This is a genomic window from Massilia sp. R2A-15, assembly GCF_030704305.1.
GTDB lineage: Bacteria > Pseudomonadota > Gammaproteobacteria > Burkholderiales > Burkholderiaceae_D > JAFCUW01.
This window is the reverse complement of the sequence record NZ_CP131935.1, coordinates 3354109-3410759: the sequence shown is the minus strand read 5'-3', so window position 1 is coordinate 3410759 and position 56651 is coordinate 3354109. Positions and strand designations below refer to the sequence as shown.

The 56651-nt window shown below is 64.1% G+C and carries 53 protein-coding genes, 2 tRNA genes and 1 other RNA gene (2 of these 56 only partly in view); 21 read left to right on the top strand and 35 right to left on the bottom strand.

The window, feature by feature from the left end; all coding sequences use genetic code 11:
• A protein-coding gene (locus Q4S45_RS15660; RefSeq protein WP_305505779.1) for an alpha-glucosidase crosses the window boundary here: on the top strand, positions 1 to 1384 show its 3' portion. It extends 236 nt beyond the left edge of the window; 1384 of the gene's 1620 nt are visible here — the last part of the coding sequence; its start codon lies beyond the left edge, outside the window; the stop codon is at positions 1382 to 1384.
• Entirely contained in the window at positions 1384 to 3216 is a 1833-nt protein-coding gene (locus Q4S45_RS15655) for a glucokinase (RefSeq protein ID WP_305505778.1), read from the top strand. Before Q4S45_RS15660 ends, Q4S45_RS15655 begins: the two co-directional genes overlap by 1 nt.
• A gap of 132 nt (positions 3217 to 3348) precedes the next feature.
• Here the strand turns inward: Q4S45_RS15655 and Q4S45_RS15650 are convergent, their stop codons facing one another.
• From Q4S45_RS15650 to groES, 6 genes are all read right to left on the bottom strand, one after another.
• Positions 3349 to 4008, bottom strand: coding sequence for a GntR family transcriptional regulator (locus tag Q4S45_RS15650; RefSeq protein ID WP_305505777.1), 660 nt, complete (start codon positions 4006 to 4008; stop codon positions 3349 to 3351).
• 192 nt (positions 4009 to 4200) lie between these two features.
• Positions 4201 to 5013 (bottom strand): class D beta-lactamase, encoded by an 813-nt coding sequence (blaOXA, locus tag Q4S45_RS15645; RefSeq protein ID WP_305505776.1) that lies wholly within the window; start codon positions 5011 to 5013, stop codon positions 4201 to 4203.
• Positions 5013 to 5438: an N-acetyltransferase gene (locus tag Q4S45_RS15640; RefSeq protein ID WP_305505775.1), complete on the bottom strand. Its 426-nt coding sequence runs from the start codon at positions 5436 to 5438 to the stop codon at positions 5013 to 5015. The genes blaOXA and Q4S45_RS15640 overlap by 1 nt, the downstream gene beginning before the upstream one ends.
• A 5-nt stretch (positions 5439 to 5443) precedes the next feature.
• A complete protein-coding gene (locus tag Q4S45_RS15635; RefSeq protein WP_305505774.1) occupies positions 5444 to 5977 on the bottom strand; it encodes a hypothetical protein in 534 nt (177 codons plus the stop codon).
• Positions 5978 to 6148: 171 nt separating this feature from the next.
• Positions 6149 to 7798 carry a chaperonin GroEL gene (gene groL, locus Q4S45_RS15630; RefSeq protein WP_305505773.1) on the bottom strand — a complete coding sequence of 550 codons (1650 nt, stop codon included), beginning with the start codon at positions 7796 to 7798 and terminating at the stop codon, positions 6149 to 6151.
• Between the two features lie 39 nt (positions 7799 to 7837).
• Complete coding sequence (gene groES, locus Q4S45_RS15625; protein ID WP_305505771.1) at positions 7838 to 8128, bottom strand: co-chaperone GroES; 291 nt, start codon at positions 8126 to 8128, stop codon at positions 7838 to 7840.
• 409 nt (positions 8129 to 8537) lie between these two features.
• Between groES and Q4S45_RS15620 the strand changes: the two genes are divergently transcribed.
• From Q4S45_RS15620 to Q4S45_RS15590, 7 genes are all read left to right on the top strand, one after another.
• Positions 8538 to 8771: a hypothetical protein gene (locus tag Q4S45_RS15620; RefSeq protein ID WP_305505770.1), complete on the top strand. Its 234-nt coding sequence runs from the start codon at positions 8538 to 8540 to the stop codon at positions 8769 to 8771.
• Positions 8768 to 9079, top strand: coding sequence for a cell division protein ZapA (locus Q4S45_RS15615; protein WP_305505769.1), 312 nt, complete (start codon positions 8768 to 8770; stop codon positions 9077 to 9079). Before Q4S45_RS15620 ends, Q4S45_RS15615 begins: the two co-directional genes overlap by 4 nt.
• Before the next feature lie 46 nt (positions 9080 to 9125).
• Positions 9126 to 9306: non-coding RNA, 6S RNA (gene ssrS / locus Q4S45_RS15610), on the top strand.
• Positions 9307 to 9395: 89 nt separating this feature from the next.
• Positions 9396 to 9872 (top strand): EVE domain-containing protein, encoded by a 477-nt coding sequence (locus tag Q4S45_RS15605; protein WP_305505768.1) that lies wholly within the window; start codon positions 9396 to 9398, stop codon positions 9870 to 9872.
• 155 nt (positions 9873 to 10027) lie between these two features.
• Positions 10028 to 10558 (top strand): hypothetical protein, encoded by a 531-nt coding sequence (locus tag Q4S45_RS15600; RefSeq protein ID WP_305505766.1) that lies wholly within the window; start codon positions 10028 to 10030, stop codon positions 10556 to 10558.
• Positions 10558 to 11037, top strand: a complete 480-nt coding sequence (locus Q4S45_RS15595; protein WP_305505765.1) for a hypothetical protein — start codon at positions 10558 to 10560, stop codon at positions 11035 to 11037. Before Q4S45_RS15600 ends, Q4S45_RS15595 begins: the two co-directional genes overlap by 1 nt.
• A gap of 106 nt (positions 11038 to 11143) precedes the next feature.
• Complete coding sequence (locus Q4S45_RS15590) at positions 11144 to 11962, top strand: sulfite exporter TauE/SafE family protein (RefSeq protein ID WP_305505764.1); 819 nt, start codon at positions 11144 to 11146, stop codon at positions 11960 to 11962.
• Between the two features lie 108 nt (positions 11963 to 12070).
• On the opposite strand, the gene lgt is transcribed toward Q4S45_RS15590, so the two are convergent.
• Entirely contained in the window at positions 12071 to 12913 is an 843-nt protein-coding gene (gene lgt, locus Q4S45_RS15585) for a prolipoprotein diacylglyceryl transferase (protein ID WP_305505763.1), read from the bottom strand.
• On the bottom strand, positions 12907 to 13803 hold the full coding sequence (locus Q4S45_RS15580) for a LysR family transcriptional regulator (RefSeq protein ID WP_305512118.1): 897 nt from the start codon (positions 13801 to 13803) through the stop codon (positions 12907 to 12909). The genes lgt and Q4S45_RS15580 overlap by 7 nt, the downstream gene beginning before the upstream one ends.
• A gap of 124 nt (positions 13804 to 13927) precedes the next feature.
• On the opposite strand from Q4S45_RS15580, the gene ilvD reads away from it, so the two are divergent.
• Positions 13928 to 15613: a dihydroxy-acid dehydratase gene (gene ilvD, locus Q4S45_RS15575; RefSeq protein ID WP_305505762.1), complete on the top strand. Its 1686-nt coding sequence runs from the start codon at positions 13928 to 13930 to the stop codon at positions 15611 to 15613.
• A 60-nt stretch (positions 15614 to 15673) separates the two neighbouring features.
• Here ilvD and Q4S45_RS15570 read toward each other — a convergent pair whose 3' ends face one another.
• Entirely contained in the window at positions 15674 to 15901 is a 228-nt protein-coding gene (locus tag Q4S45_RS15570; RefSeq protein ID WP_305505760.1) for a TIGR04438 family Trp-rich protein, read from the bottom strand.
• A gap of 184 nt (positions 15902 to 16085) precedes the next feature.
• Here Q4S45_RS15570 and Q4S45_RS15565 point away from each other — a divergent pair, with 184 nt between their 5' ends.
• Positions 16086 to 16394, top strand: a complete 309-nt coding sequence (locus Q4S45_RS15565) for a c-type cytochrome (RefSeq protein ID WP_305505759.1) — start codon at positions 16086 to 16088, stop codon at positions 16392 to 16394.
• A gap of 98 nt (positions 16395 to 16492) precedes the next feature.
• Here Q4S45_RS15565 and Q4S45_RS15560 read toward each other — a convergent pair whose 3' ends face one another.
• The 6 genes from Q4S45_RS15560 to folD form a co-directional block, all read right to left on the bottom strand.
• Positions 16493 to 17635, bottom strand: a complete 1143-nt coding sequence (locus Q4S45_RS15560; RefSeq protein WP_305505758.1) for a branched-chain amino acid ABC transporter substrate-binding protein — start codon at positions 17633 to 17635, stop codon at positions 16493 to 16495.
• Positions 17636 to 17905: 270 nt separating this feature from the next.
• Positions 17906 to 18229 (bottom strand): hypothetical protein, encoded by a 324-nt coding sequence (locus Q4S45_RS15555; protein WP_305505757.1) that lies wholly within the window; start codon positions 18227 to 18229, stop codon positions 17906 to 17908.
• A complete protein-coding gene (locus Q4S45_RS15550; protein WP_305505756.1) occupies positions 18226 to 18651 on the bottom strand; it encodes a DNA polymerase III subunit chi in 426 nt (141 codons plus the stop codon). Before Q4S45_RS15550 ends, Q4S45_RS15555 begins: the two co-directional genes overlap by 4 nt.
• 7 nt (positions 18652 to 18658) lie before the next feature.
• Positions 18659 to 19279 carry a glutaredoxin family protein gene (locus Q4S45_RS15545; protein ID WP_305505754.1) on the bottom strand — a complete coding sequence of 207 codons (621 nt, stop codon included), beginning with the start codon at positions 19277 to 19279 and terminating at the stop codon, positions 18659 to 18661.
• Between the two features lie 11 nt (positions 19280 to 19290).
• Positions 19291 to 21375 (bottom strand): M3 family metallopeptidase, encoded by a 2085-nt coding sequence (locus Q4S45_RS15540; protein WP_305505752.1) that lies wholly within the window; start codon positions 21373 to 21375, stop codon positions 19291 to 19293.
• Between the two features lie 28 nt (positions 21376 to 21403).
• Positions 21404 to 22246 (bottom strand): bifunctional methylenetetrahydrofolate dehydrogenase/methenyltetrahydrofolate cyclohydrolase FolD, encoded by an 843-nt coding sequence (gene folD / locus Q4S45_RS15535; RefSeq protein WP_305505750.1) that lies wholly within the window; start codon positions 22244 to 22246, stop codon positions 21404 to 21406.
• 343 nt (positions 22247 to 22589) lie between these two features.
• Here folD and aceE point away from each other — a divergent pair, with 343 nt between their 5' ends.
• The 3 genes from aceE (at position 22590) to lpdA (ending at position 28846) form a co-directional block, all read left to right on the top strand.
• The gene (gene aceE / locus Q4S45_RS15530; protein ID WP_305505748.1) at positions 22590 to 25286 is read left to right on the top strand and encodes a pyruvate dehydrogenase (acetyl-transferring), homodimeric type; all 2697 of its coding nucleotides are present in this window, start codon (positions 22590 to 22592) and stop codon (positions 25284 to 25286) included.
• 143 nt (positions 25287 to 25429) lie between these two features.
• Positions 25430 to 27049, top strand: coding sequence for a dihydrolipoyllysine-residue acetyltransferase (gene aceF / locus Q4S45_RS15525; protein ID WP_305505746.1), 1620 nt, complete (start codon positions 25430 to 25432; stop codon positions 27047 to 27049).
• A gap of 12 nt (positions 27050 to 27061) precedes the next feature.
• Positions 27062 to 28846, top strand: a complete 1785-nt coding sequence (gene lpdA, locus Q4S45_RS15520) for a dihydrolipoyl dehydrogenase (protein WP_305505745.1) — start codon at positions 27062 to 27064, stop codon at positions 28844 to 28846.
• 176 nt (positions 28847 to 29022) lie between these two features.
• Here lpdA and Q4S45_RS15515 read toward each other — a convergent pair whose 3' ends face one another.
• Positions 29023 to 29673: a TetR/AcrR family transcriptional regulator gene (locus Q4S45_RS15515; protein ID WP_305505743.1), complete on the bottom strand. Its 651-nt coding sequence runs from the start codon at positions 29671 to 29673 to the stop codon at positions 29023 to 29025.
• 112 nt (positions 29674 to 29785) lie between these two features.
• On the opposite strand from Q4S45_RS15515, the gene Q4S45_RS15510 reads away from it, so the two are divergent.
• The 7 genes from Q4S45_RS15510 (at position 29786) to Q4S45_RS15480 (ending at position 39185) form a co-directional block, all read left to right on the top strand.
• The gene (locus tag Q4S45_RS15510; protein ID WP_305505736.1) at positions 29786 to 30904 is read left to right on the top strand and encodes an HlyD family secretion protein; all 1119 of its coding nucleotides are present in this window, start codon (positions 29786 to 29788) and stop codon (positions 30902 to 30904) included.
• A 9-nt stretch (positions 30905 to 30913) separates the two neighbouring features.
• Positions 30914 to 32518 (top strand): DHA2 family efflux MFS transporter permease subunit, encoded by a 1605-nt coding sequence (locus Q4S45_RS15505; protein WP_305505734.1) that lies wholly within the window; start codon positions 30914 to 30916, stop codon positions 32516 to 32518.
• A 20-nt stretch (positions 32519 to 32538) separates the two neighbouring features.
• A complete protein-coding gene (locus tag Q4S45_RS15500; protein WP_305505732.1) occupies positions 32539 to 34002 on the top strand; it encodes an efflux transporter outer membrane subunit in 1464 nt (487 codons plus the stop codon).
• Positions 34003 to 34385: 383 nt separating this feature from the next.
• Complete coding sequence (locus tag Q4S45_RS15495) at positions 34386 to 36128, top strand: hypothetical protein (protein ID WP_305505730.1); 1743 nt, start codon at positions 34386 to 34388, stop codon at positions 36126 to 36128.
• Between the two features lie 149 nt (positions 36129 to 36277).
• Positions 36278 to 36979, top strand: a complete 702-nt coding sequence (locus Q4S45_RS15490) for a hypothetical protein (protein WP_305505728.1) — start codon at positions 36278 to 36280, stop codon at positions 36977 to 36979.
• Positions 36980 to 37111: 132 nt separating this feature from the next.
• A complete protein-coding gene (locus Q4S45_RS15485) occupies positions 37112 to 38197 on the top strand; it encodes a BON domain-containing protein (protein WP_305505726.1) in 1086 nt (361 codons plus the stop codon).
• 145 nt (positions 38198 to 38342) lie between these two features.
• Entirely contained in the window at positions 38343 to 39185 is an 843-nt protein-coding gene (locus tag Q4S45_RS15480; RefSeq protein WP_305505724.1) for an HDOD domain-containing protein, read from the top strand.
• 120 nt (positions 39186 to 39305) lie between these two features.
• Here the strand turns inward: Q4S45_RS15480 and Q4S45_RS15475 are convergent, their stop codons facing one another.
• From Q4S45_RS15475 to Q4S45_RS15385, 19 genes are all read right to left on the bottom strand, one after another.
• Positions 39306 to 42533, bottom strand: coding sequence for a PAS domain S-box protein (locus Q4S45_RS15475; RefSeq protein ID WP_305505722.1), 3228 nt, complete (start codon positions 42531 to 42533; stop codon positions 39306 to 39308).
• A 116-nt stretch (positions 42534 to 42649) separates the two neighbouring features.
• Entirely contained in the window at positions 42650 to 42925 is a 276-nt protein-coding gene (locus Q4S45_RS15470) for a type II toxin-antitoxin system RelE/ParE family toxin (protein ID WP_305505720.1), read from the bottom strand.
• The gene (locus Q4S45_RS15465; protein ID WP_305505718.1) at positions 42900 to 43103 is read right to left on the bottom strand and encodes a stability determinant; all 204 of its coding nucleotides are present in this window, start codon (positions 43101 to 43103) and stop codon (positions 42900 to 42902) included. The genes Q4S45_RS15470 and Q4S45_RS15465 overlap by 26 nt, the downstream gene beginning before the upstream one ends.
• Before the next feature lie 80 nt (positions 43104 to 43183).
• A complete protein-coding gene (locus tag Q4S45_RS15460; protein ID WP_305505716.1) occupies positions 43184 to 44404 on the bottom strand; it encodes an ABC transporter permease in 1221 nt (406 codons plus the stop codon).
• A gap of 1 nt (position 44405) precedes the next feature.
• Positions 44406 to 45092, bottom strand: a complete 687-nt coding sequence (locus Q4S45_RS15455) for an ABC transporter ATP-binding protein (protein ID WP_305505713.1) — start codon at positions 45090 to 45092, stop codon at positions 44406 to 44408.
• Entirely contained in the window at positions 45089 to 46303 is a 1215-nt protein-coding gene (locus Q4S45_RS15450) for an efflux RND transporter periplasmic adaptor subunit (RefSeq protein ID WP_305505711.1), read from the bottom strand. Before Q4S45_RS15450 ends, Q4S45_RS15455 begins: the two co-directional genes overlap by 4 nt.
• 111 nt (positions 46304 to 46414) lie before the next feature.
• Positions 46415 to 47101 carry a YIP1 family protein gene (locus tag Q4S45_RS15445; protein ID WP_305505709.1) on the bottom strand — a complete coding sequence of 229 codons (687 nt, stop codon included), beginning with the start codon at positions 47099 to 47101 and terminating at the stop codon, positions 46415 to 46417.
• 37 nt (positions 47102 to 47138) lie between these two features.
• Positions 47139 to 47393 carry a hypothetical protein gene (locus tag Q4S45_RS15440; RefSeq protein ID WP_305505707.1) on the bottom strand — a complete coding sequence of 85 codons (255 nt, stop codon included), beginning with the start codon at positions 47391 to 47393 and terminating at the stop codon, positions 47139 to 47141.
• Between the two features lie 103 nt (positions 47394 to 47496).
• Positions 47497 to 47850 (bottom strand): hypothetical protein, encoded by a 354-nt coding sequence (locus Q4S45_RS15435; protein WP_305505705.1) that lies wholly within the window; start codon positions 47848 to 47850, stop codon positions 47497 to 47499.
• 41 nt (positions 47851 to 47891) lie between these two features.
• Complete coding sequence (locus tag Q4S45_RS15430; RefSeq protein ID WP_305505702.1) at positions 47892 to 48809, bottom strand: hypothetical protein; 918 nt, start codon at positions 48807 to 48809, stop codon at positions 47892 to 47894.
• A complete protein-coding gene (locus tag Q4S45_RS15425) occupies positions 48806 to 50404 on the bottom strand; it encodes a nitroreductase family protein (protein ID WP_305505700.1) in 1599 nt (532 codons plus the stop codon). The genes Q4S45_RS15430 and Q4S45_RS15425 overlap by 4 nt, the downstream gene beginning before the upstream one ends.
• A 186-nt stretch (positions 50405 to 50590) precedes the next feature.
• A complete protein-coding gene (locus Q4S45_RS15420; protein WP_305505699.1) occupies positions 50591 to 51190 on the bottom strand; it encodes a hypothetical protein in 600 nt (199 codons plus the stop codon).
• A 16-nt stretch (positions 51191 to 51206) separates the two neighbouring features.
• Positions 51207 to 52511 carry a YcaO-like family protein gene (locus tag Q4S45_RS15415; protein WP_305505697.1) on the bottom strand — a complete coding sequence of 435 codons (1305 nt, stop codon included), beginning with the start codon at positions 52509 to 52511 and terminating at the stop codon, positions 51207 to 51209.
• Between the two features lie 14 nt (positions 52512 to 52525).
• Positions 52526 to 53359, bottom strand: coding sequence for a hypothetical protein (locus tag Q4S45_RS15410; protein ID WP_305505695.1), 834 nt, complete (start codon positions 53357 to 53359; stop codon positions 52526 to 52528).
• Positions 53360 to 53365: 6 nt separating this feature from the next.
• Positions 53366 to 54454 carry an ABC transporter permease gene (locus Q4S45_RS15405; RefSeq protein ID WP_305505693.1) on the bottom strand — a complete coding sequence of 363 codons (1089 nt, stop codon included), beginning with the start codon at positions 54452 to 54454 and terminating at the stop codon, positions 53366 to 53368.
• A gap of 3 nt (positions 54455 to 54457) precedes the next feature.
• Complete coding sequence (locus tag Q4S45_RS15400) at positions 54458 to 55399, bottom strand: ABC transporter ATP-binding protein (RefSeq protein WP_305505691.1); 942 nt, start codon at positions 55397 to 55399, stop codon at positions 54458 to 54460.
• Positions 55400 to 56139: 740 nt separating this feature from the next.
• Positions 56140 to 56215 (bottom strand) — tRNA-Lys (locus Q4S45_RS15395).
• Between the two features lie 138 nt (positions 56216 to 56353).
• A tRNA-Lys gene (locus tag Q4S45_RS15390) sits at positions 56354 to 56429 on the bottom strand.
• A gap of 65 nt (positions 56430 to 56494) precedes the next feature.
• Positions 56495 to 56651, bottom strand: partial view of a GspE/PulE family protein gene (locus tag Q4S45_RS15385; protein ID WP_305512117.1) — the final stretch only. 1484 nt of this gene lie beyond the right edge of the window; only the last 157 of its 1641 coding nucleotides appear in the window; its start codon lies off the right edge, out of view; its stop codon occupies positions 56495 to 56497.

Below are 56651 nucleotides of genomic sequence, written 5' to 3'. Positions count from 1 at the left end.
CACCCTGGCCGACTTCGACCAGCTGATCGCCAAGGCGCACAGCGTCGGCCTGAAGATCATGATCGACCAGGTGCTGTCGCATACGGCGGAGGCGCATCCATGGTTCGAGGAGAGCCGCAAGAGCCGCGACAACCCGAAGGCCGACTGGTACGTGTGGGCCGATCCGCGCCCGGACGGCAACCCGCCGAACAACTGGCTGTCAGTGTTCGGCGGCTCGTCGTGGCAGTGGGACAGCCGGCGCAAGCAGTACTACCTGCATAACTTCCTTGCCAGCCAGCCCGACATGAACTTCCACAACCCGGAAGTGCAGCAGGCGCACCTGGACAACCTGCGCTTCTGGCTCGAGCGCGGCGTGGACGGCGTGCGCATGGACGCCTGTAACTTCCACTTCCACGACCAGGAACTGCGCAGCAATCCGGCCGCCACCACGCGCGACACCGCGACCGTCACCGATGTCAATCCATACGGGATGCAGTCGCACGTGTACGACAAGACGCGCCCCGAAAACGTGCCTTACCTGCAGCGCATCCGTTCGCTGCTGAACGAATTTGGCGCGGTGGCGATCGGCGAAGTGGGCGCCGACGACGCGCTCGGCGTGATGGCGGAGTACACCGCCGATGGCGACAAGCTGCACATGGCGTACAGCTTCAACCTGCTCACGCCGCAGTTCTCGGCGAAGCACATCCGCACCCAAGTCGAGGAGTTCGAGGCGCGCGTGAAGGGCGGCTGGGCCTCGTGGTCGGTGGGTAACCACGACAGCATCCGCGTGATGACGCGCTGGGGCGGCGAACATCCGACGCCGGCGCTTGCCAAGGTCGTGCTGGCGATGCAGCTGGCGCTGAAAGGCACGCCGTGCCTGTACCAGGGCGACGAGCTGGCGCTGACCGAAGCGGACGTGCCGTACGAACTGCTGCAGGACCCGTACGGCATCACCTTCTGGCCGGAGTTCAAGGGTCGCGACGGCTGCCGGACCCCGATGCCGTGGACGAACGAGGCGCCGAACGCCGGCTTCACTACCGGCAAGCCGTGGCTGCCGGTCGATCCGGCGCACATCGCCGCGGCCGAATCGGTGCAGGAGAAGGACGACGATTCCGCGCTCAACGCCGCGCGCCGCCTGATCCACTGGCGCCGCAACCAGCCGCAACTCACGCGCGGCGAGATCGTCTTCTTCGACGCGCCCGAGCCGATCCTCGCACTGCGCCGCGACCTGGCCGGCCATCCCGCGATGCTGGCGATCTTCAACCTCGGCGCCGAGCCGGTGACATTCGACTGGGCGGAGGCGAAGGGCGCCAGCTCCGTGGAAGGCCACGGCCTGCCGGGCAGCGCGCAAGACGGCGTGGTGACGCTGCCGCCGTTCGGCGCCTGGTTCGGCCTGGCCGCGTAATGGCGGGCGAGGACAGCGAAAAAGCCGGCCGCAGCGCGTTTGTCGACGGTCCGCGCCTGCTGGCCGATATCGGCGCGACGCACGCCCGTTTCGCGCTGCAGACCGCGCCGGGTGTGTTCGGCTCGGTGCGGGTGCTAAAGTGCGCGGACTTCGACGGCATCGTTCCGCTGTTGCGCTTCTACCTGGCCGATCACAGCGACGTGAAGCTGCATCACGCCGCGCTGGCGGTCGCCAATCCCGTCACCGGCGACTACGTCCGCATGACCAATATCGACTGGCAGTTCTCGACCGACGCGGTGCGCCGCGAGCTGGGCCTGCAGACGCTGTTGATCGTCAACGACTTCACGGCGCTGGCGATGGCGCTGCCAAGCCTGAAATCCGATGAACTGATGCAGGTGGGCGGCGGTTCGCCGGCGGCCAACGCGGTGGTCGGCGTGCTCGGGCCGGGAACGGGGTTGGGCGTGTCGGGCGCGATCCCGACCATCGACGGCTTCGTCACGCTCGGCAGCGAAGGCGGGCACGTTAACTTCGCGCCGGCCGACGAGCGCGAGTTCGCCATCCTTCAATACGCGTGGCGCGAGTGGCCGCACGTATCGAACGAGCGCCTGATTTCAGGGCCGGGCATGGAGATCATCTACCGCGCGCTGGCCGAACGCAACGGCGTGCGCGCGCAGCAGCGCAGCGCCGCGGCCATCATCGGCGGCGCGCTGGAAGAGGGCGACGCGCTGTGCCTCGAAGTGCTCGAATGCTTCTGCGGCATGCTGGGCGGCGCCGCGGCCAACCTGGCCGTGACGCTTGGCGCGTTCGGCGGCATCTTCATCGGCGGCGGCATCGTGCCGCGTATGGGCGAGTGGTTCGCGTCCTCGCCGTTTCGCGCGCGCTTCGAGGCGAAAGGACGCTTCACCGGCTACCTGTCCGAGATTCCGACTTACGTGATCACGGTTGCGAACCCGGCGTTCTTCGGCGTGGCCACCATCCTGTCCGAGCATTTGCGCGGACGCAGCGGCGCCAATACCCTGATGGAGCGGATCGGCCATCTGCAGCACGAGCTGACGCCGGCCGAACAGCGTGTCGCCGCGCTGGTGCTGGAGCAGCCGCGCCTTGTGCTGGGCGAGCCGATCGCGGAGATCGCGCGCCTGGCCGACGTGAGCCAGCCGACCGTGATCCGGTTCTGCCGTTCGCTCGGCTTCCTCGGGCTGGCCGACTTCAAGCTGAAGTTCGCCGGCAGCCTGACCGGCGCCATTCCCGTGCGCCACAGCCAGGTGCGCAACAGCGACAGCACGCACGATCTGTCGGCCAAGGTGATCGACAACACGGTGTCGGCGATCCTCAGGTTCCGCGACCAGCTTGACGTGCGTTCGATCGACCGCGCGATCGAACTGGTGAGCCGCGCCAGGCGGATCGAGTTTTACGCCTTGGGGAACTCGCGCGTGGTGGCGCTGGACGGCCAGCACAAGTTCTTCCGCTTTCGGATTCCCACGTCGTCGTATGGCGACTCGCATTTGTTCGCGCTGGCCGCGGAGCTGCTCAAGCCGGGCGACGTGGTGATTGCGATTTCGAATTCGGGCAATATGCCGGAGCTGCTGGCGGCAGTGGATGCCGCGCGCGCGGCGGGCGCCGACGTCATCGCCATCACCGCCAGCAGCTCGCCGCTGGCGAAGAAGGCCAGTGTGTGCCTGGCGGTCGACCACGCCGAGGACAGCACCACCTTCCTGTCGATGATTTCGCGGATTTTGCAGTTGCTGCTGATCGACATCATGTCGGTGGGGATCTCGATCGACGCGCATGCGGACGACCCGCGACGCACGCTGATTTCGCACCTGGATAGCTGAAAAGGTAGTCGTTCCCGCCACTGGCGGAAACGACTACCTGCGAAGGAAGGTACCTATGATGAATTCGCCTTCCAGTTCCATCATGCTCAGTATGGGTACCTGCCTTCGCAGGTACGACGGGTTATTGGCTGGTCACACGTCCGAGCGCGTCAGCTGCATCGACACCGCAAACCGGTCGGCCGGATGCACGCTGACCGACATCTCGAACACCTGTCCCGCGGCATCCAGATACCACCGGATGATTTTCAGCGCAGGCGACCCCGGTTCGACGTGCAATGCCAGCGCGAGATGCGCGGGCACGGTCATCGCCCGGATCTCCTGCTTAATTTGCGCGATGCGCCGGCCGTAGCGCGATTCGATCAGCGTACTTACCAGCACGCCCGGCGAGGTGCGAATCAACTCCGCCAGGTCCGCGTAGGCCGGATCCACATACACATCGGTCCAGCCGACCGGCAAGCGGTCGCTCGCACCGTTCATGCGCAGGCTGGAAATGCGCAGCCATCGCGCTCCCTTTTCGCAACCCAGTTCGGACGCCAGCGCACCATCGAGTGCTGTCTCTTCGATCTCCTGCACCCGCCGGATATGCGCGCTGCCGAACTGCACCAGGTCGTCGACCGACGCCATCGAGGGCCGGAACTGGTTGGTCGGCGCCGCCGCTTCCACACGCGTTCCGACATTTTTTCGGCGCGACACCAGCCCGAGCTGCTGCAATTCGTGCAGCGCGGCGCGCACCGTATGCCGGCTGGTGGCATAGCGCTCGCACAGTTCGAGTTCGGTGTGGCGGAGCGCCACTTGTATCCGGAGCGCTTTCCGGACACCGCGCGGGCCGATGCGGCGCTCGACGACGGCAACCTGCTGCCCGAGGATATGAGCGACGCCAATCGGCATCCGGCGGGGATCGCGGTACGTTAGCGCATGCTTCCATCGGGGTCTGGTCCTGCGGACCTGACCCCATTTTGTTTTTGAACTGGATCCAAGATGGGGTCAGGTCCGCGGGACCAGACCCCCTAGCAGGGCCGGGGCTTCTTTCAAAAACGCTTCGCGCGCGCGGATGCCGGCAGCGCCTTCCGTCGGCCCCTCATCGCGCGTCAGGCGGGCGAACACCAGCGTGCGATCGCCCTTGGTCATCCATCCGACGAACCATCCCACCGCATGTCCGGCGTTGGCTGCCGGCGGCTTCGGCGTCGCGCTGCCGGTCTTGCCATGAACCTGCCAGCCGTTCGGCAGGTCGTTGACCACGACGATCCGGTTGGTCATTTCGAACGCACGCGCGTGCACCGGCAGTTCGCGCCGCACCAGCTTGCGCAGGAATCCGACCTGTTCGACCGGCGATATCTTCAGCGACGACGCAATCCACGATCGATCCAGTCCATTGTCCTGGCCCGCATCGCCCAATACGTCGGCGTTTCCGTAGCCGAAGTCTCGCGCATATTTCTGAAACCGCTGCGCGCCCATCGCGTGCGTGACCCGCTGCGAATACCACACCACCGAATACTCCATCCAGCGCGCCGGGTCGGTCGGCTGGCGCCAGTTTTCGCCGCCCCAGTCGACATCGCCCTTCCTGTACGGCAGCGTGGGCGCGTGACCGTCCTTCAGGAAGCCGGCGTCGTAGCCCATCAGGCTGATCGCGATCTTGAATGTGGAAGCGGGCGTGACGCGCGTGCGGCAATCGCCTTGCTCCATTACGACCGATCCGGTGTGGGCGTCGGCGATGACGGTGCAGACGACCTTTGCATGCGCGGAAAAGGACGCGAGGGCCGCGCCGAGAAGGGCGATTTTTACGAGCTTCGATTTCATCAGGACAGCTGCTTGGTCAGCGTGTAGCGCGCGCCGCCGGGAGGGAAGTCGGGCAGGCGGCTGAACACCGTGTAGCCGCACTTCTCATAAAACGGCAGCGCCTGGAAGCTGAGGGTTTCGACGAACGCGCGGGGGCAGCCGCGGCGCACGGCTTCACGTTCGGCGATTTCCAGCAACGCGGTGCCGTGGCCGTGTCCGCGCGCCGGCTCGTCCAGCCACACGATCTGGATCGTCAGCCAGCCGAGATAGGTCGCGCCCAGCAGGCCGCCAATCAGATTGCCTTCGCCGTCGCGCACGGTCGCCAGCAGGTAGTCCGGATTATCGCCATTCGTTTGCGAGGCATTGAAGGCGGTCAGGCCCTTTACCAAAGCCTGCATGTCCGCAGGATTCGGCTCGGCCTCCAGTGTGACCTTGTAGTCGCTCATGGTTTTCAGTTCGCGCTTTTGCGATCGAGTGGATGCTTGGCACGACGCCACTGCTCCAGCGTCAGCGGCTTGTTCGTCGCGGCGTCTTCCACCAGGATCTGGTCGCCCGATTCGGCGACGAGGAAGCTCTCCCAATGGCGCGTGGCGTCGCTGGCGTTCTCCACGAAGCTGAACTGGAAGTAGCGCTTGCCGTTGATGTCCCTTAGCGTTGGATCGTATTCGACCAGCGCGCCGTGCACCTTCCCGCCGGAGTTCTTCTCGATCTGCTGCAACCAGGCTTTCAGTTCGGGCAGCGCGATCAGGGCGTTCATCGCTTTTTCCTTGTCGCGCGCCAGCGGCGTCGACGCGGTAGCCGCCGCGGCAGCCGACGCGTCAGCCGACGCGGAAGCCGACGCTGAAACCGACGCGGAGGCCGGCGTTGAAGCCGGCGCGGTCGGCGTCGTATTTTCGCGGCACCCGAAGATCGTGGTGGTCGCTGCGATGATCAGTACCAGGGCCGTGAGCTGGATTTTTTTGGACGGCGCGTCTCGTTTGTGCATGGGTTAACCCTTGTTGTATCGCTTCATACTAAACCAACAGTGGCTCCGCAGCAACATTCATTGAGGCGGGCCTGCCGCCGCCTTTGTCGCCGCCGCGTAAACAAAAATGGGCGCCCGAAGGCGCCCATCTTGTTCGTGGCAGGAAGCGCCGAAGCGCCTCCGGGCCGGCAATTACATCATGCCGTCCATACCGCCCATGCCGCCCATACCGCCCATGCCGCCCATGCCGCCGCCAGCTGGCTTGTCTTCCGCCAGTTCGCAAACCATCGCATCGGTGGTCAGCATCAGGCCGGCGATCGACGCTGCGTTCTGCAGTGCCGAGCGGGTGACTTTAGCTGGATCCAGCACGCCCATTTCGACCATGTCGCCGTAGGTGCCGTTGGCTGCGTTGTAGCCGTAGTTGCCCGAACCGGCCAACACAGCTGCAACGACGACCGATGGCTCTTCGCCGGCGTTTTGCACGATCATGCGCAGCGGCTCTTCCATCGCGCGCAGCACGATCTTGATGCCGGCTTCCTGGTCGGCGTTGTCGCCTTTGACGCTGATGTTGGCGCGTGCGCGCAGCAGGGCAACGCCGCCGCCTGGCACGATGCCTTCTTCAACGGCGGCACGGGTTGCGTGCAGCGCGTCTTCAACGCGGGCCTTCTTCTCTTTCATCTCGACTTCGGTGGCTGCGCCAACCTTGATCACTGCAACGCCGCCTGCCAGCTTGGCCACGCGCTCCTGCAGCTTCTCACGGTCGTAGTCCGAGGTCGCTTCTTCGATCTGCACGCGCACCTGCTTGACGCGCGCTTCGATCGATTCTGCCTGGCCTGCGCCGTCGATGATGATGGTGTTTTCCTTGCCCACTTCAACGCGCTTGGCCTGGCCCAGTTCCGCCAGCGTGACCTTTTCCAGGGTCAGGCCGACTTCTTCAGCGATGACCTGGCCGCCGGTCAGGATCGCGATGTCTTCCAGCATGGCCTTGCGACGGTCGCCGAAGCCTGGGGCCTTGACGGCGCAGGTTTTCAGGATGCCGCGGATGTTGTTGACGACCAGGGTCGCCAGCGCTTCGCCTTCGATGTCTTCTGCGATGATCAGCAGCGGACGGCCAGCCTTGGCAACTTGCTCGAGGATCGGCAGTAGGTCGCGGATGTTCGAGATCTTCTTGTCGCACAGCAGGACGAACGGGTTGTCCTGGATCGCGACTTGCTTGTCCGGGTTGTTGATGAAGTACGGCGACAGGTAGCCGCGGTCGAACTGCATGCCTTCGACGATGTCAAGTTCGTCGTTCAGCGACTTGCCGTCTTCCACGGTGATGACGCCTTCCTTGCCGACTTTTTCCATCGCCTCAGCGATGCGCTCGCCGATCGAGTAGTCCGAGTTGGCCGAGATCGCGCCGACCTGGGCGATTTCCTTGGTGGTGGTGCATGGCTTGGAGATGGTGGCCAGCTGCTCGACGGTGGCAGCGACTGCCTTGTCGATGCCGCGCTTCAGGTCCATCGGGTTCATGCCGGCGGCAACGAACTTCATGCCTTCGCGCACGATCGCCTGGGCCAGCACGGTCGCGGTGGTGGTGCCGTCGCCGGCGTTGTCGCTGGTGCGCGATGCAACTTCCTTGACCATCTGCGCGCCCATGTTCATGAGCTTGTCTTTGAGTTCGATTTCTTTGGCAACCGATACGCCGTCCTTGGTCACGGTCGGTGCGCCGAACGAGCGCTCGAGCACGACGTTGCGGCCTTTCGGGCCCAGGGTGACTTTGACTGCGTTGGCGAGGATGTTCACGCCTTCGACCATTTTGGAGCGGGCGCTGTCGCCGAATACTACGTCTTTAGATGCCATGTTGATTCTCCGTTCGTGGAAAGTTGTCGGAATTCGAAATTACTTGACCAGTACGGCCATGATGTCTTCTTCGCGCATGACCAGCAGCTCTTCGCCATCGACCTTGACGGCCTGGCCCGAGTACTTGCCGAACAGAACGCGGTCGCCGACCTTCACTTCCAGCGGACGAACCTTGCCGTCGTCCTGCACCTTGCCGTTGCCGATGGCGAGGATTTCGCCCTGGTCCGGCTTTTCAGCGGCGGCATCAGGGATGATCAGGCCGGAGGCAGTTTTGGTTTCCTGGTCGAGACGCTTGACGATGACGCGATCGTGCAAAGGGCGAAGGTTCATGTAAAACTCCTTTAATTTCAATGGGTTGAATGGCTTGCCGGAAGACCCGGCCACCGATCCGGTACTGCGGGATGCCGCCCCGGGAAGCTGGTGCGGCTGAAAAGGGTTGTTAGCACTCTCAACTAACGAGTGCTAATTATAGGGACGATGGGGGGCGTTTTCAAGCTGCTATTTTTAACGTGTGACATGAACGGCTGGGTTCGGGGTCTGGTCCCCCGGACCTGACCCCATTTTGACGTTGGCGTAAACCCAACATGGGGTCAGGTCCGCCGGACCAGACCCCATGGATGACATGGACATTGGGCAATAAACTGGCATTTGCGGCGTTCTATGGAGTAACTGCATCAAAAGTCGGCGCTAACGTACTGAATCTGTTGACGGAAATTCGTTCCGGGTTCTATAGTTACGGATGATTTCCGAATTCCAAGACCTCTCCGATAAAATCGACCGGCTGGCCGAGATGACGGCCGCGCTGCGCCGCGAAAACGCCGGCTTGCGCCACGCCAACGCCCAGCTGACCGCCGAGAACGCGAACTACGCCGCCTTGCTCGACGAGGCCAAGCGCCGCGTCGCCGGACTGATCGCGCAAATTCCCGCCCCCGAGGCCGATTCCACCGCCACCGACGACGAGGCGCAGCAATGATCCAGCTCGATGTGACCATCATGGGCAACCCGTATCGCCTGGCCTGCAAGGAAGGCGAGGAGCGCACGCTGAAGGAAGCGGTCGCTTACCTCGACGGCAAAATGTGCGCGCTGCGCGACTCCGGCAAGGTCAAGGGCAACGATCGCATCGCGGTGATGGCCGCCCTCAGCGTGGCCGCCGAATTCCTGTCGGTGAAGGCGCCGCAAGGCCCGCTGTCGGACCTGTCGATTCTCGAAGTCAAGCAGAAAATCGAGGCGATGAATACCGTATTGGACAGCGCGCTGACGCCGCAAGAAAATCTGTTCTGACAGGCCAAATTCGTTTGACTTGTGGGTTCATCGGAGTAAACTCCGTTCCACCCTGCGGTGTTCGCGATTGCCATATATTCCTTGAACCATTTATGTGCACCGGTTGCGGGATTTTGTTCGATGGGAGTGAGCGTCGCTAGTCCGACGAACCCGAAATTGAACTAACTGTGACCACCTTGAACCGTTTGGTTCGGGATGCCGGCAAAAACGGCACAGGCGGGGCTGTATTTCTAAAAAGCGGTTGTTCGCATTTCATGCGCAACCGTTTTTTTTCGCGCGCGTTTTCATGCGCGCCTCATTCCAGGAGCCCGTTCCCATGCAGTATTGGTTAATGAAATCCGAGCCCGATGAAGTCAGTTTCGACGACGTTCTGGCCGCGCCCGGGCAGACGGTGGCCTGGTTCGGCGTACGCAACTACCAGGCCCGCAATTTCATGCGCGACCAGATGCAGCCCGGCGACGGCGTGCTGTTTTACCATTCGAGCTGCGCCGAACCGGGCGTGGCCGGCATCGCCGAAGTGGCCAGCGGCGCTTATCCCGATGCATCGCAGTTCGACAAGGACGGCAAATACTTCGATCCGAAAGCGAGCCGCGAACAGCCGCGCTGGATTTCGGTCGACGTGCATGCGGTGGAGCAGGGTCGTTATCTGCCGCTGGCCGAAATGCGCTCGATGCCGGAACTCGAAGAGATGGTGTTGCTGCAAAAAGGCAGCCGCCTGTCGATATCGCCGGTCAGCGCGGGACAGTGGAAAGCGATCCTGAAAAAGATCCGCCAAAAAGCCGCGAAATCGTAAATACAGCACGGCGGCGCTGAAATGGCTAGCCGTTTTAATGCCTGTCCCTATTGAGCCACCTCAAACCATCGTCATTTGCGCGGCGTAAGCTGGATGCAGTATCGCGATGCATCGGTTCGGCCCCACGCTCCCGGTGCGTCGCAGGGAGGTCTGCAATGAGCGCAATTGTTCGTCGTGGCGCAGCGATGTTGGGCGTGATGCTGGCGTTCGCGTGGCCGGCGGCGCCGGCGCAAGACCGGCACGGCCAGGGCGGCGGCCATGGCCGCGGGCAAGGGTACGGCGGGCCGGATCATGGCGGCAGGCATCAAGGCGGCCAATATCGCGGCGGGCAATATCGCGGCGGGCAATTTCATGACGGCGGCGCGCGCTTCGCCGGTCCGCCTCATTGGCGCGGCGACTTCGGCCGCTACCGGGGAAACGACTGGGGCGATCGGCGCGGCGGCTATTGGCACCACGGACATCACGGCGGGCGCCTGGGCTGGTGGTGGGTTGTCGGGCCGACCTGGTATTACTATCCCCAGCCCGTGTATCCGTACCAGGGCCCGTGGGCGGCGCCGGCGCAGTACTGGTATTACTGCCCGGCCACGCGCCTCTATTATCCTTTCGTGCCGGCGTGTCCGGGTTGGCAACAGCTTCCGATTATTCCCGATACGGCCGTGCTGGTCCCGATTCCGCAGGTGCCCTGATGATCTCCTTTAGCAGACTGATTCGCGCGGCCGTCGCCCTCGGGGTGCCGGCCATCCTTGCCGGCTGCGTGCAGATGCCGGTCGGCCCGACTGTCGCTGCGATGCCCGCACCGAACAAACCATTCGAAGCATTCGTCCAGGATGACCAGCTGTGCCGCAACTGGGCCGCCAGCGCGAGCAGAGGCGGGCGCGATCCGGGCGACGCGCTGATCGCGTCCACCGTGACCGGCACCGTGATCGGCGCGGCGGCAGGCGCGCTGACGGGCGACCGTGGCGCGGGTGCCGGCGCGGCGTTCGGCACGCTGGCCGGGGCCGGCTACGGGTCAGAACAAAGCGCGATGTCGGCATACACCGCGCAGCGCCGCTACGACATCGCCTACCAGCAGTGCATGTACGCGAAGGGCAACGTCATCCCCGGCTACAATCCGTACCCGATGCCGCCTCCGCCTCCGCCACCGCCACCGCCGCGTCGCGATTGAAGCGGCGCGGCCACCGGAGGGAATCTGGCCAGTGCCGGCGAGAAAATGGGTGAGGCGGTAAAATGCTTTCACCCGGGCACCGCCCGCTCGACTGGATACTGATGCAATGAGCTGGACGCTGGTGGTGGCGCTGTGCGCGATGGGCATTTTCGGCGGCTTCGCGGCGGGCCTGCTCGGCATCGGCGGCGGCATGATCCTGGTGCCGTTCATGACCATGATCTTCGAGTCGCTGCGCGTGCCGCCGCAGCTGATCGTCCACATGGCGATCGCCACCTGCCTGGCGACGATATTGTTTACCTCGATTTCCTCCGTGCGCGCGCATCACCTGCAAGGGGCGGTGCAGTGGCGCATCGTGCGGCTCATGGCGCCCGGCATCCTGGTTGGGTCGTGGGTCGGTCCGTGGATCGGCAAGCAGATGAACACGATGGTGATGGCGCTGTTCTTCGGCCTGTTCGTCGCCGTGGCTGCGACCCAGATGCTGATCGACACCAAGCCGGCCGCGCACCGCGACCTGCCGGGGCCGGGCGGCATGTTCGCCGCCGGCGGCGTCGTTGGCGTGCTGGCCGGGCTGGTGGGGGCGGGCGGGGGATTTATCTCGATCCCGTTCATGACCTGGTGTAACGTGCGGATTCACAGCGCGGTGGCCACCAGTGCGGCGCTCGGATTTCCGATCGCGCTGGCGGGCACGCTGTCGAATATCTACTTTGGCTGGGGCGAAGCGGATTTGCCGAGGTATTCGTTCGGCTTCATTTATGTGCCGGCGCTCGCGGTGATCGCGACAGCCAGCGTGCTGATGGCGCCGCTGGGGGCGCGTACCGCGCACAAGTGGCCGGTGCGGCGGCTGCGCAAGGCGTTCGCGTTCATCCTGTATGCGCTGGCGATCTACATGCTGTGGAAGGGCGTTGCGCTGGCGCGGACCAAATGAAAATGAGGTCAGGTCCGCAGGACCAGACCCCGATATTGCTTGCGCCGCGGATCGAAGGGCGGGGTCTGGTCCTGCGGACCTGACCCCATCTTGGGCCGCGCCGCCGAATCAGGCCACGGCCGTCCGCTTGCCCTCGCGCGAGTACGCCCACGCCAGCATCGCCAGCGCGCCGACGATCATCGGCAGCGACAGCATCTGCCCCGACGTGATCGGCACGCCGGCCACATGCACTTCCCAGTCCGGCACGCGGAAGTATTCGGTGAAGAAGCGCGCGCAGCCATACAGCAAGGTGAACATGGCGCCCACCGCCAGCCGCGGCCGCGACTTGCGCGCAAACAGCCACAGGATCGCAAACACCAGCAAGCCATCGACCAGCATCTGGTAAATCGGCGACGGATGGCGCAAGCCTTCGAGGAAGACCGGCACCGGATGCAGCGGATAGCGCGTGTCCGGCCATTGCATCGCCCACGGCAGGGCGGCGTCGGCGACGCGGCCCGGCAGTTCGGCATTGATGAAATTGCCCAGGCGTCCGGCGGCGTAACCGAGCGGCACCAGCGGCGCGATGAAGTCGAGTACATCGAGCAGGTTGCGCTTTGCCTTGCGCGCCCACAGCGTCATCGCGACGATCACGCCGAGGAAGCCGCCGTGGAAGGACATGCCGCCATGCCAGACCTTGAGGATTTCCAGCGGGTCGGCCATGAACATCTTCGGCGTGTAGAAGAACACTTCGCCCAGGCGCCCGCCGATGATCACGCCGAGCATCCCGTAGAAGAGCATGTCGTCGAGGTCCTCGTTCTTCCAGCCCTGCGCGGCGATGTGCGGCTGCTTCACGCGCACGCGGCCGAGCGCGATGAACATCGCGAATGCCAGCACGTACATCAGGCCGTACCAGTGCACCTGCACCGGGCCGATGGAGAACGCCACGGGATCGGGCATCGGGTGAATCAGCATAGTGTGTTTTTCCTTAGTAGATCCAAAAAGCCCTGCAGCACCGGGGAGCCGTTGTCGCGCCGCCAGGCGCATCCCGTTTCCACCAGGGGCGTCGGGTCGCGCAACGCCCGGTATTCTACGCCCGGACGCATCAGGTTCGACACGGATTGTGGCACAAGCGCCAGGCCCATGCCGGCCGACACGAGGCTAACGATGGTTTGCATCTGGATCGCCTGCTGGCCGATCTCGGGCGTGATGCCGGCCGCGCGGAAGCAGGCGAGGATGGCGTCGTGCAGGCTCGGCGCGATCGGGCGCGGGAAAATAATCAGCGGCAGGGCCGGCACATCCTTGAGCCACATCGCATCGCCGGGAGCGAGCAGGCCGGCCGGCGCAGCCAGGATCAGCGGCTCGTCGAGCACTTTGATGTAATCGAGTTCGGCGCGCGCCTTGTCGGACAGGGGCGGAATCAGCAGGCCGGCGTCGATCCGGTTGTGCAGCAGGTCGTCCACCTGCACGTCCGATGTGGCTTCCTGCAGGCCGATCTGCACGTGCGGGAAGGCGGCGCGGTAGCTGCGCAGGAAAGGCGGCAGCACGCTGTAGTCAGCCGACGAGACGAAGGCGAGCGCGATGCGCCCGGTCTCGCCGGCGGCCGCGGCGCGCACCAGTTCCGGCAGTTCGGCGCCCTGGGCCAGCATGCGGCGCACTTCCGGCAGCAGCGCGGCGCCGGCCGGCGTGAGTTCGACGCTGCGGCGGGTGCGCAGGAACAGCGCGGCGCCCAGCAATTCCTCGAGCGCCTGGATCGTCTGCGACAGGGGCGGCTGCGTCATGTGCAGGCGCGCGGCGGCGCGGCCGAAGTGCAGTTCCTCGGCGACGGCGACGAAATAGCGCAGCTGGCGCAGTTCGAGGTTCATCATATGCGTTGCGTTTGCTCCCGCGCGTTTCGATATGTTTTGCGACTCATAGATAAGCGCATCATATATTTGACTTGGGGTTGTCGGCAAGGCATTCTGGAGTGATCGACGACAGGAGCTCACCATGGCCGATCAGCCCCGCTACAACCGCCGTTCCCGCAACATCACCGAGGGCGTTTCGCGCAGTCCGAACCGTTCGATGTACTACGCGATGGGCTACGAGGCGGAGGACTTCTCCAAGCCGATGATCGGGGTGGCGAACGCCCACTCGACCATCACGCCATGTAACTCCGGCCTGCAAAAGCTGGCCGACATCGCCATTTCCACCATCAAGGAAGCGGGCGCGAACCCGCAGGTGTTCGGCACGCCGACCATCTCCGACGGCATGTCGATGGGCACCGAGGGCATGAAATTCTCGCTGATCTCGCGCGAAGTGATCGCCGACTGCATCGAAACCTGCGTCAACGGCCAGTGGATGGACGGCGTCGTCGTCATCGGCGGCTGCGACAAGAATATGCCGGGCGGGATGATCGCGCTGGCGCGCACCAACGTGCCGGGCATCTACGTCTACGGCGGCACGATCAAGCCAGGCCACTGGAAAGGCAAGGACCTGACCATCGTCTCCGCTTTCGAAGCGGTGGGCGAATTCACCGCAGGGCGCATGAGCAAGGAAGACTTCGACGGCATCGAGCGCAACGCCTGCCCGTCGGCCGGCTCCTGCGGCGGCATGTACACGGCGAACACCATGTCGTCCTCGTTCGAGGCGCTCGGCATGTCGCTGATGTACTCGTCGACGATGGCCAATCCGGACGACGAGAAGGTCGGCTCGGCGGCCGAATCGGCGCGCGTGCTGGTCGAAGCGGTCAAGCGCGACCTCAAGCCGCGCGACATCATCACCCGCAAGTCGATCGAGAACGCGGTGTCGCTGATCATGGCGACCGGCGGCTCGACCAACGCGGTGCTGCACTACCTGGCGATCGCGCATGCGGCCGAAGTCGAGTGGACGCTCGACGACTTCGAGCGCGTGCGCCTGAAGGTGCCGGTGATCTGCAACCTCAAGCCGTCCGGCCAGTACGTGGCGACCGACCTGCACAAGGCCGGGGGCGTGCCGCAGGTGCTCAAGCTGCTGCTCGACGCGGGCATGCTGCATGGCGAGTGCATCACCATCACCGGCCGCACGCTGGCCGAGGAACTGGCCGGGGTGCCATCGCTGCCGGCGGCGGGGCAGGACGTGATCCGCACCATCGACAAGGCGCTGTATGCGCAGGGCCACCTGGCCATCCTGAAGGGGAACCTGGCGCCGGAAGGATCGGTGGCCAAGATTTCGGGCCTGAAGAATCCCGTCATCACCGGGCCGGCGCGCGTGTTCGACGACGAATACACGGCGATGGATGCGATCCTGGGCGACAGGATCCAGCCGGGCGACGTGCTGGTGATGCGCTACCTGGGGCCGAAGGGTGGGCCGGGCATGCCGGAGATGCTGGCGCCGACGTCGGCGCTGATCGGCAAGGGACTGGGCGAGTCGGTCGGCTTGATCACCGACGGGCGATTCTCGGGCGGCACCTGGGGCATGGTGGTCGGGCACGTCGCGCCGGAAGCGTTCGAGGGCGGCACGATCGCGCTGGTGGAGGAGGGCGACTCGGTGACAATCGACGCTCACCAGCAGCTGATCCAGCTGAACGTGGATGATGCCGAGATTGCGCGGCGGCGCACGCTGTGGAAGCGGCCGGCGCCGCGCTACACGCGCGGGGTGCTGGCGAAGTTTGCGGCGCTGGCCTCGTCGGCCAGCAAGGGCGCGGTGACGGGCTAGCCCTTAGGCGTCGTACCTGCCGAGGGGGGGCGCCGAGCCCAGATACGACAAGCTTGCGGGTTACTTGCGCTTGTTGTCGAAGGTCGACTTGATGCGGTCCTTGCGGCGCTGCTCGTCGACGTTGTGCTCTTTCTTCTTGTCGAGACCGAGCGCCTTCTCGATGAATTCGAACCAGATGAACGCGAACACCATCGCGCCCACTACCCACCACCAGGACAGCTCGGCGAAACGCCAGACTTCGAAGTAGCGCAGGCCAATCAGTAGTGCAATGATGATAATCAACGGCATGGGAAGCTCCTTTTCATCCTGCATCTTACAAACAAATTAGTGCCGTAGGGCAAAAAAACGCAAAGAGGGCGGCGATACTGTGGTCAACGCGCCGCACGCGCCAATCGTTATGGAATGTAACGCCTGATTGGCGGCACCCGAAACACGGTAGAATTGATTCTGCTAGTTATCTTTGGAGAAATAAATGAAACGCTCACTGATGTTGTGCATGGTGTTGTTGGCCCTGGCTTCGACCAGCGCAATGGCCAATGCCGACTTGGCGAAGGCGAAAAATTGCATGGCTTGCCACGCGGTCGGATCCAAGCTCGTCGGTCCGGCGTACAAGGATGTCGCAGCCAAGTATGCAGGCCAGAAGGACGCCGAGGACAAACTGGTCGCCAAGGTCATGAAGGGCGGCTCGGGCACCTGGGGCGCCGTGCCGATGCCGGCCAATCCGCAAGTGACGGAAGCCGAAGCGCACACCCTGATCAAGTGGGTGCTGTCGCAGAAGTAAGCACGACCGCTCAATGAAAAAGCGCGCTGATGTCAGCGCGCTTTTTTATTTCTACACCTGGGTCTGACCCCGCGGGGTCAGACCCTTTAGCGCCAAAATCAGCGCACCACTTCCATCTTGGTCTTCTTGCCGCCCTTGTAGGTGAACAGGGTCAGCGAGCCGTCCTTGATGTCGCCAACAGGATCGAACTGGATCGTGCCGGTGACGCCCTGGTACTTGATTTTCTTCAGCTCAGGCAGATACTTGGCCGGGTCGGCCGACTTGGCGTTCTGCATCGCGGTCGCCATCACCATCACGGCGTCGTACACGTACGGTGCGTAAATCTGCACGTCGGTGTTGTACTTCTTCTTGTAGCGCGCGACGAAGTCCGTCATCACTTTTTCCTGGGCGCCCGACACGCCGCCGGCTTCCGCGCACGTCACGTTGCCTTCGCCGATGCCGTCGCCGGCCAGGCGCGCCAGCGCTTCGGTGCAGACGCCGTCGCCGCCCATGAACTTGGCGTTGATGCCCAGCGCCTTCATTTGCTTGAGCATCGGGCCGCCCACCGAATCCATGCCGCCGAAGAAGATCAGGTCCGGCTTCTTGGCCTTGATCGAGGTCAGGATGGCGGTGAAGTCGGTGGCGTTGGCGTTGGTGAATTCCTTGCCGACGATTTTCACGCCAGGCATCTTGGCCTTGGCGCCCTTGACGAATTCGTCGGCCACGCCCTGGCCGTAAGCGGTGCGGTCGTCGATGACGGCGATGCTCTTGGCGCCCAGCTTCTCGACGGCGTAGCGGCCCAGCGTGCCGCCCAGCTTGTTGTCGTTGGCGACGACGCGGAACGCGCCCTTGAAGCCTTGCTTGGTGTATTGCGGCGTCGTGGCCGATGGCGAAATCTGTGGAATGCCGGCGTCGTTGTAGATGCGCGATGCAGGCACCGTGGTGCCGGAGTTCAGGTGGCCGATCACGCCGTTGACGTGGGCGTCGACCAGTTTCTGCGCGACGGCGGTGCCCTGCTTCGGATCCGCGGCGTCGTCTTCGGTCAGCAGCTGCAGCGTGACCTTTTTACCGTTGATCATGAAACCCTTGGCGTTCAACTCCTCGACCGCCATTTTGGCGCCGTTCTCGTTGTCCTTGCCCAGGTGCGCGCTGGCGCCGGAGATAGGCGCGACGTGACCGATCTTGACGACCTCTTGCGCGCTGGCGTTAGCGGCGAAGGCCAGGGCGATGGCAAGGGGAATCAGCTTGGTGGTGAACTGCATGGACATTCTCCAAAGGTTGATGTTCAGAATTTTGCGTAGGGCAAAAGGTACAACAAATTGACTGCTTCGCAAAGGGGTAAACGTGCGGGCGTGCTGATGGGTGGACGCGAAAGGGCGGGGGAATTGTAAGGGGATGCAAGTAAAAACGGGGTCTGGTCCTGCGGACCTGACCCCATCTTCGATTGATCACGCGGCGCCGACAAGGGCGGGGACTCGGCGTCCCCGTCGCTCCAGGGGACCTGACCCCAGGTGTTGGTCCGCGGCGGGTGGTTACTTCTTGAGCGCCTTCAGTTGCGCCACTTCTTCGGCGACGGCTTCTGCCACGATCCGCGGCAAGCTCTCGCTGATCTCTTCCTGCAGTCGCTGCATGATCCGCTCCGACAGTCGCTGTTCGAGCATCTGCCACTGCGCATCGGTTTCCTCGTCGATCGCAGCTGGCTCCGAAGATGGGGTCAGGTCCGCAGGACCAGACCCCGCCGCAGCGGATTCCGAAGATGGGGTCAGGTCCGCAGGACCAGACCCCGGCTTGGCCGGCTCATCACGGAATACTTCGGTCAACACCGGGATGCTTGCATCGAACGTGGGATTGCTCATGACTTTCCTGCGACGAAGTGGGTCAATGGGTAGGACTGCTGCTTGTACGCGACGTAGCGCTTGCGGCCCGCCGCCGCATCGTCTTCGTCGGTGGAGATGATCTCGAACACGCGCTGGAAGCGGTCCACATTGGCCGGCGCGCGCCGCGTCAGGTTGACCAGCATGTCGCCATGCGGCAGCTCCGCCTCGTCGCTGTCGGTGACGATGATCGGCGTCTGCGCGGCCAGCGGATCGCCCGCCATCACATGCGGCAGGAAGTCGGTCTCGGAAATGCGCCACAGCGCTTCGTTGAGCGCGCTGGCCTGGGTGGCGTCCTCCGCCAGCAGCACCAGCTTGCCCCCGGCCGAATAAGCCTTGCGCGCCAGCCTGCACGCGTACGTGAGCTTGTCGGGAATATTGGTGTGAAAATCGATCCGCGTCATGGGGTCCTCAAAACTTGAAACCTGGCGGCGTAACCGGCGCAGGCGGTTTGGGCGCCGGTGCGGTGCGTTCCGGCTCCGGCGCTAGCGCTGGCGCTGGCGCACGTTCCTCGACTGCGGCAGGCGGCGCTGCCGGTGAGGCGACCGGATTATGGTAACCCGCCGGCAGCCGGCGCTGGGCCGGGTAGGCGGCGTGGGTCAGCGTCTCGTTCCAGGCGCCCGCTTCGAAGCCGATGCGCCTGGCGCCGCCCACCAGCAACAACGGCAGCTGGCCGCTGCCGCCGGCTTCCTGCAGCTTCTGCTGGTCGTCGTTGGTCGTGACGGTTTTCTCGATGAACGGGATGCCGCGCTGGTTCAGCAGCGCTCGGCCCTGGTCGCACGCCGCGCAGCCGGCGGTTGTGTACAGCACCACGGGACTGCGCCGCGCCGCCTCGGCCAGCGCATACGGCAGGACGACATCACGCGCGCCGCCATCGACGGCTTTCTTCTCGACCTTCACGCCGCGCTCCGGCGGCGGCTGGTCGCTGAAGTGCACGACGCCTTTCGCGTCCTTCCACTTGTACATCTGGGCGCCGGCGCTGGCCGCAAACAGCAGCAGCGCCACGCCGGCCAGGGTCGAACTGAACTTCATGCGTTCTCCGCTCAGGAACTCATTCCACTATGGCGCAGCAAGGCGTCAATGCTCGGTTCGCGGCCGCGGAAGGCCTTGAACGATTCCAGCGCGGGGCGCGAGCCGCCGACTGCCAGAATCTCTTGCTGGAAGCGCTTGCCGGTGTCTGCCGACAGGTCGCCGCCGCCCGCGGCCACCGCTTCTTCGAAAGCGGCGTAGGCGTCGGCGGACAGCACTTCCGCCCACTTGTAGCTATAGTAACCGGCAGCGTAGCCGCCGGCAAAAATATGGCCAAACGAGTGCTGGAAGCGGTTGAAGGCCGGCGGCATCATCACCGAGAACTTCTGGCGCACGTCGTTGATTAGTTCCTGCACGGTCTGCGCGCTGGCCGGATCGTAGTCGTAGTGCAGGTGCATGTCCACCAGCGAGAACTCGACCTGGCGCAGCGTCTGCATCCCGGACTGGAAGTTTTTCGCGGCGAGCATCTTGTCGTACAGCGCGCGCGGCAGCGGCTCGCCGGTCTTCGCGTGCGCGGTCATGTTCTGCAATACGTCCCACTCCCAGCAGAAGTTTTCCATGAACTGCGACGGCAGTTCCACCGCGTCCCACTCGACGCCCGAAATGCCGGACACGCCGATCTCGTCCACCTGCGTGAGCATGTGGTGCAGGCCGTGGCCGAATTCGTGGAACAGCGTGGTCACTTCGTCGTGCGTGAACAGCGACGGCTGCAGCACGCCATCGACGGTGGCGGGCGGCGTGAAATTGCAGGTCAGGTAGGCGACCGGCGTTTGCAGCGAGCCGCCGGTTTCCAGGCGCCGGCCGCGCGCATCGTCCATCCACGCGCCGCCGCCCTTGCCGCTGCGCGCGTACAGGTCGAGGTAGAACTGGCCAATCAGCTTGCCGTCGCGCTCGATGCGGAAGAAGCGCACGTCCGGATGCCATACGGGCGCGCTGTCCGTCTTGATGGTGACGTTGAACAGCGTCTGCACCAGCTTGAACAGGCCATCGACCACTTTCGGCTCGGGGAAGTACTCCTTCACTTCCTGCGCCGAGAAGGCGTAGCGCTGCTCGCGCAGTTTTTCGGACGCATAGGCCAGGTCCCAGGCTTCCAGCTGGTCGATGCCCAGGTTGTCCTTGGCGAAGGCGCGCAATTCGGCCAGGTCCTTCTCCGCGTACGGACGCGCGCGGCGCGCCAGGTCTTCGAGGAACTCGATCACGTGCTCGGGACTCTGCGCCATCTTCGGCACCAGCGACACTTCGGCGAAATTGCGGTAGTCGAGCAGCTTGGCTTCCTCGTCGCGCAGCTTAAGCAGGGTGGCGATGTTCGAGCTGTTGTCCCACTTTTCCAGTTCGCTGAACACGGTGCCCATCTCCGACGCCTTGGTCGCGCTGGCGCGGTAGATCGTCTCGCGCAGGCTGCGCTTGTCGGCAAATTGCAGGATCGGGAAGTAGGACGGGAAGTGCAGCGTGAACTGGAAGCCGGCCTTGCCATCCTTTTCGGCGGCGGCGCGCGCGGCCTGCTTCACGTCGTCGGGCAGGCCGGCCAGGTCGGCTTCGTCTTCGACCTGCAGCTTGTAGTCGTTGGTCGCGTCGAGCACGTTTTCGGAGAAGCGCGTCGACACGGCGGCGTGCTGTTCCTGGATGTCGGCGAAGCGCGCCTTTTTATCGGCCGGCAGCTCGGCGCCGCCGAGGCGGAAATCGCGCAGCGCGTTCTCGATGATCTTCTTGCGCGCCGGCGACAGGTTCACGTAGTCGGGACTGGCCTTGAGCGCCTTGTACTTGGCGAACAGCGCTTCGTTCTGCGCCAGCGCCGTCCAGAACTCGGTGACCTTGGGCTGGTTCTCGTTGTAGGTCGCGCGCAGTTCGGGCGTATCGACGACGTTGTTCAGGTGGTTCACCACGCCCCAGGCGCGGCCCAGCTTCTCGGTCGCGTCTTCCAGCGGAATGGCGAACGATTCCCAGGTCACCTGCTCGCTCGGCGCCTCGAGCTGCTTAACGACCGCGCTGGCGTTGGCGATCAGCTGCTCGATCGCGGGCGTGACGTGCTCGGGCTTGATCTGGTCGAAGCGCGGCAGGCCGGAGAAGTCGAGCAGGGGATTCGTGGTGTCGGTATTCATAAGCTCTCTTCCAGTAAAGGGTTCGGGATCAGCGTTCGGCCGCTTCCACGGTATTCATCAGCAGCATGGTGATCGTCATCGGCCCGACGCCGCCCGGCACCGGCGTGATGTGGGACGCTACTTCGCGCACGCCGGCGAAATCGACATCGCCGCACAGTTTGCCGTTGTCGTCGCGGTTCATGCCGACGTCGATAACGATGGCGCCCGGCTTGACCATATCGGCCGTCAGCGTATTGCGCCGGCCCACCGCAGCCACCACCACGTCGGCCTGGCGCGTGTGATAGCCCAGGTCCGCCGTCGCGCTATGGCATATGGTGACGGTGGCGTTCGCTTGCAAGAGCAGCAGCGCCATCGGCTTGCCGACCGTGTTGCTACGGCCGATGACGACGGCGTGCTTGCCGCGCAGGTCGAAGCCGGTCGATTCGATCAGCTTCATGCAGCCGTACGGCGTGCACGGACGGAAACCGGTCAGGCCGGTCATCAGCTCGCCGGCCGACAGCACCGAGTAGCCGTCGACGTCCTTGGAAGTGGAGATGGCCTCGATGACCTTGTGCGGGTTGATGTGGCGCGGAAGCGGCATCTGCACCAGGATGCCGTGGATCGCCGGGTCGGCGTTTAGCGCGCCGATGCGGTCGAGCAGGGCGGCCTCGGTGAGGTCGGCGTCGTATTTTTCCAGCGTCGAATGAAAGCCCACGTCGGCGCAGGCCTTGACCTTGTTGCGCACGTAGACATGGCTGGCCGGGTCTTCGCCGACCAGGATCACGGCCAGTCCCGGCTGTTTGCCGCGCGCGGTCAGGACGGCGGCGCGGGCGGCGATCTCGCTGCGCAGTTGTTGGGAAAGGGCGACTCCATCGATCAGTTGTGCGGGCATGGCGATAGGCTAAGAGCGGAGGGGAACCGAGATTATAAAGCCGGCGCGTCCATTGCGCTGTTGCCGTTGGGGTCAGGTCCTGCGCGACCTGACCCCATGTTGGGCCGCGGCGCCGACAGAAAATGGGGTCAGGTCCGCAGGACCAGACCCCTCCGGCAATATGCGTTTCCGAATGAAAATGTTAGGCAATTCCACAATATGAAACGTAATATCGTAATTTGAAATTATCGAAAATCACTGTTAAAATCCTCACACACGCGCAAAGTATTAGTAAATAATCAGCAAAAACGTCCGCCGGGATCAGCGAATCGGGCCGGGCGCCCCACCACAAGGAGACGCATCAATGTCAGCTCAACTCGACCAGTTGACGGCCCAGGCCGCCAACGATCCGGACACCCTCGAAACCAAAGAATGGCTCGAAGCGCTCGAAGCGGTTATCGAGAATGAAGGTCCGGAGCGGGCCCATTACCTGATGGAGCGCCTGGTCGACCTGGCGCGCCGCCGCGGCGCCACCATTCCGTTCTCCAGCAACACCGCCTACGTCAACACCATCCCCGCGCACCAGGAAGCGCACTGCCCGGGCAACCTCGAATACGAAGAGCGCCTGCGCTCGTGGATGCGCTGGAACGCGATGGCGATGGTGGTCAAGGCCAACCGCGCCGACGGCGACCTCGGTGGCCACATCTCGTCGTTCGCCTCGCTGGCGAACATGCTGGGCATCGGCTTCAACCACTTCTGGCACGCACCGACCGAAGACCACGGCGGCGACCTGCTGTACATCCAGGGCCACTCCTCGCCCGGCATCTACGCGCGCGCCTTTCTCGAAGGCCGCCTGACCGAAGACCAGCTGACTAACTTCCGCCGCGAAGTCGACGGCAAGGGCTTGTCGTCGTACCCGCACCCGAAACTGATGCCGAACTTCTGGCAGTTCCCGACCGTATCGATGGGCCTGGGCCCGCTGATGGCGATCTACCAGGCGCGCTTCCTGAAGTACTTGCACGCGCGCGGCATCGCCGACACCGGCAACCGCAAGGTGTGGGTATTCTGCGGCGACGGCGAGATGGACGAGCCGGAATCGATGGGCGCGATCGGCATGGCCGTGCGCGAACGTCTCGACAATCTGGTGATGGTCGTGAACTGCAACCTGCAGCGCCTTGATGGTCCGGTGCGCGGCAACGGCAAGATCATCCAGGAACTCGAAGCGGACTTCCGCGGCACCGGCTGGAACGTCGTCAAGGTCGTATGGGGCCCGGGCTGGGACGAGCTGCTGGCCAAGGACAAGAACGGCATTCTGCAGCGCGTGATGATGGAAACCGTCGACGGCGAATACCAGAACTACAAGGCCAAGGACGGCGCCTACGTGCGCAAGCATTTCTTCGGCAAGGATCCCGAGCTGCTCAAGATGGTCGCCAACATGACCGACGACGACATCTGGCGCCTGACCCGCGGCGGCCACGATCCGCACAAGATCTACGCCGCGTTCAAGAACGCGCAAGAGAACAAGGGCACGCCGACCGTGCTGCTGGTGAAGACCGTCAAGGGCTTCGGCATGGGCAAGTCGGGCGAGGCGCGCAACACCGCGCACCAGACCAAGAAGCTGGACGACGAGGCAATCCGCGAAATGCGCGACCGCTTCGCGATCCCGATCCCGGACGACAAGCTGGCCGAGATCCCGTTCTTCAAGCCGTCCGACGACGCGCCGGAAATGAAGTACCTGCACGAGCGCCGCAAAGCGCTGGGCGGCTACCTGCCGCAGCGCCGCCCGAAAGCGGACGAGCAGCTGGTCGTGCCTGAACTGAGCGCCTTCCACAACGTATTGGATGCGACCGCGGAAGGCCGCGAAATTTCGACCACGCAGAGTTTCGTGCGCATCATCTCGACCCTGTTGCGCGACCAGAGCCTGGGCCAGCGCATCGTCCCGATCCTGGTGGACGAATCGCGTACCTTCGGCATGGAAGGCCTGTTCCGCCAGATCGGCATCTTCAATCAGCAGGGCCAGTTGTACGAGCCGGTCGACAAGGACCAGGTGATGTACTACCGCGAAGACAAGGCCGGCCAGATCCTCCAGGAGGGCATCAACGAAGCCGGCGGCATGGGCTCGTGGATCGCCGCGGCGACCTCTTACTCGACCAACAACCGCGTGATGATCCCGTTCTACACGTTCTACTCGATGTTCGGCATGCAGCGCATCGGCGACATGGTGTGGGCGGCGGGCGACATGCGCGCACGCGGCTTCCTGATGGGCGGCACAGCTGGCCGCACCACGCTGAACGGCGAAGGCCTGCAGCACGAAGACGGCCATAGCCACATCTTCGCAGCGACCATCCCTAACTGCATGCCGTACGACCCGACCTTCGCCCACGAAGTCGCGGTGATCGTGCACGACGGCCTGCGCCGCATGGTGACCAACCAGGAAGACGTGTTCTACTACATCACGCTGATGAACGAGAACTATCCGATGCCAGGCCTGCGCCAGGGCACGGAAGAGGGCATCCTGAAGGGCATGTACCTGCTGCAGGAAGGTCCTGCCGAATCGAAGATCCGCGTTCAGCTGATCGGCTCCGGCACCATCCTGCGCGAGTCGATCTTCGCCGCCGAACTTCTGCAGAACGACTGGGGCATTGCCGCCGACGTCTGGTCCGCTCCGTCGCTGACGATGGTGGCCCGCGACGGCGCCGACTGCGAACGCTGGAACCTGGTCAACCCGACCGCCGAACAGCGCGTGCCGTATGCGACCCAGCTGCTTGCCAACACCAGCGGCCCGATCGTCTCGACGACCGACTACGTGCGCCTGTTCTCCGACCAGATCCGTCCGTACGTGCCGAAGGGCCGCAGCTTCACCGCGCTGGGCACCGACGGTTTCGGCCGCTCCGATTCGCGCGTCAAGCTGCGCGAGTTCTTCGAAGTGAACCGCTACTACGTCACCATCGCCGCATTGAAGGCGCTGGCCGACGAAGGCACGATCGACAAGTCGGTGGTTGCCGAAGCGGTGGCCAAGTACGGCATCGATCCGAACAAGCCGAATCCGGTAACGCAGTAAGCAAAACAGATTAGCCGTCGTTCCTGCGAAGGCAGGAACCCATGCTGAGTTGGATAAGCACGCTCAGTATGGATTCCTGCCTACGCAGGAGTGACGGTCTTGCGGGTTGTGCACATAAAATCGAACAAGAACGGAGTCATGCCATGAGCATTGTGGAAGTCAAGGTCCCGGATATCGGCGACTTCAAGGAAGTGGAAGTGATCGAACTGATGGTCAAGCCAGGCGACACCATCAAGGTCGACCAGTCGCTCGTCACGGTTGAATCGGACAAGGCCAGCATGGAGATTCCATCGAGCCACGCAGGCGTGGTCAAGGAAGTCAAGGTCAAGGTCGGCGACAAGGTCGCCGAAGGCTCGCTCGTGCTGATGGTGGAAACGGCGGACGCCGCCGCTCCGACCGCGGCGCCTGCGGCCGCACCTGCCGCAGCGCCAGCGCCGGCCGCCGCCGCACCTGCGCCGGCCGCGGGCGCCAGCAGCATCGTCGAAGTGAAAGTGCCGGACATCGGCGATTTCAAGGAAGTGGAAGTCATCGAACTGATGGTCAAGCCCGGCGACACCGTCAAGGTCGACCAGTCGCTGATCACGGTCGAATCGGACAAGGCCAGCATGGAGATCCCGTCGTCGCACGCCGGCGTGGTCAAGGAATTGAAGGTCAAGGTCGGCGACAAGGTTGCCGAGGGATCGATCGTACTGCTGATCGAAACGACGTCCGCGGGCGCACCTGCTGCTCCTGCTGCCGCCGCACCTGCTGCCGCTGCTGCGCCAGCGCCTGCCGCGCCAGCCGCCGCGGCTCCTGCGCCGGCCACTTCGGCCGCCGCCCAAGTCGATGCGTCGAAAGCGCACGCCTCGCCGTCGATCCGCAAGTTCGCCCGCGAACTGGGCGTGGACCTGGGCCGCGTCGGCGGCAGCGGTCCGAAAGGCCGCATTACGCAGGAAGACGTGCAGAAGTTCGTCAAGGGCGTGCTGGCCGAATCGGCCGCGCCGACCGCCAAGCCTGCCGGCGGCGGCACCGGCGTGGGCCTCGACCTGCTGCCATGGCCTTCGCTCGACTTCAGCAAGTTCGGCCCGACCGAACTGCAGCCGCTGTCGCGCATCAAGAAGATCAGCGGTCCGAACCTGCACCGCAACTGGGTGATGATCCCGCACGTGACGCAGTACGACAAGTCCGACGTCACCGACCTCGAACAGTTCCGCGTCGATTCGAACGCCGCGCTGGCCAAGGCCAAGTCGACCGTCAAGCTGACCATGCTGGCATTCGTCATCAAGGCCAGCGTGTCGGCACTGAAGAAATTCCCGGCGTTTAACTCGTCGCTGTCGGAAGACGGCGCCAGCCTGATCCTCAAGCAGTACTACAACATCGGCTTCGCGGCCGACACGCCGAACGGCCTGGTGGTGCCGGTGCTGAAGGACGCGGACAAGAAGACGGTCTCGCAGATCGCCACCGAAATGGGCGAACTGTCCGCACAAGCCCGCGACGGCAAGCTCAAGCCGGCCGACATGCAGGGCGCGAGCTTCACCATCTCGTCGCTGGGCGGCATTGGCGGCACTTACTTCACGCCGATCATCAACGCGCCGGAAGTGGCCATCCTCGGCCTGTCGAAGACCGCGATGGAACCGGTGTGGGACGGCTCGGCATTCCAGCCGCGCCTGATGCTGCCGCTGTCGCTGTCGTACGATCACCGCGTGATCGACGGCGCAATGGGCGCGCGCTTCACCGCTTACCTGGCCGACGTCCTGGCCGACCTGCGCAAAACCCTGTTGTGATTGGAGCGCACGATGAGCACAATTGAAGTGAAAGTCCCGAACATCGGAGACTTCAAGGAAGTGGAAGTGATCGAAGTGATGGTCAAGCCGGGCGACACCATCAAGGTCGACCAGTCGCTGATCACCGTCGAATCGGACAAGGCCAGCATGGAGATCCCGTCCAGCGCCGCCGGCGTGGTCAAGGAGCTCAAGGTCAAGGTCGGCGACAAGGTCGGCGAAGGCTCGCTGCTGCTGATGCTGGACGAATCCGGCGCGGCCGCGCCTGCGCCTGCCGCGGCTGCACCCGCTCCGGCCGCTGCTCCGGCACCGGCGGCAGCGCCTGCCGCCGCACCTGCCGCCGCCTCTGTACCTGCAGGCAGCTACACCGGCAAGGTTGATGTGGAATGCGAGATGATGGTGCTGGGCGCAGGTCCCGGCGGTTATTCCGCTGCGTTCCGTTCGGCGGACCTGGGCATGAACACCGTGCTGGTCGAGCGTTATTCGACCCTGGGCGGCGTGTGCCTGAACGTCGGCTGCATCCCGTCCAAAGCGCTGCTGCACGTGGCGGCGATGATCGACGAGGCCGCTTCGATGGCCAAGCATGGCGTCACCTTCGCCAAGCCCGAAGTGAACATCGACGAGCTGCGCGGCTACAAGGAAAACGTCATCAAGAAGATGACTGGCGGCCTGGCCGGCATGGCCAAGGCGCGCAAGGTCAACGTAGTGCAGGGCGTCGGCCAGTTCGTCAGCCCGAACCACATCGAAGTGACCGCAGCCGACGGCAGCAAGAAGGTCATCGCGTTCCAGAAGGCGATCATCGCCGCCGGTTCGTCGGTGGTGAAGCTGCCGTTCGTCCCGGAAGATCCGCGCATCGTCGATTCGACCGGCGCGCTGGAGCTGCGCGCGGTGCCGAAGAAGATGCTGGTCATCGGCGGCGGCATCATCGGCCTGGAAATGGCGCACGTGTACTCCACGCTGGGCGCGCGCATCGACGTGATCGAGATGATGGACGGCCTGATGCAGGGCGCGGACCGCGACATGGTCAAGGTCTGGCAGAAGTTCAACGAGAAGCGCTTCGACAAGATCATGACCAAGACCAAGACGGTCGGCGTGGAAGCGCTGCCCGAAGGGATCAAGGTCACCTTCGCCGCGGCGGAAGAGGGCGCTGCCGCGCCGGAACCGCAGATCTACGACATGGTGCTGGTGGCCGTCGGCCGCAGCCCGAACGGCGGCAAGATCGCGGCCGACAAGGCCGGCGTGACGGTGACCGACCGCGGCTTCATCCCGGTCGATCGCCAGATGCGCACCAACGTGCCGCACATCTTCGCCATCGGCGACCTGGTGGGCCAGCCGATGTTGGCGCACAAGGCGGTGCATGAAGCGCACGTCGCGGCGGAAGCGGCGCACGGCGAGAAGGCCTTCTTTGACGTGAAGGTGATCCCGTCGGTGGCCTACACCGATCCGGAAGTGGCATGGGTCGGCATTACCGAAGACGAAGCGAAAGCGAAGGGCATCAAGCTGGAGAAGGGCCACTTCCCGTGGGCTGCGAGCGGACGTGCGGTGGCCAATGGCCGCGACGAAGGCTTCACCAAGCTGCTGTTCGACGCAGAGACGCATCGCATCGTCGGCGGTGGCATCGTCGGCACGCATGCGGGCGACATGATCGGCGAGATCGCGCTGGCGATCGAGATGGGCGCCGACGGCGTCGATATCGGCAAGACGATCCACCCGCACCCGACGCTGGGCGAATCGATCGGCATGGCGGCGGAAGTGTACGAAGGCGTGTGCACGGACTTGCCGCCGGTGCGCAAGCGATAAAGCGAAGATGGGGTCAGGTCCGCAGGACCAGACCCCGGCTGCAACTTGGGGTCAGGTTCTGCGAACCTGACCCCATTTTCATTTTAGGGCTGTCGTTCCTGCGGAGGCAGGAACCTATACCGACTCGGCTCGGACTCGGCATAGGCTCCTGCCTCCGCAGGAGCGACAGGCCAATACTATTTAAGCACGCCGCGGTAGAACAGCTCCAGGCGCTGCTCCAGCTCGCGCATCACCTGCGCGCGCGGCACCTTCACTGGCTCGAACAGCCAGCGGCTGAACCGGTCGCCCTCGATGCAGCTGAGCAGGTGCACCGCCAGCATGCCGACGTCCAGATCGTCGCGCAGCTGCACGCGGATATCGGGACGCGAGAAAAATCGCACCAGCATGTCGCGCGTCTGCTTCGGCCCCGCTTCGAAAAAGGTCTGCGCCAGTTCGACGTTGCCCGGCGCGTCGGCTACCACCATGCGCTGCATGCTGACCGCTTCCGGCATCGAGATCAGGTCGAAGAAGTGCACCGCGAAGTCATGCACGATCTCCTTGAACGGCCGCTGGTCTTCATCGAGGTCGTGGGTATTGAAGAAGCGCTCGCGGTTGGCCACCAGCACGGCATTGAGCAGCCCGGCCTTGCCGCCGAACTTCACGTAGATGGTGCGCACCGCGACGTGCGCTTCGCGCGCCAGCATTTCCAAACTGACATTACGATAGCCGTGTTTCAGGAACAGGGCGCCGGCCGTGTGGATGAGATCCTGCATGCGCGCCTCGCGGTCGCTGCTGCGCGGGCGGCCGGCGCACTTGCTGGCGGCGGTGATGGTCGATTCGGTAGACATGCGCTCACTCTAAGCCAAAATAAAATGAAATGCAATCGTTTCATTTCTTGACTTCGCCCGGTATCTGTCCAATAATGCGCTACTACCCAATCCTCTTTTCTGGAGTTGTTCCATGTCCGCCACGCCCAACAAGGTCGATCACAAGCCGCTCACCGCCGTCGACGCCGCGGCCTCCGCGCCCGCCGCCACGCCGCCGAACAAGCGCGTGATCGGCATCGTCGCAGTGATCGCGCTGATCGCGCTCGGCGTGGGCGGGCGCATGTGGTACCGCAGCCATTACTACGTCGAGACCGAGAACGCTTATGTGGCCGGACACGTGACGCCGGTATCGGCGCGCATCGCCGGCGTGGTCACCCGGGTGCTGGTCGAGGATAACCAGAACGTCAAGGCCGGCGACGTGATCGCCGAACTCGATCCGGCCGACCAGCACGTGAAAGTCGAGCAGATCCAGGCGCAGATCGCCAGCGCCGAACAGCAGGTGTTGCAGTCCGACGCCACCGTCGCGCAAGTGAAGGCGCAAGCTGCCGCCGCGCAGGCCCAGGTGGCGCAGGCCCAGGCCGCGCTGGTGCGCAGCAAGCAGGACGCCGAGCGCTACGGCCAGTTGTACAACACCCAGATGAAAGCCGTGTCGAAGGCGGAGCTGGACGCGGCCAACGCCGCGCGCGCCGGCGCCACCGCCGATGTTGCTGCCCGCCGCGACAACGCGCTCGCCGCGCAAGCGCAGATCAGCGCCGCCGGTTCGGCGCGCGACGTGCTCAAGGCGCAGGTCAAGGTGCTGCGCACCCAGTTGAAGGACGCCCAGCAGCAGCTTGGCTACAACAAGATCGTCGCGCAGGTCGCGGGCCGCATCGGCAAGCGCAGCGTGGAAGTGGGCGCGCGCGTCCAGCCGGGCCAGCAGCTTGCCGCTATCGTGCAGGACGAGGTCTGGGTCAACGCCAACTTCAAGGAAACCCAGCTGGCCGGCATCGTGCCGGGGCAGGCCGTGCACGTCGTCGTGGACGCGATGCCCGACCATCCGCTGGTGGGCAAGGTGGACAGCTTCTCGCCGGCCTCGGGCAACCAGTTCGCGCTGCTGCCGGCCGATAACGCCACCGGCAACTTCACCAAGATCGTCCAGCGTGTGCCGGTCAAGATTACGCTGCGTCCGGAAGACGTCAAGCAGCTGGGCGGACGCCTGGTGCCGGGCATGTCGGCGCTGGCTGAAATCAAGCTCAATCAGACCGCGCACTAAGCCACCGCGATGTCCAGCACCACTCACGCGCCGCGCGGCGCCATCATGCCCGCCGCGGCGGGGCAGAAGGTCGACCTGCGCACCTGGATCGCCGTCGCCGCCGGCATGCTCGGCGCCTTCATGGCCGTCCTCGATATCCAGATCACCAACTCGTCGCTGAAGGACATCCTCGGCACGCTGTCGGCCACCCAGGAAGAGGGCTCGTGGATCTCCACCGCCTACCTGTGCGCCGAAATCGTCGTCATTCCGCTGACCGCGCTGCTGGTGCGCGTGTTCGGCATGCGCGGCTACATGATGGGAACGACCGCGCTGTTCCTGCTGTTCTCGACCCTGTGCGGCGGCGCCTGGAGCCTGTCGTCGATGATCGTGTTCCGCATGATGCAGGGCTTCACCGGCGGCGCGCTGATCCCGATGGCGATGACGCTGGTGATGGCCAAGCTGCCGCCATCGAAGCGCGCGATCGGCATGGCGGTCTTCGGCCTGACCGCGACGCTGGCGCCGACCATGGGCCCGACCCTGGGCGGCTACCTGTCCGAGTTGTATGGCTGGCCGTCGATCTTCTACATCAACTGGGCGCCCGGCCTGCTGCTGATCTTCGGCATCTGGTGGGGGCTGGACAAGGAGAAGGTCCATCTCGAGATGCTGGCCAAGGCCGACTGGGTCGGCATCGCGCTCATGGCCATCGGCCTCGGCAGCCTGACCATCTTCCTGGAAGAGGGCAACTCGAAGGACTGGTTCGATTCGAATTTCATCATCACCTTCGCCGGCCTGGCGCTGTTCGGCATCGTCGGCTGGGTCGCCACCAGCCTGACGCGCGCCGACCCGTTCGTGAACCTGCGCCTGTACGGCGAGCGCAACTTCCTGGTCGCCACCGCGCTGTCGGCCTGCGTCGGCATGGGCCTGTACGGCGCCTCGTTCCTGCTGCCGCTGTACCTTGGCCAGATCGCGGGCTACACGCCGATGCAGATCGGCGAAGTGATCATGTGGGCCGGCCTGCCGCAGCTGTTCGTGATGCCGGTCGCCGCCGCGCTGTCCTCAAAAGTCGACAACCGCATCCTGTGCTCGATCGGGCTGGCGATGTTCGGCGCCTCGTGTCTGATGAACGCCAATCTGGACTACACCACCGGCTACGATCAGCTGTTGTGGTCCCAGGTGATCCGCGCGCTCGGCCAGCCGTTCATCATGCTCACACTGTCGAACTTCGCGATGCAGGGCGTCTCGCCGCAGAACATGTCGTCGGCCTCGAGCCTGTTCAACATGACGCGCAACCTCGGCGGCTCGGTCGGCATCGCGCTGTTGTCCACCGCGCTGACCAATCGCGAGCACTTCCACTCGGCGCGGCTGGGCGAATCGATTTCCAGCTACGCCGCGGCGACGCAGCAGCGCATCGAGCAGATGACGCAGGCGTTCGTCTCGAACGGCATCGACCCGGTCACCGCCGGCAACCAGGCGCTCGCCGCGCTCGACCGCATCGTGCGGCGCGAGTCCTTCATCATGGCCTACAACGACGGCTTCGTGATCATGGGCTGCGTGCTGCTCGCCTGCATCGTCGTGCTCTGGTTCGCCAACAAGGTCAAGTCGCCATCGGGCGCAAGCGGCGCCGGCGCCCACTAAACAAGAAGATGAGAATCGCTATGACCACACTGTTTGTCCGCAGCGCGCTGGCGCTGTCGTTTGCCGCCGCAATGAGCGGCTGTGCCACCGTCGGCTCGAATTTCTCGGCGCCGGCCACACCCCAGGGAGCAGCCTGGCGCCACGCCGATGCCGCGCAGATCGACAGCGCGCGCCTGCCGGCGGAGTGGTGGACCGTGTTCAACGATCCGGCCCTGAACGCGCTCGAACAGCGCGCGGTGCGCGACAACCCGGGCGTGAAGGCGAGCGCACAGCGCCTGCTGCAGGCCCAGGCGCAGCTCGGCGTGTTCCGCGCGGCCCAGGCGCCGACCGTCAGCGTCGGCGCGCAGGTATCCAATTCGCGCAGCTCGGCCGAAACGTCGCAGGGATTGGCGCTCGGCCACCGTTCGATCAAGGGCAATAACTACGCGATCGGCGCTTCGTTATCGTACGAGCTCGATCTGTGGGGCCGCGTGCGGCGCGTGGTCGAAGCGGCCGATGCGCAGGCGCTGGCCGCCCAGGACGACCGCGACGGCGTGATCCTGCTGCTGTCCGCGCAGGTCGCCACCAACTACTGGCAGCTGCGCGGCCTGGACGCAGAAATGGCGATCCTCAAGAGTGCGCTGGACACCCGGCGCGAGTCCGAGCAGCTGGTCGAGGCGCGCTTCAACGGCGGGCTGTCGAATGAGCTGGACCTGTCGCGCGCGCGCGTCGAGCGGGCCAACGCCGAAGCCGACCTGCATGAAGTCCAACGCCAGCGCAACCTGCTCGAACACAGCCTGGCGACGCTGGCGGGCGTGTCGCCGTCGGCGCCGCTGATCGCGTCGCTGGGCAACGCGGAGCTGCCGCAGCCGCCGGCCATTCCGGTCGGCCTGCCGGCCAGCCTGCTGGCGCAGCGTCCCGACCTGGCGGCCAGCGTGGCACAGCTGCGCGCGGCCAACGCGCAAGTCGGCGTGGCCGAAGGCGCGTTCTATCCGTCGCTCAGCCTGACCGGGAACTTTGGCTATGCGTCCGAGAGCCTGCGCAACCTGGCTGACGGCAGCGCGCGCCAGTTCTCGGTGGGTCCGCTGGCGCTCTCGCTGCCGATTTTCGACGGCGGCAAGAACAAGGCCAACCTGGCGGTGGCGAAGGCGCGCTACGAAGAAGCGGTGGCGAACCACGAAACGCGTCTGCTGACGGCGCTGCGTGAAGTCGAGGATGCGCTGTCGGATGTGCAGGAACGCCAGATGCAGGGCGACGCGCAGGCGCAGGCGCGCCAGGCGGCGGCGCGCGCGTACGTGGTTGCGCAGGCGCGCTACGACCGAGGCGTGTCGAACTTTCTGGATGTGACGGACGCGCAGCGCAGTTCGCTGGCTGCGGACCGTGCGGCGGTGCAGATCCGCACGCAGCGTCTGCTGGCCGCCGTGGCGGTGGCGCGTTCGCTCGGCGCGGGATGGACGCAGGGTGCGCCGCTGGCGACGATTGCGCAGGCGCCGGCCGCCAAGTAACCCGCCTGTCGTACCTGCGCAGGCAGGTACCCATGCTGAATCGGGTTCCACCATCAACGCTCGCTCAGTATGGGTACCTGCCTTCGCAGGTACGACGGACTTTGAGCTAACGGTCTTTGAGCTAACGGTCTTTGAGCTAACGGTCTTTGAGCTAACGCTCTTTGAGCTAACGGCCTTTGAGCTATCGGTCTTTGAGCTAACGCTCTTTAAGCCAGCGGTCTTTGAGCTAACGGTCTTTGAGCTAACGGTCTTTGAGCCAACGCTCTTTGAGCCAGCGGTCTTTGAGCTTACGGTCTTTGAGCCAGCGGACTTTGAGCTGGCGGTTTTTTGGGCCCGGGTAGGATTACAATGCGTTCGTTGTTATCCAAACATCCAAGGGACCCATGAAGAATATCCTCGCTCCTGTCATCCTGATGGTCGCCGCCGGCGCTGCCGGCGCGGCCGATTCCTCCAAGCCAGCCACCGCTCCAACCGTCGCCACCGCCGCGCAGCTCGACGCAATGGCGAAGCGCTTCGCGCCGGTCGACCTGACCGCCGATACTTCCAAGCTCTCCGCCGGCGACAAGGCCGCCATCGCCAAGCTGGTCGAAGCCGCCAAGATCGTCGACACGCTGCAGCTGCGCCAGCGCTGGGCCGGCAACGAGGCGCTGTGGGCCGCGCTGAACAAGGACCACTCCGCGCTGGGCAAGGCGCGCCAGCGCTATTTCTGGGTCAACAAGGGCCCGTGGTCGATCATCGACGAGAACCTGTCGTTCATGCCGGCCGACTACGCCGGCATCCAGATCCCCGCCAAGAAGCCTGATGGCGCGAATTTCTATCCGGCCGGCGCCACCAAGGAGTCGCTCGAAGCCTGGATGAACGCGCTGCCCGCGAAAGACAAGGAGCAGGCGCAGTGGTTCTACACGGTGATCCGCAAGGGCGACGACGGCAAGTACAAGACGGTGAAGTATTCCGACGAGTACAAACCGGAACTGGAGAAGCTGTCCAAGCTGCTGAAAGACGCGGCGGCATCGACCGACAACGCCTCGCTCAAGAAATTCCTGAACCTGCGCGCCGACGCCTTCCTGTCGAACGACTACCTGGCCTCCGACTTCGCGTGGATGGACCTCGATTCGCCGGTCGATGTGACGATCGGGCCTTACGAGACCTACAACGACGAGCTGTTCGGCTACAAGGCGGCGTTCGAGGCCTACGTGAATGTGCGCGACCAGAAGGAGACCCAGAAGCTGGACTTCTTCGGCAAGCATATGCAGGAGCTGGAAGACAATCTGCCGCTCGACAAGCAGTACCGCAATCCGAAGGTCGGGGCGCTGGCGCCGATGGTGGTGGTGAACCAGGTGTACGGCGCCGGCGACGGCAACATGGGCATCCAGACCGCGGCCTACAACCTGCCCAACGACGAGCGCATCATCAGCCAGCGCGGCTCGAAGCGCGTGATGCTCAAGAACGTGCAGCAGGCGAAATTCAAGTCGACCTTGCAGCCGATCGCGAAACTCGTGCTGCGTCCGGAAGCGCAGAAGGACCTCGATTTCGACTCCTTCTTCACGCACATCCTGGCCCATGAAATCACGCACGGGCTGGGACCGCACATGACCAAGACCGGCGGCAAGGCGTCCACGCCGCGCCAGGACCTGAAGGATACCTATTCGACCATCGAGGAGGCGAAGGCTGACGTGACCGGCCTGTGGGCGCTGCAGTACATGATGGAGAAGGGCCAGCTGAAGGACGCGCTGGGACAGGGCGAGGCGGCCGAGCGCAAGCTGTACAACACCTTCCTCGCGTCGGGCTTTCGCACGCTGCACTTCGGCCTGACCGACTCGCATGCGCGCGGCATGGCGATCCAGATGAACTACATCCTCGACAAGGGCGGCTTCGTGTCGCATGGCGACGGCACCTTCTCGGTCGATTTCAAGAAGATCAAGCAGGCGGTGATGGACCTGGACCGCGAGTTCCTCACCATCGAGGCGACCGGCGACTACGCCCGCGCCAAGGCGCTGATGACGAAGTACGTGGTGATTCGTCCGGACGTGCAGAAGGCGCTCGACAAGATGAAGCAGTCGGTGCCGAACGATATCCGGCCGGCGTTCACGACCGCCGACGCGCTGCTGGCGAAGCCGGCGAAGTAGCAAACCTGGGTCTGACCCCGCGCGGTCAGACCCTTTGCACTCCGCTCAGTTGCATTTCTCTTCACACAGAAAAACAAATCCGCAAAAGTGGTTCAGTCCCCTAAATAAGTGCCGATAGGCATTTTATGGACTTAGGGAGGAACCACTCCATGCTCAAGCAAATTCTGTTGTCGTCGCTGTGCCTCATGTTCACCTCCGCCCCGGCGCTCGCCGAGGCGACTCTCACCGCCGCCGAGACGCGCTGGCTCGCCGCGGCCGGCCCCGTGCTGGCATATTCGCAACGCGTCAATCTTCCCATCGACATCATCGTCCAGCCCAAGGCCGGCGCGGGCGACGTGCCGATGGCGATGGGCTTCGAAGGCAAGCGCTGCAAGCTGGTGCTGTCGATGCGTGGCAATCCGGACGCCGAAACGATCCTGGAAAAGGTGCCGGAATCGCAGCGCGGCGTGCTGATCGAGGCGATGGCCGCACACGAAATCGGCCACTGCTGGCGCTACGTGCAGGGCGTCTGGCATGCGCTGCCGGCCGGCTTCGTGGAAACCGGGGAAGAGCGCGCCGATGACGCGGGCCTGCTGGCCGAAGCGAAGGCGCAGCGCGAGAGCCGGCGCGAAGAAGGCTTCGCCGACCTGGTGGCGCTGGCCTGGATATCGCGCAGCCACCCCGCCGGCTATGGCGCCGTGTTCGACTGGATCAAAGCCGTGCGCAGTGCCGGCACCCCCGTGGCCCGCAGCGCCCACGACACCCTGGCGTGGGTGCAGCTGGCGCGCGATCCGGCCGCCCTCGCGCAGGGCGAAACGCCCTTCGACGGCGCCGTTCCGCTCTGGCGCGAAGGGTTGCTGCGCGCGGATTGATATTTCCTCGGAGGAATGGATTGGTGGTGATAATGTGGTTTCTTCGATAAGTGTACGGTGACGCACAGATTGGGTTTGTTGTTACAGCGTTAAATATGGCTACTTACAACAATCACCCCAAGGGACCTCACCATGAAGACCACGCTCATCGCCACTTTGCTCGCCACCGCCGTCAGCTCGAGCTTCGCCGCAGCACCGACCGCCAACCTCAATCACGACCCTGCCACCTACCGTAACGTGACCCAGAAGGCCGCCGCCGACTACAAGATGGCCGCGGCCAAGTGCACAGGCATGAGTGGCAGCGCCAAGTCGATCTGCATGGAAGAGGCGAAGGTCGTGCGCGCGCACGCCGAAGCCGACGCCATCGCCCAGTACAACAACACCACCGCCGGTCGCGCCAAGGCGCGCATTGCGCTGGCCGATGCCGACTTCTCGCTGGCCAAGGCCAAGTGCGCCGACATGACCGGCGCCGACAAGGACAGCTGCATGGCGACCGCCACGTCGGTCCATACGGCCGCCGTTGCCGACGCCCGCGCTGACCGCGCCGCCACCAGCGCCGCGGTCGACACCGGCCCGGTGACCACCACGGCCGCCGCTTCGCGCGACGCCACCAAGGCTGCCGCCATCGACAAGTGCGCGCAGATCGCCGGCGGCTCGAAGACCGGCTGCCTGATCGACAACCGCACCGGCGCCACCACCGTTATCGGCGCCACCACCCCTGCCACGACGACGACCACGACCACGGTCGCTCCGGCCGGCGCCGTTGTCGCTGACCGCACGGCCGTCGCGGTGGACAACGCTGCCGCCAACACCCGCAACGCTGCAGCGGTTGCCGCCGACAAGACGCGCGACGTTGCCGCAACCGCCGTCGAGAAGACCAAGGAAGTCGCCGCCAACGTCGCCGACAAGACCCGCAATGCCGCCGCTGTCGTCGCCGGCAGGACCGAGGTCGCCGCCGACAAGGCAGAGGTCAAGAGCGACGTCGCCGCGCGCAAATCGGGCGTTGCCGTCGCCGATTCGGTGATCACCACCAAGGTCAAGGCCGACATCTTCAAAGAGCCTGAGCTGAAGTCGATGGCCATCCACGTCGAGACCGAAAAAGGCGTGGTCATGCTGAGCGGCTTCGTCGACACCAAGGCCGATGCCGACAAGGCGGTGCGCCTGGCCAAGAGCGTTGAAGGCGTCACCAGCGTGAAGAGCGCCATCAAGGTCAAGTAATAATTAGGTTGTCGTACCTGCGTAGGCAGGTACCCATACTGAGCGCGCTTCAACTCGTTTGCAAATTCAGCATGGGTACCTGCCTTCGCAGGTACGACGGCTTTAAATGGACCTCGCCAGGTCAGACCCTAGTATAATTTTTCGGGTGAACAGACTCGAAACCTTTGGACTCATCGCCGCCCAGGCCGAGCGCGGCGAAATCATCTTCCCGACCAGCGTGAATGCGGCCTTGCGCCTGCAGCTCGCGCTGGACGATCCCGACTGTCATATCGAGGACGCGATCAAGCTGGTGCTCGGCGAGCCGCAGCTGGCCGCGCGCACCGTGGCGCTGGCCAATTCGGCGGCCTTCAACCGCAATGGCGAGGCGACCGTCACCAACGTGCGCGCCGCGGTCATGCGGATCGGTTACCGCAGCTTGCAGACGCTGGTCGCCAGCCTGGTGGTCCGCCAGTTCGGCGCGCGCATCGTCGACCCGGAATTGCGCGCCAAGGCGGAGCAGTTGTGGGAACACACGGCGCACGTCGCCGCGCTCTCGCAAGTGCTGGCGCGCCGCGTCACCTTCATCAACCCCGACACTGCGCTGTTCGCTGCCATCGTCCATGAAGTCGGCGGCTTCTACCTGCTCTCGCGCGCGGACGAATTTCCCGGCCTGCTCGATGCCGATCCCGAAAACTGGATCGAGTTGTGCGAGGAGGTCGTCAGCCGCGAAGTGATGCGCAAGCTGGCCATCCCCGAACCGGTGATGGACGCGATCAAGGGGCTGCGCACCGGCCTGCTGAACATGCCTCCGAGTACCTTGCTTGACACCTTGCTGCTGGCGAACCAGCTTGCGCCGGTAGCGTCGCCGCTGGCGCTGCGCGCACCGGCGACGGCGACGCCGCACGAGGAGAGTGCGCTCGACTTCGTGATGGACCAGGGCACCCTTGACAGCATTCTGAAAGAATCGGCCGACGAAGTGCAGTCGATGAGCGCCGCGCTGCTGGTGTAAAAAGTAGGGACCCGGCGTCCCCGTCGCCCCGCAGGACCACACCCCGAAGAACTGGCGCCGCGGCACGAAGCCGGGGTCTGGTCCCGCGGACCTGACCCCATCTTGATCGGCGCCCCGGATTTAACGCAGCAGCACTTTTTGCAGCGCGACGCTCAGCGCATCCATGTCGAAGGGTTTGAGCAGGTGCACCGCATTCTTCACGTCGCTTTCGCTCGATCGCCCGGAAGCCAATACGATCCCCAGATCCGGCGCCAGCGACCTGGCGCGCTGCGCCAGCGCTTCGCCCGACATCCCCGGCAGCGTAAGGTCGGTGATTAGCACATCGGCCGAACGCAGTGCCGGCAGCGCGAGCGCGCTCTCCGCATCCCCCGCCTGCGAAACCGAATGGCCGAAGTGTTCCAGGATTTCGGTGGTGATGGTGCGCAGCGCTTCGTCGTCTTCGACCAGCACGATCTTCAGCGCCGATCCCGCCGGTGTTCTCGGCGCTGCGGCGTCGAGCGCGCGCGCCGCCGTCTCCGCTTCCACGCGCTGCTTCTGGTTGGCCAGCACATGGCGAATCTTCTGCGCCAGCGCCGCGCGCGTGTAAGGCTTGCCGAGCAGTTCGACGCCGGCGTCGAGCCGGCCGCCATGCACGATCGCGTTTTCGGTGTAGCCCGAGGTGAACAGCACCGCCAGCTGCGGCAGCAGTTCGCGCGCCTTGCGCGCCAGCTCCGGGCTGCGCAGGGGGCCGGGCATCACCACATCGGTGAACAGCAGGTCGATCGGCATGCCGCTCGAGATGATCGCCAGCGCACTGGCGGCGTCATTCGCCTTCAGCACGCGGTAGCCCATCTCGCCGAGCAGTTCGACCACGGTCTCGCGCACATCGTCGTCATCCTCGGCGACCAGGATGGTCTCGCTGCCGCCGGTGATCGGCCGCACGGTCGCCAGCGCGGTCGCGTCTTCCGCCTCGTGCGAGCGGGGCAGGTAAAGTTTCACCGAGGTGCCGCTGCCGACTTCACTGTAAATCTTGATATGGCCGCCCGACTGCTTGACGAAGCCGTACACCATCGACAGGCCAAGGCCGGTGCCCTTGCCCTCCGGCTTGGTGGAGAAGAATGGCTCGCACGCCTGCTGCAGCACTTCGGGCGTCATGCCGCTGCCGGTATCGCTCACGGCGATCATCACGTATTGGCCGGGAACGACATCGACATGGTTGCTCGCGTAGGCATCGTCGAGGGTGGCGTTGCAGACCTCGATCGTCAGGCGGCCCACGCCGCCCATGGCGTCGCGCGCGTTGATGCACAGGTTCAGCACGGCGTTTTCCACTTGCGCGGTATCGGCCAGCACGTTCCACAAGCCGGCCGAGATGACCGTCTCGAGTTCGATTTCCTCGCCGATGGTCCGGTGCAGCATGTCGTCCATGCCGGCCACGTAGCGGCTGATCTTGACCACCCGTGGCTCGAGCGCCTGGCGCCGGCCGAAGGCGAGCAGCTGGCTGGCCAGCTTGGCGCCGCGCATGACGCCGCCGATCGCGTTTTCGACACGGCGCAAGGCGCGCGGATTGCTCTCGACATCCGACAGCAGCAGCTGCAGGTTGCCGGAAATGACCTGCAGCAGATTGTTGAAGTCGTGCGCCACGCCGCCGGTCAGCTTGCCGATGGTCTCCATCTTCTGCGACTGCTGCAGCGCGTGCTCGGTGCGCCGCATCGCTTCAGCCGCTTCGCGTTCGCTGGTCACGTCGCGCCCGACCGCGTGGATGAAGCCTTCGTCGGGCGAAGCGGACCACGCCAGGATGCGGTAGCTGCCGTCATGGTGGCGATAGCGGTTCTCGAACTTGAAGGTGTTCTTGCCTTCGCCCAGCGTCGCCACTTCGGCCAGCGTGGCCTGCACATCGTCCGGGTGAACCAGGTCGATGAATGAGGTGCCCACCACCTCCGACTCGCGCCAGCCGAGCAGGGTGGTGAAGGCCGGATTGACAGCGGTGATGTTCGCGTCCAAGTCGGCCACGAGCATCAGGTCGCTCGACAACAGCCACATGCGATCGCGCTCGGCGGTGCGCCGGCTGACCTCGAGCGCGAGGATCGCGTTCATGTTCGACATGACCTTGGCCGCCAGCTTCTGGTCTTCGATGTCGGTATTGGTGCCGACCCAGCGCTGCACTGCGCCGTGTTCGTCCTTGATCGGCAGGGCGCGCGCGATGTGCCAGCGGTAGGCGCCGTCGGCGCGCCTGAGGCGGAACTCCATTTCGTAGCCGTCGCCCGACTTGTTCGCCGCTTCCCAGGCCTGTGCGGCGGCGCCGATGTCTTCTTCGTGGACCATCGAAGCCCAGCCGCCGTGATCGAGATCGCCCGGAGTCGCGCCGGAGTAGGCATACACGCGCTCGTTGAACCAGTCGAGCACCCCGTCGGCGGCGGAGGCCCACACCTGGTTCGGCAAGGCCTGCGCCAAAGTGCGGAAGGTGTTGTCGCTCTCGCGCGCGGCCAGTTCGGCCAGCACGCGGTCGGTGACGTCCGAGCCCTGCACGAAGATGCCGAAGATTTCGTTGTTGTCGTTGCGTACCGGCTGATAGACGAAGTCGAGATAGCGTTCGCGCGCCGGCGATGTATCGGTCGCCTCGGCCTTGAACAGGATTGCATTGCCGCTGAATGTCTCGCCGGAGCGGTACAGGTCGTCGAGCAGTCCGACGAAGCCTTGAGCGGCCGCCTCGGGCAAGCCCTCGGCAACCGTCTGGCCGATGATGTCGCGGTGGCCGATCAGTTCGAAGTAGGCTTCATTGGCCAGCGTGAAAATGTGCTGCGGGCCGGTGAGCAGGGTCATGAAGCCGGGCGCCTGCGCGAACATCGACTTCATGCGCGCGGTTTCGCCAGCGAGGTAGCGCTCGGCGCGCACTTTCGACGTGGTTTCCGCGACGATGCCGATTACGCCGATCGGCGTGCCGTCGTCGCCGAAGACCGGCGAGTAATCGAGGTTGAACCAGGCCTGCTGCGTGCTGCCGTTGCGGGTCAGCGCGAACTCCTGGTCCGCGTACGAGAACGTCTTGCCGGCCAGGCCGGTAGCGACGACGTGCGCGTTGAATTCGGCCGCTTCGGGCCACACGTCCGTCACCTTCATGCCTAGCATGCGCGGATGCCTGTCGCCGGCGATTGCCGCGTAGGCGTCGTTATAGATCATCACGCCGTCCGCGCCGAACATGATCGCGATTCCCAGCGGAGAGCGCAGCGCGAACGCCACGATCGCACGCTGGCTTTGCGGCCAGCTGGCCATGTCGCCCAGCGATGTCGAGGACCAGTCGAAACGGGCGACGAGGTCCGCCAGGGTGTGCGGGAATGGAGAGTGGTCGATGAACGGAAGGTCGCTAGGTAGCATAGGTCAGGGTGGTCGCGCCGGCGACAGAGCAATGCGTGCCGGGAAGGCAAGGATTATACGTCAGGGAAATTCATCGGCGCGTTCTCCAGCGGCTTGCGGGGATGCAGCGTTCAAGATCAGGGGTACTGCTGGCGGGCATGTACTACTGCGGCTATTTCAATTGCAGTCGCGGTGACGCGATACACGACGATGTAATTGGGATGGGCAACGAGTTCGCGCGTTCCAGGGACTCGCCCCAGGCGATACAGGTATGGATGGTGCGGTAGTTGGGAAACAACACCCCGTATGTCTTCGAGCAGGTCGAGGGCGGATTGCAGATTGCGCTCCGCGATAAATTCGAGGATGGCCGCGAGATCGTTTTCAGCTTCAGGACGCCAGAGGATCGGAAGCATTGGCATTGCGCTTGGCTTCGATGATCTTCAACAGCTTTTCAATTACCTGATTGTGCGAAGTCGATGGACGCTGGTCGTCTAGCGACGCCTGGACTTTCGCGCGCAGCCAGATGTCGTACGCTTCGGCCTCTTCAACCGTGGCGAACTGGGACTCGATCGGGGACAGGTTGGTGCTCATGGTGCATCAATTATACAGCGGGCGGGGCGGGGCTGGCCTGGCGCTTGCGTTGCAAACGTGCGCCAGCCGCGCCGCGCCGTTCATTCGTAGCGTAGCGCGTCGATCGGATCGAGCCGGGCGGCCTGGCTTGCGGGCACGACGCCGAACACGACGCCGACGGTGCCCGAAAATAGCATCGCCAGCAAAACAGCCCACAACGGAACGAACGGCGGCGGGAAATCGGGAATCACGCTGGCGACGGCAAACGCCAGCGCGCAGCCCAGCGCCAGTCCCAGCACACCTCCGAGCACGGCAAGCGCGACCGCTTCGATCAGGAACTGCAGAAGGATGTCGCCGCTGCGCGCGCCGATGGCCTTGCAAATGCCGATTTCACGGGTGCGTTCCTTGACCGACACCAGCATGATATTCATGATGCCGATCCCGCCGACCAGCAGCGCGATGCCCACCACGCCGCCCATGACGAAGGTGACTGTATTGCTCAGCTTGTCGAACGTCCTGGCGATCTGGTCGGCCGATTCGATCACGAAATCGTCCTCGTCGCCGGCCTGCAGATGATGCACCTGGCGCATGACGCCGGCGATCTGGCGCCGGGTCTGGTCCAGCCGCGCAAGGTCGCGCACGGCCAGCGTGATCGCCAGCTGCGGACGGGTATTGTTGCCGATGATGCTGCGGCCCGTCTTGAACGGGATGATCAAATAATTGTCCTGCGACATTCCAAAGATTTCGCCGCGCTTTTCCATGACGCCGACAATCCGGAACCATTCGTTCGCGTAGAGAAGAAATTGACCGACCGGGTAGTCGGGCAGGTGCAGCTCTTCAATGAGCTTGGGGCCGATCACGGCGACCCGGCGCGCGCTGTTATTATCGGACTCGCTGATGAATCGACCCGCGGCCGGGTAGCGCAGGTTCACGTCCTGATAGCTGGCGGTGGTGGCGAACACCTGGGCCGTCGTCGAAACGCCCGCATGGCGCACCTCGGAAGGGGCGGGCGAGAAGACCGGGCCGAGTTCGCGGATGTCATCGACGCGCAGGCGCAACTGGTCCACGTCGTCGAAGCGCAGATAGTTCAACTTGCCGCGCATGACGTCCTTGAACTCGTTGCGCGCCCGGACGGTCACGCCATTGCCGCCCAGACCTTCGAGCTGCGCGCTCACGCTTTGCGACAGGCCCTGGATCAGCGAGGTCACCGCAATGACCGAGGCGACCGCGATGATGATCCCGAGCGAGGTGAGGAAACTGCGCACCCGGTGGGCGCGAATCGACGCCAGGGCCGAGCGCAGGCTTTCGATCAACAGCACCATGCTAGCTCTCCGGCGGGCGGCGGGTGTCCGACAGGAGCACGCCGTCGCGCAGGCATACCGTGCGCTGGCACTGCGCGGCGATGCCCGGCTCGTGGGTCACCATGACGACCGTCTGTCCCTGCCGATGCACTTCATGGATGAGGGAAAGGATGTCGCAACTGGTGGCCGAATCGAGATTGCCGGTCGGTTCGTCAGCGAGCAGAATCGACGGCTTTCCTACCAGCGCGCGGGCGATCGCCACGCGCTGGCGCTGCCCGCCGGACAGCTCGTTGGGCCGATGGTGCAGGCGCTCGCCGAGACCGACGCGCTCGAGCGCCTCCCGCGCCATGGCGGCGCGCGCCCGCGGCGGCACGCCGCGGTACACCAGCGGTTGCGCCACGTTGTCCAATGCGCTGGCGCGGGTCAGCAAATGAAAGCTCTGGAAGATGAAGCCGATCTCGCGGTTGCGGATTTGCGCCAGTCCGTCGCCGTGGATGGCGGCCACGTCGCGGCCGTTGAGCCAGTATTGGCCCGCGCTCGGCCTGTCGAGGCAGCCGATGATGTTCATCAGCGTCGATTTCCCGGAACCGGAGGCGCCGGTAATGGCGATCAGCTCGTTGCGTTCGACCAGCAGGTCGATCTCCCTCAGCGCATGGACCGTCTGGTCGCCCATCGCGTAGTGCCTGGCGACTGCCTGAAAGCGGATCACGGCCGGCGCCCGGAAGCGAGCGCCACGTCGGCTCTTTGTGCGCTGACACGATCGCCTTCGTGCAGGTCGCGCAGCACGCGCGCTGGTCCCACGGCGATAATTTCACCGGCGCGCAGGCCGGTGACGACTTCCTGGTTGATATCGTCCGACACGCCCAGTTCGACCACCTTCTTTGTCGCCCTGCCGTCCGCGACCGCGAACACGTAGCTGACATTTTTGATGCGTTCCTTGCCGTCGCGGACCGCTTCGCTCAGGAGGGCCTGGATCGGGACGGCGGGCTTGGGCGCGATGGCCCCGACGACGATCTCCACGCGGCAGGTCATGCCCGAGCGCAGCGCCAGTCCCGGGTCGTCCAGCTGCAGCTTGACGACGTAGCTGTGCCCTTGGCTGGCCGGCGCACCCGGCGCCGCCGCCCTGGGCGCCATCGCCACGCTGACCACCTTGCCCGCCACCGGCTGGCCGGAGAAGGCGGCGGGATAAACCCGGGCCGTCTGCCCCATGCCGACGCGGGCGATATCGGCCTCGTCCACGTTCACCTCGGCCATCATGGAGCCGACGTCGGCAATCGTCATCAGCGACGAGCCGGCGATGCCGGTCGCGCTGGCGACCGCCGTCTCGCCGACCTTGATCGAGACGACGGTGACGGTGCCGTTGATGGGCGCGCGCACCTCGGTCTTGGCCAGCTGCTCCCTGGCCCGCGACAGCATCGCGCTGGCCTGCTCGCGCGTTTCGCGGCTGACACGCAGCTCGACCTTGGCAAGCGCGACTTGATGGGCGGCGCCGTCGAACCGCGATACGTCGATGAACTTGTCCTTGTACAGGCGTTGCGCGCGCTCGAGGTTGCGCCGCTGGTTGGCGAGGTTGATCTCGGCCCGCTCGATCGCAATGGCGGCGTTGCGGCAGCTTGCCTCCTGCTGCGCGACCTCGGTCAGATAACCGGTGGAGTCGAGCCGCATCAGCAGCTGGCCCTTGGTAACCTTGTCGCCTTCCCTGACGTTGACCTCGGCGATCTTGCCGATCACTTCGGGCGAGAGCTGCACCTCCTGGTGAAACACGAGGTTGCCGGTGGCCAGGATCGACGGACGGATTTCCAGGTTCTTCACCGTCATCAGTTCCGCCGCGCGCCCTGATTTGCCGCGACTGAACTTGAATGCAAGGGGAGCAGCAAGCACAGCGCCGATCAGGGTTGCCGCAATGAGTTTGCGCCGCATGGTTCTCCTCGCGAGAGATCGCATTCGAATTCGTGCGTCGATGGTAGCGGATTAATCGGGCTGATCTGATCGGTCACATCAACAAACCACATCAGCCCGACCGGCGCCGGTTCAAGCCATGCTGGCCGCCAGCCAAGCGCCGTATATCATCGCCATGGGAAGCAGGGCGACGAACAGGCACAGCCACCAGGAACGCCCGCTCCACTGTCGCAGCCCGTATCCGGCCAGGGCGACGCTCCACAGCGTCGTCAGGTTCAGGGCATCCATCAGCCCCTTGAACGGCGCTTCCGCATTCCCGTCGAAAAACAGGGAATTGATCGACAGGAGATTCATCTGTTCCGGTGAAATGCGGCCGTCGCTCATCAGCACAGCGCCCAGCATGACCGGGACCGACAAGATCCCCGGGAAGGCGGTCGATACCACGAAGCCGTACCATGCCGGGAAGCGCTCATCGATGCCCATCAGTTTGCCCACCAGGCTGTAGTAGGTCGCGGATATCAGGCACATCAGCGGAATGCCGATGAGTACACCGAGGCAGGCCATGCGTACCAAATTCCCCCTTTGCAGAAAATGCAGGGCTTGCGCGCGCTCGTTGCCGGTCCTGATATCGGGGTTACTACTGACCAGGAAGTTTTGCAGCCAGTCGAAGTCCACCACCTGATAGTAGTAGATCCAGATGGCCAGGTTCGACAGCACGAGCAGGCTGAGGCTGAACAGCCAGCGCGGCTTCTGTTCCAGTGCACTGAAGGTTCCCTGTGGATCGAGCAAGACGTTCCACGGAGCGAGGTTGCTGGTCATGGCCGCTCCAGTCGAGTGCGGGTGTCGCAGCGACGCGTCACCACGCGTCTTGTTCATGGTCGGAGTGCTTGCGTTGACGAAGCGCGCGCTGGGCGAGCCGGCCTATGCCGACCCCGACCAGGACGATCAGGAGCGCGCTGATGACAAATTTGTCGATGCCGATGCGCTTCCACGCACCAGTGGCGATCAGGGGTTTGAGCACGCCGATGTAAAAGCCGGCAACGATGCCGACAACCGAGCAGGCGGCGCCGACAATGGTGGAGATGATCGCCATCTTGCGGTTCGATTGCATGAATCCATCCTATGGTGAGGTTTTTGGTGGACGTCCGGCTGGAGTTCTGTCTGAAGCACCCGTCCCTTCAGACAGAACCGAAGCCCCGTTATTGCGTGGAGCTTCAGCCACCGGCAGATCCGAAGCAGCCGGCGGAACCGGCCGACCCGAGGCTGCCGGTGGCGCAGCCGAAGGTACCAAGGCAACCGAAGGTGCCGAAACAGTTGAATACTTCGGCGTTCAAGGTTTCCAGCCGCAGGTCGGCGGCATCGCCAGGGGCACTGAGGACGATGTCGAATTCCGACTGATTGGCTGTGTTAACGGTGTAAATGTGCATGATTGGTCTCCAAGTGATAGCAATGACGCGTGGTTGCGCCGGACTGTCCAAAGCGCTGGCGGCGAAGATCAGAATACCGGGAGCGCGTTTTTGGCGATTGCTACCAAAGACATCACGGATGTAATATAGATCAAGTTGCATGCATTTTATGCAAACTTGTTTCCTTTATAAAAAAATTGCAGCTAGAATCCCGCCGCCAGGTAATGTCCGGCCAGCCGCCCGCTCGTCATGACAAGACCGAGGCCGGCGGCAGTGCTGGCGATGACGTATCCGTGGCGTTGAAATGGCGTCAGCGCGGCCAGCGCCAGCAGCTGGTTTCCGTCCGTGCGGCGAACCGGCGCCATGTTCAGGGTCGCCAGGATGCCGGCGACGCACCAGGCGGCGGCCAGCGGAGCGGCCGGAATAGCGCCCGACAGAATGAGCGCCAGCGCCGCGCCCATGACGCTCATATCGAGCAGAGGGCCGCCGGCAAGGATGGCGGCGACGGCGCACGCACGTTCGAGGCCCGGCTGCGGCCCGGCCTCGAAGCGCGGCCGCCAGAAGCCATCGCGAAAGAAGACGATGCGCCCTTTCACGCCGGCAGCTACCGCCATGCCTGCGTGACTCAGCTCGTGAAGGCATGCATGCAAGGCGAACGCCAGCAAGGCGAGCAGTATCCACACCGGCCCGATGCCGGCGCCCAGCAGGTTTTCCCTGGCGCCTGCTTCCCCAAGCCGGGCGCCCAGGCCCGCCGATGCCGCCCACAGGTTCACCATCTGGCAAACCAGGAGCAGGCAAAGCCAGCTGCGCGCGGCGCCACGGTTAGGCGGCGCGGCCGCGGCGGTGATCGCCGCGATCGGTACCGGTTCGCGGCGCGGCAAACTGCGCTGTTCGATCAGACGCAGCTCGCTCAAGGTCAGCCACAGCGCATTGCAATGCGGCTCGCACAGGTAGTTCTGCTCCAGGTCCTGCTCGAGAATCCCGCCCGCCAGCGCGTCAAGCATCGGCGTGGCGCCCCTGCCGCACTCGAAGCGGCGGCCATCGCGCAGGCGCACCGCGATCGCGCCGTCGGGGAGCCTGAGCCACCTGCAGCTCGACGCGAGGCAGACCCAGGTGCTCACGTCGCGCTTTCCCGGCCAAAGACAAATGCAAACAGATTGAAATGCCGGGCAAACTGCGGCGGCAGTTGCGCCAGCAAATCGTCTTCTACCACGGCGCCGCAAGGACAGCCCGCCAGGCCGTTTTCCGCCAGCCTTAACCAAAGGCGGGCCACCCACTCTCCGGCCACCGACAGGCTGGCGTCGTGACCCTCAGGGCCGTGACGCTCCAGGATGCGGTGCAGCGGGGTGAGGAAGAATAGCTGAACCGGCGCCTCTGCCAGGCGGGTTTGCATGAACAGGCAGGTGTCATGATGCGCGTCGGCCAAGGGCAGGCGCAGCAGCGATGGCGCGGCGCCGGCGGTGAGCGCATGCAGGTGATAGCGCTGCCCCGACCTGGCGCGTATCACGACGGTCAGCTGCGCCAGCGCCTGCTCGCGCAAGCCCGGCGACAGAGCCGGCGTGGCCTCGCGCAGCAGGCTCACTACCATTTTCATCTGCACGTTGCTGGCATCGTAAAGGCGGCAAGCCTTGCGCGCGGCGACGCGCTGTTCCAGCTTGCGGCGCGCGCCGAGACAGGTTCCACCCAGGCGAGGACCCAGCCCCGCATCGCTCACCTGGCTGGTCCACATCACGCGGTAGTATTCCGTCCGCAGCGAAAGCACTTCATCGAGGACCGGTTCGATGGGCCCGTTTTCGTCCAGCGTCACGGCAAGGCCGCGCACTTCGGCGGCATTCTTGAAAAAGGCGAGCGCCACGCCGGCGTCGATACACGCCAGGTTCTCGCCGAACTCATGGTACTTGCGCGTGGTTTTTTCCCGGTTGCCGATGCAGACAACGTGGATGGAATCGGCAACCGCCGGCTCTTCGCGCGCGGCGCCGCTGTGCACCAGTTCCAGTTGATGCTTGAGCGGGATGTAGCGCAGGATGCTGGTCTGGCCGTTTCGTTTGACCAGAACCAGGCACTCGGGCGAGCCGAGGTTGCCGCCGGTCGGGCAGAGGCGCGAAGCGATATCCTTTTGGGTTGAGCGGTACCCGAAAGCGCATTCGAGCACCTCGAGCAGGACGGCGGTCCTGATGCCTGCCGCCGCGGTCCCGCCGTGCAACGCAGCCTGGCCGATCGCCACCGGTAATTCCTTCGCCACCGCCAGGTTCTCCGGTGCATAGTGTCCTTCGTGGGTCTTGGTGCCGACGCGGTTCAGGCTGGGGACAGCAATGCGCGCCTGGCGGGTCAACCGGTCACGGCACTCTGCGCCCAGCGTTGCCAGCAGCGGCTGGCCGCGCAGCAGCGGCAGGCGTTCCGTCCTGGGTTGGCCCTTCGCCATGCTGAAGCGCAGCAGGTTATGGTTCAGTTGCAGCGGCACCGTGCGCGCGTTCAGGAGCAGCAGCATCTGGACCGCCAGGTCCGCGAGCAGCCGACGGTTTGCCTCCGGCGCCGCTGGCGTGGCACCGCCCAGGCTGTGCCGGTAATCCTCGTAATGGCTGCCGCCCTGCGTGGCGAGCACGGGGCCGATGTCCAGCACCGCGCCGTGAAAGCGCACGGGGAGGACGATCTGCCCGCGTTCGAGCAGCACATCGATGTCGGCCGATTGGTCCGCGTCCTCCCGGATGCCGATCAATGCAAAAATTCCAGGCTGTCCGCAGCTGGCCTCCTGAACAATCAAGCCCTGCGGTCAGGGCGCCGATGGCCACAACCCGGGTGGCGCTGGCGGTGAGCCAGGTCACCTCCGGCAGCACCTTGGGAAAGCGCGGCACCGTCGCATCGATTTCGGGGTCGCCGGTAAATTTGATGCTGGCTGGGCGGGTCACGATGCGAGCTCCTTGCGAAAGCGAACGAAACGCCCGGCGTGGGCGATCGAGCCGCGCCTGCAGGCGCAGCCGTGCAGCGGAACCAGGCGCACGCTTTGGTGGTGGGTGTTGGCCAGGTCGACCAGGCTGCAATGGTGGGAGCTTGTCTGAAACTGGGCGCTGGCCATCTCCCGGGCGATGCGCACGGCCATCGGCGGGAAACCCAGATATTCGTGGCCGCTGGCAATGCCGGCAAGGCTGACGATGGCCTCCGTCGCCTCCACCGTGTAGGGGAAGGGCGGGTGCGAGGTGAAGCGGCGAAGAAAGCAGTCGCAGCAGGGCTGGCCGGCGCCGAATACCGGGCTGATGACGAGGAAGCGTTCGAACAGGAAGACGCCGCAGACGCGGGCCGAAGGGTAAAGCTCGCAGACGCGCTTCAAGAAATGCATGTCCGGCGAGCCCATCGCCACCAGCACCTCGGAGTCGCGCGACAGCGGCGCCTCGCCGGGCGGCCAGTGATCCGCCGCGCGCGCGTCGATGACATCCGATTCGCTGGCCAGCAGCTTATGAACGGCAGCGCCGAAACAACCATGATGAATCAGCAGCGAGGAACGCATGGGAACTCCCAGGACGTCAGGCAAACGGTTGGGGATCGGGATTGAGGAAATTGCGGATGTCGCCATCGCGGCCGAGCCACCGCTGGAATTCCTCCAGCCGCGCCGAACCGAGAAAGCGGGCCCGGTGCATGAAACTCATGGGCATCAGTTCCGGCAGGATCGCGCGGAAAGCGCGCAAGCCGACATCTTCCAATTCATCGCAGGTCAGTTCGGTCAGGTACAGGTTCTTGCCGGCCGCCGCCACCGTCGCGACCAGTGCGTCGAACCGCGCTTCGCTGTCCTCGGCCGGCAGGTCCGGCCCGGCCCACTCGCGCAGGTCCAGTTCGCCGCCGGCGTCGAGGAAACCAAACGCGCCGGCCATTTCCGGACGCATCATGTAGGTGGCGCCGTCGAGCAGCGTTTCGCAATACAGCTTGTCGGCCGGCGGGCGGTGATCGGTTTGCTCCAGCGCGTTGCTGATCATGACCAGTTCGCTGATGGCTTTTCGGACCGCGTTCAGCGGCGAGAAGTCGCAGGCGCAGGCGACGACGTTGGCGACCTTCTCGTGGGAGGGACGGAAGCGCCTGGCATAGACGATCGGGATGCCCAGGTCCGTCGTGGCTTCGTACAGGCGGATGTCCGTCGCCTGGACCATCTGCGCGATCACCGGCCCAAGGCGTTCCAGCACCGCTGCATCGAAGCGCAGCCGGCGCAGAGGGCGCTGCAGCAGCCAGTTGACGGCCAGGGCATCGCGCTCGATCACTTCCAGGATGGCGCCGGTCATCGCTTTATAGATATCGGTATGCACGGCTACGCCCGTCGATATCGGCAGCCAGAACCGTTCGCTGGTCCAGGCGCGCGGGTACAGTTGGCTCAGTACCACGGGAACAAGCACGGTGCGCCGGCGCTGCACGTCCAGCGCGCCGATCCATCGCATCGGCGCCGCGGGATCGAAGTCATGCAGCCACTGCGCCGGCAAGTTCTTCTCCTCCTCGGACAGCCGGGGCAGGCCGCGCCAGTCAAACACCTCATCGCCCAGCTCGTCGGCGCAGGCGATGCGATATTCACCAGGCAGGATGACCGAGGACGCATACCTTTCGGCCGCCTCGGCGATCGCTTTCAGCTTGACCAGTTCCGGTGACGTCTCGGAAGCCGCGCCGCACAGGTTGAAGTCCCAGACTTCGCGTCCGCTCCAGCTGCGCACGTAATTGAAATTGCGCGCGATATTGCCGGTCCTGCACTGCATCACGTGGAAACCCCGATCCAGGAAATGCAGCAGCGGCACTGGCTGGGGCAATCCGATTATGCCGAGAAAGCTGGTGCTCAAATCTTCGATGGACATGATCGATCCTGCTGTCAGAGAGGAGCCACCGGCGACTTGCGGGCGCCGGCGGCGCGCACGCCGGCGCCACGCGCGGAAGCCTGTGGCGTGGCCACGAAGATCAGGTACTCGGCTTCACGGGGAGAAAAGCCGAACCGGTTGACGATGCACGGCAACTGCTCGCGCAACGGCTGCGGCGCCAGCTGCGAGAGATGGTCCCGGAGCAATTTCAGCACGGGTTCGAAACGCTGGCGCAGGGCCGGGTCGAGGCTGGCGAAGCCGTGCTGGAGTCGTCCGGCTGCATGCAGGTGCTGTTTTTTCTGCAGCAAGGCCGCCGCTTCCCGCGGATCGAAGCTGGGCCCGGGAACCTGGGGCAGGGATGAGACATCGGCACCGTCGCGCAGGCTGTCAGCCAGCAGGAGCGGAACGACACGCTTGATATCGACCAGCGTCTGAATTCCGGCTGCCAGGATGGCGGCGCTCAAGGCCGCCGCAAAGGACTGCGGCAGTCCTTCACCGGAATCGTCCTGCGGGTGCGGTTCCACGCGCACGCTGAGCACGTTGAACAGGCCTTCGCGGTCTGCCGGTTCGACAATCAGTGGAGTCTCATCCCAAGGATGGTCGAACAGGACGCGGTCCAGCGCTTTCTCGCACCAGGCGATCAGAGCGTGCTCGAAGGCTTTGCCGGCCGGGTCCGCGCAGATTTCGGCAAGCAGGGTCGGATGTCCGCCGCGCCAGGCGAAACGGTAATTCGTGAGCTCGGCGACCCCGGCGGCCTTCAGCCAGTCCGACAGCTGTTGCAGGCAAATCCTGGCCGGATGGCGCCGCTGTCCGCCGCACAGGGTCAGCTGGTAGGTTGTCGCAGGCATCGGACTCTACTCCTTGGCGGTGAAACGGAAGTTCAGTGCTGCCACATTGAATGCGAGGAGGGAAAAGCAGACGAGGTAGCCAAACGAGATCCAGTAAGGGAATCGGTTGGGAACCTCGAGCAGCAGCGACTTGAGTATGTCCGCGCTGTACGTCGTCGGCAGGCAAAGGGCGATTGCCTTGGTCAGGGAGAATTTGCTGGCTGAAAAGAACAGATCGCCCAGGAACATCATCAGGAGGTTGACGAGGGTGAAGACATGGACCCCGCTCGAATACCGGCCCAAGGTGCAGCCGATGGCGATGCCCATGGCGATAAAGGCGCTGGCGCAGATGAGGCCGGCGCAGGTCGCTTTCAGAGCCACGGCTAATCCCAGCCGGATATCCAGCAACAGCGTCGCTGCCGCAAGGAACACGCCAATGAGCAGAGTGGCCAGCAGGAGCTTGGTGAGCAACTCGGCGGCGAAATAAGTCCACATCGGCGTGGGTAGCATGCGATAGAGGCGCAATGTGCCGCTCGCGCGTTCCTGGAGAGTTTTGGAGCCGGTGGTGAACAGGCCCAGGTTCAGCAGCGACATCAGAATAATGCTCGGCAAGAAGAAGAGGGGACCACTGCCTTCATCCAGAATATGAATCTCGCCAATGTGCCGCGGCGTTGGCGCGCTCGCCGCCGGATTATTAAGGACATGCAAAACCAGATCGGAAAACGCACGGTCGAATTTACTGGCGTGGACAGAAAATTGCGCGGTGCCGGCCTTCATTTCCACGGCCAGCCTGGCCTTGCCGTCGTTGACACTGCGCTCGAGTTCCGCATCGGGCACACGCGTCAGCACGAACAGATCTTTGTCCAATGCCTGTTCCAGATGGGCGGCAGAAATGGCAGGGACGCTGGCGGCGACACTGATTTCGATACGCTGATTGGGTACGCTCAGATAATAGGAATAGCTGTACAGCACCAGAAACAACACTGGCACGGCCAGCGTCATGATGAGGGAAACGCCATTTCTCTGAAAATAGCTGAACGACAGGCGGATGTGGGCGAAAAACACGGCAAGATGATGGTTTTCTGCAAGGCCGCTACTGAAAAGAAAACGTTCCATTGCTTATCCCATTTTGGAAATGTGTTTCAGATAGGCCTGTTCGATTACTGTCTGGCGCACGGTCAGCCTGGCGTCGAATCCCAAATCCAGTTCGGCCTGGAAAATGTCCGCGATCAGTTCGGCGGCGATGATCTTGGGACAATCGAGGCAATGCTCTTCCGCGCCAGTCTGGAGCGTCAAAGCGGCGTCGGCCAGGCGCGGCCAGTTCGCAAGGAATGCGTCAGGCGCGGCGAATCGTATGGAGAGGCGGGCGCTGGTGTGTTCGCGCTCCTGGCCTGGCGTCATCTCGCCGCAGATCTTGCCGGCTTCGATGAAATAAACCCTGTCGCATAATTCCATTGCTTCGTTCATGTCATGGGTCGCGATAATCCCCGACATGCCGCCCTGGCGTTTAAGTTGCAGCACCGCGTCCCATACCGCGCGGCGGGAACGGATATCCAGAGACGAGGTGGGCTCGTCCATGATCAGCATGGAAGGCTTGCCGTAGAGCGCGCAGAACACCGATAAACGCTGGCGCTGCCCGACCGACAGATCGCCGATGCAACTCTCCTGCAAATGGTTCAGACCCATGACGGCCGCTATCTGGCGCCCGAATTCGCAATTCGGAAATACGCGGCTATAGAGATCCATGAGCTGACGGACGCTGGCGTGACCGGGCAGGGCGCTGCGCTGAAAAACGAAAGCAAGCTCGCCCCGCCGGCTGGGGGGCAATTTCCCGGGCGCGTGGCCGAGAACACTCACACTGCCGCTGGCAGGTTTTTGTATCCCTTCAAGCGCTTCCAGCAATGAGGTTTTTCCCGCTCCATTCGGACCGAGCAGGCCGATTATTTCCCCGCGATGAATATGCAAACTCACATCGTCTACTGCTAGGAACTCGTTATAGCGGATGCAAACCCGTTCGACGGTGACAACGGGAGGAGTTCCATCCAGCAGTTTAAGAGACATATGCCCTTCCGTTCTTTGAGATTCGAACTGCAATTGCCTTTGAACAGGTCAGAGAAATAGCTGCGCATAGCCATCCATTGCGCAGTTGCGCAGGATTGCTAAGATTGGTTCGGCACGTTTTTTAAGGACGACTCAACTACTCGATAATGAACTCTGCCGCTTTCGAACGAAGGCAACCATGCGGTTGCTGTCAGATTGCGGGAATGGGAAATCGCTAAGAGCGGCCTCGCCATTGAGCTGGCAGACATAGCCGTCCTGCAATGACCCGAGTATTGCACGCCGGAAGTTCGGCAGTTTGACCAATGATGACCCGGCGCACTTTCTTTCCGTGCGTGAAGAACGGCGCGAGGAAAGGGTTCGCACTGCGCCCATGAAGATGTTGTATTTCTAGCGCACAGGGACTACGCCGCGCAGCCGGGATGGTTGAGCTTCGTTTCTGTCCAAAGTGATCTAAAAGTTGAATCGTTTTCGTAAAGTACTGGATTTAGATCTGAGACCTTTCCCGCAAACGATTAACAATTCGGGTGGGAAGTCCGAGCGATATCCGCGGAGTAGGACATAAGAGTGCCAGGATAAGAATGCGCGCATCGATTAACTCCATTTTCAATTGACCTGGGCTGTCGATAGTTAATCGAATTCACCAAATGAAATTGTTTCGAACTTTAAGCGAACGCGGTGCCGAAATCGAATCGAGGATGAAAAAAACGCCAACCGGTGAGGGTTGGCGTTTCTTTGTATCTTGGTAGGCCGTGCGGGATTCGAACCTGCGACCAACGGATTAAAAGTCCGCTGCTCTACCAGCTGAGCTAACGACCCAAGGGAGGCGGTATTATAGCTGAGCGGGGCGGTAACGTCCATCTGCACTTGGCGCGAGGCAGAAATTACCGTTCGCCGATATGGTCTGGAAAAGCAAAAAGCCCACGAACGTCAATTCGTGGGCTTCGTACTTGTTCTTGGTAGGCCGTGCGGGATTCGAACCTGCGACCAACGGATTAAAAGTCCGCTGCTCTACCAGCTGAGCTAACGACCCAAGGGAGGCAGAATTATAGCCGAGGATTTTCGATTTCGCTAGGCCCAAAGTCCGAAATGCGCAAATTACGTCAGCGCGGCCGTGACCTTCAGCACTTCTTCGGCCGTCGTCACGCCTTCGGCCACCTTCATGGCGCCGGCGATGCGCAGCGGCTTCATGCCGTCGGCGACTCCTTGCTGGCGCAGCGCCTGCAGGTCGGTTTCTTCGTCGATCAGCCTGGTG

What these genes read in the sequence shown, in the direction of transcription:
- Q4S45_RS15655 (WP_305505778.1), top strand. Translation starts at nt 1,384, where the DNA reads ATGGCGGGCGAGGACAGCGAAAAAGCCGGCCGCAGCGCGTTTGTCGAC.
- blaOXA (WP_305505776.1), bottom strand. Translation starts at nt 5,013, where the DNA reads ATGAAATCGAAGCTCGTAAAAATCGCCCTTCTCGGCGCGGCCCTCGCG.
- Q4S45_RS15640 (WP_305505775.1), bottom strand. Translation starts at nt 5,438, where the DNA reads ATGAGCGACTACAAGGTCACACTGGAGGCCGAGCCGAATCCTGCGGAC.
- Q4S45_RS15635 (WP_305505774.1), bottom strand. Translation starts at nt 5,977, where the DNA reads ATGCACAAACGAGACGCGCCGTCCAAAAAAATCCAGCTCACGGCCCTG.
- groL (WP_305505773.1), bottom strand. Translation starts at nt 7,798, where the DNA reads ATGGCATCTAAAGACGTAGTATTCGGCGACAGCGCCCGCTCCAAAATG.
- groES (WP_305505771.1), bottom strand. Translation starts at nt 8,128, where the DNA reads ATGAACCTTCGCCCTTTGCACGATCGCGTCATCGTCAAGCGTCTCGAC.
- Q4S45_RS15620 (WP_305505770.1), top strand. Translation starts at nt 8,538, where the DNA reads ATGATTTCCGAATTCCAAGACCTCTCCGATAAAATCGACCGGCTGGCC.
- Q4S45_RS15615 (WP_305505769.1), top strand. Translation starts at nt 8,768, where the DNA reads ATGATCCAGCTCGATGTGACCATCATGGGCAACCCGTATCGCCTGGCC.
- Q4S45_RS15605 (WP_305505768.1), top strand. Translation starts at nt 9,396, where the DNA reads ATGCAGTATTGGTTAATGAAATCCGAGCCCGATGAAGTCAGTTTCGAC.
- Q4S45_RS15600 (WP_305505766.1), top strand. Translation starts at nt 10,028, where the DNA reads ATGAGCGCAATTGTTCGTCGTGGCGCAGCGATGTTGGGCGTGATGCTG.
- Q4S45_RS15595 (WP_305505765.1), top strand. Translation starts at nt 10,558, where the DNA reads ATGATCTCCTTTAGCAGACTGATTCGCGCGGCCGTCGCCCTCGGGGTG.
- Q4S45_RS15590 (WP_305505764.1), top strand. Translation starts at nt 11,144, where the DNA reads ATGAGCTGGACGCTGGTGGTGGCGCTGTGCGCGATGGGCATTTTCGGC.
- lgt (WP_305505763.1), bottom strand. Translation starts at nt 12,913, where the DNA reads ATGCTGATTCACCCGATGCCCGATCCCGTGGCGTTCTCCATCGGCCCG.
- Q4S45_RS15580 (WP_305512118.1), bottom strand. Translation starts at nt 13,803, where the DNA reads ATGAACCTCGAACTGCGCCAGCTGCGCTATTTCGTCGCCGTCGCCGAG.
- ilvD (WP_305505762.1), top strand. Translation starts at nt 13,928, where the DNA reads ATGGCCGATCAGCCCCGCTACAACCGCCGTTCCCGCAACATCACCGAG.
- Q4S45_RS15570 (WP_305505760.1), bottom strand. Translation starts at nt 15,901, where the DNA reads ATGCCGTTGATTATCATCATTGCACTACTGATTGGCCTGCGCTACTTC.
- Q4S45_RS15565 (WP_305505759.1), top strand. Translation starts at nt 16,086, where the DNA reads ATGAAACGCTCACTGATGTTGTGCATGGTGTTGTTGGCCCTGGCTTCG.
- Q4S45_RS15560 (WP_305505758.1), bottom strand. Translation starts at nt 17,635, where the DNA reads ATGCAGTTCACCACCAAGCTGATTCCCCTTGCCATCGCCCTGGCCTTC.
- Q4S45_RS15555 (WP_305505757.1), bottom strand. Translation starts at nt 18,229, where the DNA reads ATGAGCAATCCCACGTTCGATGCAAGCATCCCGGTGTTGACCGAAGTA.
- Q4S45_RS15550 (WP_305505756.1), bottom strand. Translation starts at nt 18,651, where the DNA reads ATGACGCGGATCGATTTTCACACCAATATTCCCGACAAGCTCACGTAC.
- Q4S45_RS15545 (WP_305505754.1), bottom strand. Translation starts at nt 19,279, where the DNA reads ATGAAGTTCAGTTCGACCCTGGCCGGCGTGGCGCTGCTGCTGTTTGCG.
- Q4S45_RS15540 (WP_305505752.1), bottom strand. Translation starts at nt 21,375, where the DNA reads ATGAATACCGACACCACGAATCCCCTGCTCGACTTCTCCGGCCTGCCG.
- folD (WP_305505750.1), bottom strand. Translation starts at nt 22,246, where the DNA reads ATGCCCGCACAACTGATCGATGGAGTCGCCCTTTCCCAACAACTGCGC.
- aceE (WP_305505748.1), top strand. Translation starts at nt 22,590, where the DNA reads ATGTCAGCTCAACTCGACCAGTTGACGGCCCAGGCCGCCAACGATCCG.
- aceF (WP_305505746.1), top strand. Translation starts at nt 25,430, where the DNA reads ATGAGCATTGTGGAAGTCAAGGTCCCGGATATCGGCGACTTCAAGGAA.
- lpdA (WP_305505745.1), top strand. Translation starts at nt 27,062, where the DNA reads ATGAGCACAATTGAAGTGAAAGTCCCGAACATCGGAGACTTCAAGGAA.
- Q4S45_RS15515 (WP_305505743.1), bottom strand. Translation starts at nt 29,673, where the DNA reads ATGTCTACCGAATCGACCATCACCGCCGCCAGCAAGTGCGCCGGCCGC.
- Q4S45_RS15510 (WP_305505736.1), top strand. Translation starts at nt 29,786, where the DNA reads ATGTCCGCCACGCCCAACAAGGTCGATCACAAGCCGCTCACCGCCGTC.
- Q4S45_RS15505 (WP_305505734.1), top strand. Translation starts at nt 30,914, where the DNA reads ATGTCCAGCACCACTCACGCGCCGCGCGGCGCCATCATGCCCGCCGCG.
- Q4S45_RS15500 (WP_305505732.1), top strand. Translation starts at nt 32,539, where the DNA reads ATGACCACACTGTTTGTCCGCAGCGCGCTGGCGCTGTCGTTTGCCGCC.
- Q4S45_RS15495 (WP_305505730.1), top strand. Translation starts at nt 34,386, where the DNA reads ATGAAGAATATCCTCGCTCCTGTCATCCTGATGGTCGCCGCCGGCGCT.
- Q4S45_RS15490 (WP_305505728.1), top strand. Translation starts at nt 36,278, where the DNA reads ATGCTCAAGCAAATTCTGTTGTCGTCGCTGTGCCTCATGTTCACCTCC.
- Q4S45_RS15485 (WP_305505726.1), top strand. Translation starts at nt 37,112, where the DNA reads ATGAAGACCACGCTCATCGCCACTTTGCTCGCCACCGCCGTCAGCTCG.
- Q4S45_RS15475 (WP_305505722.1), bottom strand. Translation starts at nt 42,533, where the DNA reads ATGCTACCTAGCGACCTTCCGTTCATCGACCACTCTCCATTCCCGCAC.
- Q4S45_RS15470 (WP_305505720.1), bottom strand. Translation starts at nt 42,925, where the DNA reads ATGCTTCCGATCCTCTGGCGTCCTGAAGCTGAAAACGATCTCGCGGCC.
- Q4S45_RS15465 (WP_305505718.1), bottom strand. Translation starts at nt 43,103, where the DNA reads ATGAGCACCAACCTGTCCCCGATCGAGTCCCAGTTCGCCACGGTTGAA.
- Q4S45_RS15460 (WP_305505716.1), bottom strand. Translation starts at nt 44,404, where the DNA reads ATGGTGCTGTTGATCGAAAGCCTGCGCTCGGCCCTGGCGTCGATTCGC.
- Q4S45_RS15450 (WP_305505711.1), bottom strand. Translation starts at nt 46,303, where the DNA reads ATGCGGCGCAAACTCATTGCGGCAACCCTGATCGGCGCTGTGCTTGCT.
- Q4S45_RS15445 (WP_305505709.1), bottom strand. Translation starts at nt 47,101, where the DNA reads ATGACCAGCAACCTCGCTCCGTGGAACGTCTTGCTCGATCCACAGGGA.
- Q4S45_RS15440 (WP_305505707.1), bottom strand. Translation starts at nt 47,393, where the DNA reads ATGCAATCGAACCGCAAGATGGCGATCATCTCCACCATTGTCGGCGCC.
- Q4S45_RS15435 (WP_305505705.1), bottom strand. Translation starts at nt 47,850, where the DNA reads ATGCAACTTGATCTATATTACATCCGTGATGTCTTTGGTAGCAATCGC.
- Q4S45_RS15420 (WP_305505699.1), bottom strand. Translation starts at nt 51,190, where the DNA reads ATGCGTTCCTCGCTGCTGATTCATCATGGTTGTTTCGGCGCTGCCGTT.
- Q4S45_RS15415 (WP_305505697.1), bottom strand. Translation starts at nt 52,511, where the DNA reads ATGTCCATCGAAGATTTGAGCACCAGCTTTCTCGGCATAATCGGATTG.
- Q4S45_RS15410 (WP_305505695.1), bottom strand. Translation starts at nt 53,359, where the DNA reads ATGCCTGCGACAACCTACCAGCTGACCCTGTGCGGCGGACAGCGGCGC.
- Q4S45_RS15405 (WP_305505693.1), bottom strand. Translation starts at nt 54,454, where the DNA reads ATGGAACGTTTTCTTTTCAGTAGCGGCCTTGCAGAAAACCATCATCTT.
- Q4S45_RS15400 (WP_305505691.1), bottom strand. Translation starts at nt 55,399, where the DNA reads ATGTCTCTTAAACTGCTGGATGGAACTCCTCCCGTTGTCACCGTCGAA.